56 protein-coding genes (2 of these 56 only partly in view) are annotated in these 57671 nt (G+C 33.2%); 23 read left to right on the top strand and 33 right to left on the bottom strand.

Annotated elements, in window-relative coordinates; all coding sequences use genetic code 11:
- The 10 genes from QLS97_RS10155 to QLS97_RS10110 form a co-directional block, all read right to left on the bottom strand.
- Positions 1–146 carry the start of a heavy metal translocating P-type ATPase gene (locus tag QLS97_RS10155; protein ID WP_282716420.1) on the bottom strand. Its footprint begins 1867 nt before the window's first position, so the window shows 146 of its 2013 coding nt (coding positions 1–146); it begins with the start codon at positions 144–146; its stop codon lies off the left edge, out of view.
- A 208-nt stretch (positions 147–354) separates the two neighbouring features.
- A complete protein-coding gene (locus QLS97_RS10150) occupies positions 355–975 on the bottom strand; it encodes a phosphatase PAP2 family protein (protein WP_282716418.1) in 621 nt (206 codons plus the stop codon).
- A 145-nt stretch (positions 976–1120) separates the two neighbouring features.
- The gene (locus QLS97_RS10145; protein WP_282716416.1) at positions 1121–4117 is read right to left on the bottom strand and encodes a serine hydrolase domain-containing protein; all 2997 of its coding nucleotides are present in this window, start codon (positions 4115–4117) and stop codon (positions 1121–1123) included.
- A gap of 13 nt (positions 4118–4130) precedes the next feature.
- A complete protein-coding gene (locus QLS97_RS10140) occupies positions 4131–4613 on the bottom strand; it encodes an ABC transporter ATPase (RefSeq protein WP_131915911.1) in 483 nt (160 codons plus the stop codon).
- A 39-nt stretch (positions 4614–4652) separates the two neighbouring features.
- Complete coding sequence (locus QLS97_RS10135) at positions 4653–5261, bottom strand: hypothetical protein (RefSeq protein WP_282716413.1); 609 nt, start codon at positions 5259–5261, stop codon at positions 4653–4655.
- 2 nt (positions 5262–5263) lie between these two features.
- The gene (locus QLS97_RS10130; protein ID WP_196853250.1) at positions 5264–6055 is read right to left on the bottom strand and encodes a (Fe-S)-binding protein; all 792 of its coding nucleotides are present in this window, start codon (positions 6053–6055) and stop codon (positions 5264–5266) included.
- A 95-nt stretch (positions 6056–6150) separates the two neighbouring features.
- Entirely contained in the window at positions 6151–7482 is a 1332-nt protein-coding gene (locus QLS97_RS10125) for a 4Fe-4S dicluster domain-containing protein (RefSeq protein ID WP_282716412.1), read from the bottom strand.
- Positions 7483–7487: 5 nt separating this feature from the next.
- Positions 7488–8453, bottom strand: coding sequence for an MlaD family protein (locus tag QLS97_RS10120; RefSeq protein WP_282716411.1), 966 nt, complete (start codon positions 8451–8453; stop codon positions 7488–7490).
- Positions 8454–8503: 50 nt separating this feature from the next.
- A complete protein-coding gene (locus QLS97_RS10115) occupies positions 8504–9673 on the bottom strand; it encodes an N-acetylmuramoyl-L-alanine amidase family protein (RefSeq protein ID WP_345956946.1) in 1170 nt (389 codons plus the stop codon).
- Between the two features lie 45 nt (positions 9674–9718).
- On the bottom strand, positions 9719–10888 hold the full coding sequence (locus QLS97_RS10110) for an N-acetylmuramoyl-L-alanine amidase family protein (RefSeq protein ID WP_282716409.1): 1170 nt from the start codon (positions 10886–10888) through the stop codon (positions 9719–9721).
- An 83-nt stretch (positions 10889–10971) separates the two neighbouring features.
- On the opposite strand from QLS97_RS10110, the gene QLS97_RS10105 reads away from it, so the two are divergent.
- Positions 10972–13719: a putative LPS assembly protein LptD gene (locus QLS97_RS10105; protein ID WP_282716407.1), complete on the top strand. Its 2748-nt coding sequence runs from the start codon at positions 10972–10974 to the stop codon at positions 13717–13719.
- A 43-nt stretch (positions 13720–13762) separates the two neighbouring features.
- Complete coding sequence (locus QLS97_RS10100) at positions 13763–14143, top strand: RidA family protein (protein ID WP_282716406.1); 381 nt, start codon at positions 13763–13765, stop codon at positions 14141–14143.
- Positions 14144–14169: 26 nt separating this feature from the next.
- Here QLS97_RS10100 and QLS97_RS10095 read toward each other — a convergent pair whose 3' ends face one another.
- The 4 genes from QLS97_RS10095 to QLS97_RS10080 all read right to left on the bottom strand — a co-directional run bounded on the left by QLS97_RS10095 (position 14170) and on the right by QLS97_RS10080 (position 22021).
- Positions 14170–15021, bottom strand: coding sequence for an N-acetylglucosamine kinase (locus QLS97_RS10095; protein WP_282716405.1), 852 nt, complete (start codon positions 15019–15021; stop codon positions 14170–14172).
- Between the two features lie 139 nt (positions 15022–15160).
- The gene (gene gap, locus QLS97_RS10090; protein WP_282716404.1) at positions 15161–16165 is read right to left on the bottom strand and encodes a type I glyceraldehyde-3-phosphate dehydrogenase; all 1005 of its coding nucleotides are present in this window, start codon (positions 16163–16165) and stop codon (positions 15161–15163) included.
- A gap of 74 nt (positions 16166–16239) precedes the next feature.
- Complete coding sequence (gene pfkA, locus QLS97_RS10085) at positions 16240–17226, bottom strand: 6-phosphofructokinase (protein WP_282716403.1); 987 nt, start codon at positions 17224–17226, stop codon at positions 16240–16242.
- A 388-nt stretch (positions 17227–17614) separates the two neighbouring features.
- Positions 17615–22021 (bottom strand): translocation/assembly module TamB domain-containing protein, encoded by a 4407-nt coding sequence (locus tag QLS97_RS10080; protein ID WP_282716479.1) that lies wholly within the window; start codon positions 22019–22021, stop codon positions 17615–17617.
- A 225-nt stretch (positions 22022–22246) separates the two neighbouring features.
- Here QLS97_RS10080 and tsaD point away from each other — a divergent pair, with 225 nt between their 5' ends.
- The 8 genes from tsaD to QLS97_RS10040 all read left to right on the top strand — a co-directional run bounded on the left by tsaD (position 22247) and on the right by QLS97_RS10040 (position 30175).
- The gene (tsaD, locus tag QLS97_RS10075; protein WP_282716402.1) at positions 22247–23269 is read left to right on the top strand and encodes a tRNA (adenosine(37)-N6)-threonylcarbamoyltransferase complex transferase subunit TsaD; all 1023 of its coding nucleotides are present in this window, start codon (positions 22247–22249) and stop codon (positions 23267–23269) included.
- A gap of 3 nt (positions 23270–23272) precedes the next feature.
- A complete protein-coding gene (locus QLS97_RS10070) occupies positions 23273–23980 on the top strand; it encodes a 16S rRNA (uracil(1498)-N(3))-methyltransferase (RefSeq protein WP_282716401.1) in 708 nt (235 codons plus the stop codon).
- Between the two features lie 18 nt (positions 23981–23998).
- Positions 23999–24637, top strand: coding sequence for a DUF4159 domain-containing protein (locus tag QLS97_RS10065; protein WP_282716400.1), 639 nt, complete (start codon positions 23999–24001; stop codon positions 24635–24637).
- 506 nt (positions 24638–25143) lie between these two features.
- A complete protein-coding gene (locus QLS97_RS10060) occupies positions 25144–26091 on the top strand; it encodes a zinc metalloprotease (RefSeq protein WP_282716399.1) in 948 nt (315 codons plus the stop codon).
- Between the two features lie 216 nt (positions 26092–26307).
- Entirely contained in the window at positions 26308–27255 is a 948-nt protein-coding gene (locus QLS97_RS10055; RefSeq protein WP_282716398.1) for a zinc metalloprotease, read from the top strand.
- 75 nt (positions 27256–27330) lie between these two features.
- Complete coding sequence (locus tag QLS97_RS10050; protein ID WP_282716396.1) at positions 27331–28422, top strand: AI-2E family transporter; 1092 nt, start codon at positions 27331–27333, stop codon at positions 28420–28422.
- Positions 28423–28424: 2 nt separating this feature from the next.
- Positions 28425–29603 carry a class I SAM-dependent methyltransferase gene (locus tag QLS97_RS10045; protein ID WP_282716395.1) on the top strand — a complete coding sequence of 393 codons (1179 nt, stop codon included), beginning with the start codon at positions 28425–28427 and terminating at the stop codon, positions 29601–29603.
- A 5-nt stretch (positions 29604–29608) separates the two neighbouring features.
- On the top strand, positions 29609–30175 hold the full coding sequence (locus QLS97_RS10040; RefSeq protein ID WP_282716393.1) for a hypothetical protein: 567 nt from the start codon (positions 29609–29611) through the stop codon (positions 30173–30175).
- A 4-nt stretch (positions 30176–30179) separates the two neighbouring features.
- Here the strand turns inward: QLS97_RS10040 and QLS97_RS10035 are convergent, their stop codons facing one another.
- Both QLS97_RS10035 and QLS97_RS10030 read right to left on the bottom strand, forming a co-directional pair.
- Positions 30180–30839 carry a M15 family metallopeptidase gene (locus QLS97_RS10035; RefSeq protein WP_282716392.1) on the bottom strand — a complete coding sequence of 220 codons (660 nt, stop codon included), beginning with the start codon at positions 30837–30839 and terminating at the stop codon, positions 30180–30182.
- Between the two features lie 340 nt (positions 30840–31179).
- Positions 31180–31479 carry a cupin domain-containing protein gene (locus QLS97_RS10030; protein WP_282716391.1) on the bottom strand — a complete coding sequence of 100 codons (300 nt, stop codon included), beginning with the start codon at positions 31477–31479 and terminating at the stop codon, positions 31180–31182.
- 87 nt (positions 31480–31566) lie between these two features.
- Here QLS97_RS10030 and QLS97_RS10025 point away from each other — a divergent pair, with 87 nt between their 5' ends.
- Positions 31567–32478 carry a helix-turn-helix domain-containing protein gene (locus QLS97_RS10025; protein WP_282716390.1) on the top strand — a complete coding sequence of 304 codons (912 nt, stop codon included), beginning with the start codon at positions 31567–31569 and terminating at the stop codon, positions 32476–32478.
- A 94-nt stretch (positions 32479–32572) separates the two neighbouring features.
- Here QLS97_RS10025 and QLS97_RS10020 read toward each other — a convergent pair whose 3' ends face one another.
- From QLS97_RS10020 to QLS97_RS09960, 13 genes are all read right to left on the bottom strand, one after another.
- A complete protein-coding gene (locus QLS97_RS10020) occupies positions 32573–33835 on the bottom strand; it encodes an alginate export family protein (protein ID WP_282716388.1) in 1263 nt (420 codons plus the stop codon).
- A 2-nt stretch (positions 33836–33837) separates the two neighbouring features.
- Positions 33838–34506 (bottom strand): SCO family protein, encoded by a 669-nt coding sequence (locus tag QLS97_RS10015; protein WP_282716386.1) that lies wholly within the window; start codon positions 34504–34506, stop codon positions 33838–33840.
- Positions 34507–34535: 29 nt separating this feature from the next.
- Positions 34536–35300 carry a formylglycine-generating enzyme family protein gene (locus QLS97_RS10010; RefSeq protein WP_282716384.1) on the bottom strand — a complete coding sequence of 255 codons (765 nt, stop codon included), beginning with the start codon at positions 35298–35300 and terminating at the stop codon, positions 34536–34538.
- A 35-nt stretch (positions 35301–35335) separates the two neighbouring features.
- On the bottom strand, positions 35336–35713 hold the full coding sequence (locus QLS97_RS10005; RefSeq protein ID WP_428831783.1) for a c-type cytochrome: 378 nt from the start codon (positions 35711–35713) through the stop codon (positions 35336–35338).
- Between the two features lie 52 nt (positions 35714–35765).
- On the bottom strand, positions 35766–37256 hold the full coding sequence (gene nirK, locus QLS97_RS10000) for a copper-containing nitrite reductase (RefSeq protein ID WP_282716382.1): 1491 nt from the start codon (positions 37254–37256) through the stop codon (positions 35766–35768).
- Between the two features lie 109 nt (positions 37257–37365).
- On the bottom strand, positions 37366–37602 hold the full coding sequence (locus tag QLS97_RS09995; protein ID WP_282716380.1) for a cytochrome C oxidase subunit IV family protein: 237 nt from the start codon (positions 37600–37602) through the stop codon (positions 37366–37368).
- Between the two features lie 3 nt (positions 37603–37605).
- Entirely contained in the window at positions 37606–38187 is a 582-nt protein-coding gene (locus tag QLS97_RS09990) for a cytochrome c oxidase subunit 3 (RefSeq protein ID WP_282716378.1), read from the bottom strand.
- Between the two features lie 23 nt (positions 38188–38210).
- Positions 38211–38936, bottom strand: coding sequence for a carbonic anhydrase (locus QLS97_RS09985; RefSeq protein ID WP_282716376.1), 726 nt, complete (start codon positions 38934–38936; stop codon positions 38211–38213).
- A gap of 122 nt (positions 38937–39058) precedes the next feature.
- Positions 39059–40024, bottom strand: coding sequence for a DUF438 domain-containing protein (locus QLS97_RS09980; RefSeq protein WP_282716374.1), 966 nt, complete (start codon positions 40022–40024; stop codon positions 39059–39061).
- Positions 40025–40032: 8 nt separating this feature from the next.
- Entirely contained in the window at positions 40033–41808 is a 1776-nt protein-coding gene (locus QLS97_RS09975; RefSeq protein ID WP_282716372.1) for a nitric oxide reductase activation protein NorD, read from the bottom strand.
- 206 nt (positions 41809–42014) lie between these two features.
- The gene (locus QLS97_RS09970) at positions 42015–42794 is read right to left on the bottom strand and encodes a CbbQ/NirQ/NorQ/GpvN family protein (protein ID WP_282716370.1); all 780 of its coding nucleotides are present in this window, start codon (positions 42792–42794) and stop codon (positions 42015–42017) included.
- A gap of 131 nt (positions 42795–42925) precedes the next feature.
- Positions 42926–44353 (bottom strand): cbb3-type cytochrome c oxidase subunit I, encoded by a 1428-nt coding sequence (locus tag QLS97_RS09965; protein ID WP_282716369.1) that lies wholly within the window; start codon positions 44351–44353, stop codon positions 42926–42928.
- Positions 44354–44364: 11 nt separating this feature from the next.
- Positions 44365–44799, bottom strand: coding sequence for a c-type cytochrome (locus tag QLS97_RS09960; protein ID WP_282716368.1), 435 nt, complete (start codon positions 44797–44799; stop codon positions 44365–44367).
- Between the two features lie 306 nt (positions 44800–45105).
- On the opposite strand from QLS97_RS09960, the gene ric reads away from it, so the two are divergent.
- The 7 genes from ric to QLS97_RS09925 all read left to right on the top strand — a co-directional run bounded on the left by ric (position 45106) and on the right by QLS97_RS09925 (position 50397).
- The gene (gene ric, locus QLS97_RS09955) at positions 45106–45837 is read left to right on the top strand and encodes an iron-sulfur cluster repair di-iron protein (RefSeq protein WP_282716367.1); all 732 of its coding nucleotides are present in this window, start codon (positions 45106–45108) and stop codon (positions 45835–45837) included.
- A 38-nt stretch (positions 45838–45875) separates the two neighbouring features.
- Positions 45876–47981, top strand: a complete 2106-nt coding sequence (locus tag QLS97_RS09950; RefSeq protein WP_282716366.1) for a ribonucleoside triphosphate reductase — start codon at positions 45876–45878, stop codon at positions 47979–47981.
- Positions 47982–48084: 103 nt separating this feature from the next.
- A complete protein-coding gene (nrdD, locus tag QLS97_RS09945; protein ID WP_282716364.1) occupies positions 48085–48246 on the top strand; it encodes an anaerobic ribonucleoside-triphosphate reductase in 162 nt (53 codons plus the stop codon).
- On the top strand, positions 48230–48919 hold the full coding sequence (locus QLS97_RS09940) for an anaerobic ribonucleoside-triphosphate reductase activating protein (protein WP_282716363.1): 690 nt from the start codon (positions 48230–48232) through the stop codon (positions 48917–48919). Before nrdD ends, QLS97_RS09940 begins: the two co-directional genes overlap by 17 nt.
- 53 nt (positions 48920–48972) lie before the next feature.
- Positions 48973–49422 (top strand): CopD family protein, encoded by a 450-nt coding sequence (locus tag QLS97_RS09935; protein ID WP_282716362.1) that lies wholly within the window; start codon positions 48973–48975, stop codon positions 49420–49422.
- A gap of 11 nt (positions 49423–49433) precedes the next feature.
- Positions 49434–49898, top strand: coding sequence for a hemerythrin domain-containing protein (locus tag QLS97_RS09930; protein ID WP_282716361.1), 465 nt, complete (start codon positions 49434–49436; stop codon positions 49896–49898).
- Between the two features lie 64 nt (positions 49899–49962).
- A complete protein-coding gene (locus tag QLS97_RS09925) occupies positions 49963–50397 on the top strand; it encodes an RrF2 family transcriptional regulator (protein ID WP_282716360.1) in 435 nt (144 codons plus the stop codon).
- Positions 50398–50497: 100 nt separating this feature from the next.
- Here the strand turns inward: QLS97_RS09925 and QLS97_RS09920 are convergent, their stop codons facing one another.
- Entirely contained in the window at positions 50498–51271 is a 774-nt protein-coding gene (locus QLS97_RS09920; RefSeq protein WP_282716358.1) for a hypothetical protein, read from the bottom strand.
- A 300-nt stretch (positions 51272–51571) separates the two neighbouring features.
- On the opposite strand from QLS97_RS09920, the gene QLS97_RS09915 reads away from it, so the two are divergent.
- From QLS97_RS09915 to nadB, 3 genes are all read left to right on the top strand, one after another.
- The gene (locus tag QLS97_RS09915) at positions 51572–52831 is read left to right on the top strand and encodes a pyridoxal phosphate-dependent decarboxylase family protein (RefSeq protein WP_282716356.1); all 1260 of its coding nucleotides are present in this window, start codon (positions 51572–51574) and stop codon (positions 52829–52831) included.
- 73 nt (positions 52832–52904) lie between these two features.
- A complete protein-coding gene (gene nadA / locus QLS97_RS09910; protein ID WP_282716355.1) occupies positions 52905–53834 on the top strand; it encodes a quinolinate synthase NadA in 930 nt (309 codons plus the stop codon).
- Complete coding sequence (nadB, locus tag QLS97_RS09905) at positions 53834–55369, top strand: L-aspartate oxidase (RefSeq protein ID WP_282716354.1); 1536 nt, start codon at positions 53834–53836, stop codon at positions 55367–55369. Before nadA ends, nadB begins: the two co-directional genes overlap by 1 nt.
- Here the strand turns inward: nadB and QLS97_RS16915 are convergent.
- The 3 genes from QLS97_RS16915 to QLS97_RS16905 all read right to left on the bottom strand — a co-directional run bounded on the left by QLS97_RS16915 (position 55358) and on the right by QLS97_RS16905 (position 56437).
- A complete protein-coding gene (locus QLS97_RS16915; RefSeq protein WP_345956945.1) occupies positions 55358–55777 on the bottom strand; it encodes a hypothetical protein in 420 nt (139 codons plus the stop codon). The two genes, nadB and QLS97_RS16915, sit on opposite strands and share 12 nt — an antisense overlap.
- Before the next feature lie 150 nt (positions 55778–55927).
- A complete protein-coding gene (locus tag QLS97_RS16910; protein WP_345956944.1) occupies positions 55928–56086 on the bottom strand; it encodes a hypothetical protein in 159 nt (52 codons plus the stop codon).
- 147 nt (positions 56087–56233) lie between these two features.
- Positions 56234–56437 carry a hypothetical protein gene (locus QLS97_RS16905; protein WP_345956943.1) on the bottom strand — a complete coding sequence of 68 codons (204 nt, stop codon included), beginning with the start codon at positions 56435–56437 and terminating at the stop codon, positions 56234–56236.
- Between the two features lie 266 nt (positions 56438–56703).
- Here QLS97_RS16905 and QLS97_RS09895 point away from each other — a divergent pair, with 266 nt between their 5' ends.
- Together QLS97_RS09895 and QLS97_RS09890 are read left to right on the top strand one after the other, a co-directional pair.
- The gene (locus QLS97_RS09895; protein WP_282716352.1) at positions 56704–57297 is read left to right on the top strand and encodes a Crp/Fnr family transcriptional regulator; all 594 of its coding nucleotides are present in this window, start codon (positions 56704–56706) and stop codon (positions 57295–57297) included.
- A 4-nt stretch (positions 57298–57301) separates the two neighbouring features.
- Positions 57302–57671: the 5' end (the start) of a hypothetical protein gene (locus QLS97_RS09890; protein WP_282716350.1), read on the top strand. 863 nt of this gene lie beyond the right edge of the window; only the first 370 of its 1233 coding nucleotides appear in the window; it begins with the start codon at positions 57302–57304; the stop codon falls past the right edge of the window.

Below are 57671 nucleotides of genomic sequence, written 5' to 3'. Positions count from 1 at the left end.
TTAGAATGATTGTGATCTTCCTCATCATGATTTTCTGATTCACTGTGAGAAGTACAACATCCAGCATCTTGGTTTGCTTTATTGGCTTTTTTTTCTTCTAAAGCACAGCAAGATTGTTCATCATCCATATCATGTTTGTGTGTCATTTTAACTAATTTATTTTTAAGAAAAAGAAGATACTAATAATCAAAAGTGCTTCTATTACTGTAAATTTAGTTGAATTTAGTGTTTTATCTTTTGATATAGCACATAAAATTACCGCTAATAATAGCCCGACAATTATTTGTTTCCAATTAAATGATTTAGACTTGAATTCTTTATCCTTTTCAAACGTTAATTACAGTGCTTCAAGCGTTACTTGTCCTTTTTAGAACTTTTTTTATTAATCCATTTATTCACTTTATAGCTAAGATAAGCCGAACCGCTGCCAATAATTGCCCCTGCAAATACATCAGTTGGATAATGAACTCCTAAATGCATTCGAGAATATCCCACTGCGCCTGCCCACACAAAAGACGGTGTAATAACATACCATTTGGGATAAGCCATACTCAGAGATGTTGCTGTTGCAAAAGCTAAAGAAGTATGTCCTGAAGGAAATGATTTCCCTAAAGACGAAGCTGCTTGATCAATATCCGGGTAGGTTTCAAATGGTCTGTCCCTTTTTATAGTATGTTTCAATGCTGTGGTAATAAATGCATTTACTAAGAATACTTCTCCTATAAAAATTGCCTGTTTCTTGATAGTACTATCTTTCTTTATTAAAGCAACCGAATATATAATAATGGGAGTTGCAACACTGATTGGAACAGCACTATTCGTTACTAATTTAAAAGTAGGATCTAAATTCTTATTTCTATTAATATTGATATCACGTAGAATATTTATGTCACTATTTTGAGCATTTACAAAAGTCATGCAAAAAAGCAATACAATTAAATTGATTCTTGTAAAAACGGTATTCTTATTTCTCATTAAGCTCTTTTTATCTCAAATATACTATAATACAAGGTAAAATTTGTAACTAAATACTTCTTATAAAATCATTTTAACAGAAATAGTCCAAATGAAATTACCTATAATTTCATTTGGACTATTTTATTATTCCGTCAAAGTTAGCTTAGTTTATAATCGCTTCATAAATCACCTTTTGGATATCTTCCCGAATATTTTCTTTGGATAATCTATTTTCGCCAGCTATTGGAAAAGTTCTATTGGATAAAAATACATATACAATTTGCGTTTCAGGATCTGCCCAAGCCATTGTTCCTGTATAACCGGTATGACCAAAACTGGTCATCGAAGCACAACCGCACGTAGGTCCTTCAGCACCCAATTGTGGTTTATCAAAACCAACACCTCTCCTATTTCCTGCCGCACAAAAATAACACGTATTAAAATCTTCAAATGTCTTTTCAGAAAAATACTGCTGATTGCCATAATTTCCTTTTTGCAGATAAAGCTCCATTATTTTAGCCACATCCATGGCATTCGAAAAAACACCTGCGTGACCCGAAACTCCGCCTTCTAAAGCTGCTGATAAATCGTTGACATATCCTTGTAAAAGCTGATGACGGAAATACGTATCTGTTTCTGTTGGTGGAATTCTGTTTTTATCAAACTTAGCCAATGGATTAAAACTGGAATTATTCATTCCAAGTGAACGATAAAAATTCTCTTGAATCAAAACATCTAGTGTTTTACCCGTTGTTTTTTCTAAATAATCCTTCAAAATCATAAAAGTAAGATCGCTGTACTTGTATTCTTTTTTCAATGAGAGCTTACTCTTAACAATCATTTTCATAATGGTGTCACTAAAATCATTTCTTATAAAAAGACTGTCTGTCATTCGTTTAGAAAACTGCTCATCGGATGTTTTTCTAAAATAAACTTCCGAAGGAAATTTAGATTTATCCATTGTTGCTTTATAAAATGGAATTCCTGCGGCAAGTCCTGCGTAATGAGACAATAAATCCTTAAAATTAATATTCGCTTTATTGGAATCATTAAAAATGGGAGACATTGTTCCTAATGTAGTTTCCAGATTTATCTTTTGCTGATCGTATAGCAACATTACATTGGGCAACGTAGCCAGAATTTTTGTCAACGAAGCAACATCATAAATATCTGAATCTTGAACTTTAATCGTTTTATCATAGGTATGATGTCCGAATGATTTTTGATAAATAACTTTTCCTTTTCTGGCTACTAAAACCTGAATTCCGGGTGTCATTTTGCCATTAATCGCTTTATTGGCAATGGCATCAATTTTGGATAAAATTTCAGCATTCATTCCCACATTTTCAGGAGTAGTAAATCCCAAACGATTTAACTTTTCAGTTGCTAAACCATCATTTACTTTAAAGCTTGTATTAATAGAAACCGGTAATTTTCCTTTGGCTTCAATAGCTCCAAAAATTAGTTCTGCAGAAACTATTTGTGCAATAGTACTATTTTGATAAGAAACGACTAATCCTTCGAAATCATCAAAATTTGTAATTGGTAATAACGAGTATGGTTTTGCAAAAACATCCAGAATTACATTGTTGTTTTTGGCTAAAAAATTGATTTTAAACAATTCATTAGATTTTAAATCATCGTTTCTAAAAGCTACATCTGATTTGTGATATCCAATAATAACAGTTGTAAATGGTTGCAATTTTACTTGCAAACTGTCCAGATTAGCATCATCAATTACAGTTATTTCAGCGTATTTTTTCAAAGTCAAAACAAAAGCATCATTACTGTCATCTCCTATTTTTACGTAAGCTATTTTTTGTTTGTCCAAGTTTTTAATTGGTAAAACAGCAGCTGTATTTTTTAAAACAGTAATTGCATTTTCATACAACTCATATTGTAAAGCATCATTTTCAGATGCATTTAAATCGTTATATAAATTTTCCGTTACAATCGGTTTGTAACTATTCAAACCTGCTTTGTACTTGAACTTTAGAATTTTCTTTACAGAAAAAGCCAATCGTTCATCAGTAAATAAATTTAGAGAATACGCAAGCTTAAATTTCTCAATAGCAGCGGGAACATCTTCAGGAAATAACAACACATCATTTCCAGCCATAAAAGCTTCAAAATTAATTTCGCTTGGTAATCTAAAGTTACTTACGCTTTTCATATTCAAAGCATCGGTAAAAATAAGCCCTTTAAATCCTAATTCTTTTTGAAGAATATCAGTTACCACATTGTAAGAAATCGAAGAAGGATAATTAGGTCTTGATTCTAAACTGGGAACATTTAAATGCGCCACCATAACAGAAGAAAGTCCTTCATGAAACATTTTTTTATAGGGATAAAACTCAACGTCCGATAATCTTTCTTTAGAAAAATTAATAGTTGGTAAACCTTTATGAGAATCTGTTTCAGTATCGCCATGACCTGGAAAATGCTTTCCGGTAGAAAAAATTCCTTGACTCTGAACACCTTTCATTAAAGCAATGGCGCGTTCAGTAACTTTGAATTTATCTTCGCCAAAAGAGCGAAAACCTATAATGGGATTTCTGGGATTTGTATTGATATCAAGAACTGGAGCAAAGTTAAATTGCAAGCCCAATCGTTTGCTTTGTTTTCCCATTTGAGCACCAACTTTCTCCAATAATTTCATGTCTTGAATGGCTCCAAGTGTCATATTCCAAGGATAACGATAGGTAGAATCCAATCGCATACCCAATCCCCATTCAGCATCACTCCCAATAAACAAAGGGATTTTTGACCTCGATTGAAAGCGGTTGGTTAATTTAGCTTGACGAACGGGACCTCCTTGAAAGAAAATTAATCCGCCTATTTTATTTTCCTGAATCAGTTTATCAATAGCGTTAAAGTGTACAGTATCTTTATTAGAATAAGCGGCAACCATAAATAATTGCCCAAATTTTTCCTCTAAAGTCATAGCATTGTAAACACTATCAACCCATTTATTTCCTTGAGGAGATAATTCAAAAAGTGTGGGGATATTACTCGATTTAATACTGTCCAAATTTTCTATTTTGGACGGAACGTTGGTTATAATTACTTTATTCTTATTAATTTTTGTCCCAACACAACTTGAAGCTACAAAGAAAATTAAGACATAAAATAAAACAATTTTGATGCCTATTTTTCTCATTGAACTATTTTGTTTAAAAAAAGCGACTATGCCAGCTATCGATGGCAGGAACTTCCCAAGATTCATTATATTCTTCTATATTATTAACTAAATTATTGAAAACTATAGTATTTTCAGTAACAGCTTTATCTTTTACCATTTTCTTGAAATCAATCAAAGGCTTGTGCGCAATATGCTCTCCAAGTTTGAAAGTAACATTCATTTTATCCAATAAATCAACCGTATATTTTTGTTCTAAACTTTGAATAAATTCCACGGAAGAATCGATAGAACAACCTGTTGCTGCTTGTACATCCTGATTTACGGCAATAATTATAAATCGGTTGTATTTTAATTGATACGATGATTCTAAACTGGTACCATGCGCAGCCCAACCTTCTAGAAAGGATTGCAAGGCTGTTTCTATTTCAGAAAACTCGGCATCCGAAAATTTTCTGTTTGATTGATAAATCCAGATTTTAGATTCTTCGGGTAAATTTTCAAATGGAACGTACATAATGTTATTTTTTTTTCTAGATTTTAGAGAATTAAAAAGTTACTTTTTTTCTAAATCAGTTATAATTTTAAAATATCTAAATTCTTTATTTTTTGGATCAAAAAGTTCAATTTCAGTATAACTTACTTTTATATTATCTTTTTTATTAATCTCACTATTTGTTATCAAAGAAGCAGTTTCGAAATAATCTAATAAAAGAAAACTAAAATTTCTTCCATTTTTATCTTTTACCTGAAGTGTGATAAACTGCTCTGTTTTAATTTCGGTTACTTCACCTTCAATAAAAGCACTTTCTTTTACTACCTCTGCAGAATCATCTTCATCAATAGATCTTTTGCCCATTTCCAAAATAATTTCGGGGCAACTAACCATCATTTTCATTGCTACTTTTTCTCCTAAGTTTCGCATTCCTTCTTCATCATCAAAACTTATTTTATCTTCAGGTTTAAACTCTGAAAGATGAGAAGAATAACTTTGTATCATGCAGACTCCAACTTGAGTTTGCATTTCCTTTTTATTCATCTTAGAATAATCTATCTTTTTTGCATTTAAACATTCACATGTTTCTTTTCCGATAACATCATAAACATCCTGAGAATATGATAGTGAATTACAAAGTACAATTAGAATAAAAAATAGTTTTTTCATAGTTATAAATCTTGTGCATTAGCAATTAATTCAGCAATATCCATAACTTTTACCTCCCCTTCCTTTTCTTTGTTTTTAATTCCATCAGTCATCATGGTATTGCAAAAAGGACAACCCGCAGCAATAATTTCTGGTTTAGTTTCTAATGCATCTTCGGTTCTTTCAACGTTGACTTCCTTATTTCCAGGTTCAGCATCTTTAAACATCTGGGCACCACCGGCACCACAACATAAACCGTTGGCTTTAGAACGCTTCATTTCTACTAATTCAGCATCCAATTTAAGAATTAAATCTCTTGGCGCTTCATACACATTATTAGCTCTTCCTAAATAGCAAGGATCATGAAAAGTAATTCGTTTTCCTTTGAATTGACCTCCTTCAATAGTTAATCTTCCGTCATCTAACAATGATTTTAGAAACTCCGTATGGTGAACAACTTCATATTTTCCGCCTAATTCAGGATATTCATTTTTTAGTGTATTGAAACAATGTGGACAAGCAGTAACAATTTTTTTTGCTTCGTATGCATTCAAAACCTCGATATTCATCATGGCTTGCATCTGAAACAAAAACTCATTTCCGGCTCTTTTTGCAGGGTCACCGGTACAACTTTCTTCAGTACCCAAAACGGCAAAAGGAACATTGGCACGATTTAAAATTCGAACAAATGCCTTCGTTATTTTCTTTGCTCTATCATCAAAACTTCCAGCACAACCTACCCAAAATAAAACTTCTGGTTGTTTCCCTTGAGCTAACATTTCGGCCATAGTTGGCACTATTAAATTCTCTGACATACTATTTTGTTGATTCGGTTATTTGCTTAATCACAAATTCTTAATTTATAAATCGGTTATTCGTTAAACAAATAACCAATTAAACGATTTAACGTCTACTCGTTTTTCCAATTCAATCGATCTTGCTGATTGTATTGCCATGGCGCACCGTTATTCTCTATATTAGTCATCATGGCATTAATTGGCATTGGCGCAGCACTCTGCTCCATTACTAAATAGCGTCTCATATCCATGATAATTGAAAGCGGACTAATATTTACAGGACATTCCTCTACGCAAGCATTACATGATGTGCAAGCCCAAAGTTCTTCGGGAGTGATATAATCGTTCAATAATGTTTTATTATCTGGAATAAAAATACCTTTATTGGCATCAATATTTCTTCCTACTTCTTCCAATCGATCTCTTGTATCCATCATGATTTTACGTGGAGACAATTTTTTCCCTGTTATATTCGCAGGACAAGATGAAGTACAACGACCACATTCTGTACAGGTATAAGCATTCAATAACTGAACCCAATTTAAATCCTGAACGTCACTGGCACCAAATTTACTTGGAACTGCATTTTCATCCACTGGAGCTGCTGCAAAAGGATCTGCATTAGGATCCATCATTAGTTTTACTTCCTTAGTAACAGATTCTAAATTATCAAATTGTCCTTGAGGATTTAGATTCGCAAAATACGTATTTGGAAATGCTAACAGAATATGTAAATGTTTAGAAAAATAAAGATAGTTCATGAAAATCAGAATACCGGTAATATGCAACCACCAGAATATTTCGGAAAGAAGCATCACTAATTCATTTGACATTCCATTGAATAATGGCTCAATAAATTGGCTTATTGGAAATGAACCTGCTTTAATAAAATGGGAAAAACCTCCAGGCACATGCTGTAAATGCAAATCAGAAGCATTCATCAATAAAAACAATGTCATTAAAACTACCTCAAAATACAAGATATAATTAGCATCGTTTTTAGGTGCTCCGTTCAAATCAGGATTAGCAAATCGCTTTAGTTTGATGATATTTCTTCTTATCCAAAAAGAAGCAACCGCAACTAAAACTAAAAGAGCCAAAATTTCGAAAGAAGCAATCAGTACATCGTAAGTAGTTCCTAAAAAAGCAAAAACACGATGCGTCCCAAAAAGTCCGTCAATAATAATTTCTAATAATTCTATGTTTATAATTACAAAACCTATATAGACAACAATATGCAATACTCCAGCAATAGGTCTTTTCACCATTTTAGATTGACCAAGAGCAATCATGGCCATATTAGTCCATCGTGCTTTGGGATTATCTGAACGATTTACATCGGTTCCAAGATTAATATTTCTTCTAATTTTTTTAACACTGTTGAAAAAATATCCAAAACCAATTACCAATAGAATGGCAAATAAAATATTGTCTAAATAGCTCATAATTGCTAATTTTTTACATTAGGTATAGAATCGTTTACTGGAGCAACATAAGGCTTGTTTTTCTTTCCAAACAAAGAAATATTTACATATCTAGTTGGGTAAAGTCTAACATCTTGCAATAATAACTCTAATTCTTTTGTGGAACTTTTAATGTTTTGGTAGAAAGCTTCATCGTTCAATAGTTTACCCATAGAACCTTTCCCAGATTCCAAACCGCTCATAATACCGTCGACTCTAGATAAAGTTGCATTTAGATTTTTTACCGTTTTGCCTAAATCAGCTTTATTCAAGGAATCAGATATTTTAGAAAAATTTCCGGATATTTTATTAAAATTAGTAACAACTCCATTTATTTGAGTTTTATTAGCATCTAATAAAGTATTAACGCTTAAAGAAACTTTATGAAATTGTTCGATAGTCTTGCTCAATTCCGCCAATGTAAGTTTTAAATCCTGCTGACCTTTTGGGTCCAAAACATTATTCAATCCTGAAATTAATTTTTCAGTACTTCCCAATAATTTTTCTAATTTTTCCTGAAGTGGTGCTAATTGATCTCCAACTTTATCGGTAAGACCTAATTTTACTCCGCCTTGTAATTTTTGACCATCAACAGCTAAGGTTTTATCATCAAAATTAGGAATAATTGCAATTTGTTTTCCTCCGATAAATCCTGGCTCATAAATAGAAGCTGTACTCGATTTAGAAATTGGAAAATCAGTTTTTAATTGTAATTCAACTAATAATACACCTGTGTTTTCATCAATTGTGATGCTGCTGACTTTACCAATAACTAATCCGTTTAGTGTAACAGGCGCAGATGTAGCTAAACCTTCTACACTTTTATATTCTACATAAAATGTTTTGTAATTGGTAAAAAGGTCTCTTCCTTTCAAAAAACTGTAGCCCCAGATAAATAATAAAATAGATGCAATTACTAAAATAGCAGTTTTAATTTCTCGTGTTATTTTCAAAATTTAAGTATTTTTTACAAATTTAATATAAAATATTTGACTTGTTGTAATTATTTAAGCGCTTCTTGAATACTAATATTCTTTCCTTCTTTAATTGCAATTATATACGCTGAAGTATATCCTTTGGATTTCACAACTTTCAAATCCTTTTTTGCAGTATTATAGTCTGATGTTGAGCCATATGCATATTTATATAAAGATCCATTGCTTGTTGTCATCGAAACATTTTTTAATCCTTTAAAATTCGACGGATTCAATTTAATATTTCTATTTCCGGCAGCAAATTGAACTTTAAAAACCACCTCAGAATTTTGTGTTTTTAGATCTTGCTTTTTAGAAACTAGTTTTTCTGTAACTCGTTTAGATGTAGTGCTCTTTGAAGTGTCTTTTCTTTCATTTTCGACTACTTTTTTGGACGGAGGCTCTTCATAATCATCATTAGATTGCGTTCCAAAATATTCTTTCTTATAAGCAATAATAGCTGATGCAATAGCTTCTGCCATATTATTTTGCCCTTCTTCTGAATTTAAATAATGTCCTTCTTCACTATTGGATAAAAAACCCAATTCAATTAATACACTTGGCATATAAGCCGCATCCAAAACCCATAAAGGAGTCTGTTTTATCCCTCTTGATTTTCGATGTAATTTATTTTTAAAATTACTCTCAATTTTTGAAGCTAGATTTATGCTTCGATCTAAATAATCTTCTTGCAGAATTTTTAATCCAATCAACGTTTCAGGATTCTTAGGGTCAAAACCTTTGTAAGTTTGTTTGTAATCTTTCTCCAATAATATTACCGAATTTTCCTGTTTAGCAATTTCTAAATTACCTTTACTTCTTGCTAAACCCATTACAAAAGTTTCTGTACCAAAGGGAACTGGATTATTAACAGAATTGCAATGTATAGAAACAAATAAATTAGCATCGATACTATTTGCTTTTTTAGGTCTATCCTTTAATTCTATAAAAACATCTGATTTTCTGGTATAAACAACTTGAATATTATTGTCTTTTTTTAGGTATTTTTCTAACTTTAAAGTGGTTTTAAGCGCAATCTCTTTTTCAACAAAACCATGATAGGAATTTCCGGGATCTTTACCTCCATGACCTGCATCTAAAATAACTGTGAACTTCTGATTGGATTGAGAAAACGTGTTCCAGCAGAAAAATAGAAATAGAGCTAAAATTGTGGTTTTGAATCCTACAGTTATTTTCAAAATATGTATATTTTTTTACAAATTTAATATAAAAAAGATAAGCTATTATTTAATTACGTCTTGGATATTAACTTTCTCTCCATTTTTAAATGCAATCAAAAATGCGGTATCATATCCTTTTTCTTTTGCCTCGCTTAATTGCTTTTTTGCTTCATCATAATCAGCCGTTTCTCCGTACATATATTTGTAAACCCTGTTTTCATAGGCAACAGAAATGTTTTTAAGTCCATTAAAATTTTTCGGCACTAATTCTAATCTCTTACTAGTGGCTGAAAGTTGCACTTTGAATAAAGGTTTAGCATTATCAATCGTTTTTTTTACTTGAGTTGACTCTTGTGCAGGTTGAGACATCATTTTTGGTTTCGCAGGAGTTACAGTATCTCTTATAGGTTTTTCATTGATTTTTTGCGAAGGCAGCTCTTCAAAAATTTCAGTTTCACCATTACCAAAATATTCTTTTTTATAACTGATAATTGCATCTGCGATAGCTTTAGCTATTTCATTTTGACCATCTTCTGAATTTAATATATTCCCTTCAATAGAATTAGAAATAAATCCCATTTCTATTAATACTCTTGGCATATATGCTTTATGAAGAACCATAAAAGGTGCTTGCTTAACTCCTCCTCCTCTTATTTTTTTTCCTAAATCAGCGAAAGAATCCTCTACTTTACTTGCCAATGAAATACTATTATCTAAATATTCCTCCTGCATCAAGGTCATTCCTATCATAGTCTCCGGAGAATTAGGATCAAATCCTTCATACTTTTGCTTATAATCTTTCTCTAATGTTATTACAGAGTTCTCTTTTTTAGCAGCCTCAAGATTTGATGCAACTTTACTTAAACCCATCACATAAGTCTCAGTACCATCGGCAGCAGTATTTCTATTGGCATTACAATGAATCGAAACAAAAATAGTAGCGTTAAATCTATTGGCAATATTGGCTCTTTCAATTAAATCAATGAACACATCCGTTTTTCGGGTATAGTTGACATCCATTTGTTTCGTAGATTCTAATAACTTTCCAACTTTCAAAACAACTGCCAAAGCAATATTTTTTTCCACACGTCCTTCATAAACAGCACCAAAATCATGTGCTCCATGGCCTGCATCTAATGTCACCTTGAAAACATTGGATTGACTAAAGCTCGATAAAGAAACTATCGTCAAAATAAAAGTTAATATTATTTTTATTTTATATGTAATACGCATAAATCCAAAAGTTAATTTAATTAAAACACTACCGTCATAAAATTTTTTATTTGACTATTTTTGACAAAAAATTATATGTAAGTTTGACATGTCAAAAAACAGGCCATAATTTTACAAAAATAGCATTTAAACCTTTGCATACAAACTTATTTAATATCGTTTTATTATCAATTTTCCTGTCATTAGGGTCTGGTAAATTATATTCTCAAGATATAACAAAAAAAAAGACAGCTATATCCGCAAACAAACAAGCTGACACGACCAATTTAGATACTAGCAAAAAGAATACTCCTACTATAATCCTTAAAAAAGAAACTGACTCCATAAAAAAAGATAGTGTAAAGCCTCAAAAAGCATTTCTTGACGGAAAAGTGAGATACAAGGCGGATCAATATGCTAAAATTGACCAAAAGAAAAAGCTGATTACCTTATATGATAAAGCGGAGTTGTACTATCAAGATGTAGAATTGAAGTCAGGAATAATCGTTATGGATTATGAAAAAAATGAAGTCTATGCCGGACGTATCAAAGATTCAACAGGTGCTTATACTCAATACCCAAATTTCAAACAAGGCGCAAATGTAGTAGAACCAGATTCTATCCGTTTTAATTTTAAAACAAAAAAAGCCTTAATCTGGAATTCTAGATCAGATCAAGGAGAATTTAAGATTAAAGCAACTATCACAAAAAAAGAAAATGACTCCGTTTACTTTTTAAAAGGAGCTCGTTTTACGACTTCAAAAGATGTAGATAATCCTGAATATTATTTTCAAACCAATAAAGTGAAATTTATTCCGGGCAAAAAAGTAGTAACTGGTTTGACTAATATGGTCATTGCAAATGTTCCTACTCCTATAGCTTTACCTTTTGCTTTTTTTCCAATGAGCAAAGAAACCAGTATTTCAGGATTGATTTTACCCAGCTATAACGATTCTAATACCAGAGGATTTTCTCTTCAAAATTTAGGATACTACTTTGCTCTTAGCGACAATTATGATTTAACAGTTTTGGGAGATTATTATACCAATGGAAGTTATGGATTGCGTTTTGAATCCAGTTATGCCAAAAGATACAATTACAGAGGAAACTTAAACGTTCGATTTGAAAATTTAATCACCAGCGAAAGAGGATATCCGGATTATTTAAAGCAAAATATTTATAACATACAATGGTCACATTCCAAAGACTCTAAATCAAATCCGAATTCTAGTTTTTCAGCATCTGTGAATCTTGGAAGCAGTAAATATTTCAAGCAATCCATCAATCAAGTTAATATTGGATCGAATCTTAATAATACATTAAGCTCTTCCATTTCATATTCAAAAACCTTCACTTCGGTTCCGCAAGTTAGAATGTCATTGACCGCAACACATTCCCAAAACACTCAAACGGAGGAAATCAATATGACTCTACCAACACTACAATTGAGTGTAGATAGGATTTATCCTTTTGTAGGTAAAGATGGTGTCAAAAAAGGTTTTTTCAAAAACATCAATTTACAATATAATTTAAACGGTAGAAATAACATTGTAACAACTGATTCCTTATTCTTTAAACCGCAAATGTTTAGAGATGCAAAAGTTGGTTTTCAACACAGTATTCCATTAAGTACCAATTTTAAATTATTCAAATATTTCAGTGCTTCTACCTCCATGAACTATGAGGAAATTTGGTATACCAAAACAATTGAAAGAAGTTATGATGTTGACCAAAGCAAAGTTGTTGATAAAACCATAAATGGATTTGATGCTTTCAGAACATACTCCTTTTCATCCAGCGTAGGAACAACTATATATGGAACTTTTAATTTTGGCAATGACAAAAAAATCAAATCTATAAGACACGTCATGAGACCATCTGTTTCGTATGGCTATACACCTAGTTTTGAAAAATACTACGACACCTATGCTTCAGACGCTAGCGGGACAATGAAACAATATTCCAGATTTGAAAGCGGAATTTTTGGTGCTCCTGGATTAAATAATTCCAATACTTTAGGTTTTGATTTGAGCAATACTTTTGAAGCAAAAGTTACAGACAAAGACAGTACTAAGGTCGAGCCTAAAAAAATAATGCTGCTTAATAACTTAAACCTTTCCACTAGTTATAATCTTGATGCCGATGGAGTGACGACACTTGCCTTTTCTCCAATAAGAGTTAGCGGTGGGACAACATTATTAGATAACAAAATGAATGTCAATTTTGGAGCAACATTAGATCCATATGCCATTGACAATTCAGGAAATCGAATTAATGTCTTTAACATTGATAATGGCGGCAGTCTTTTTAGAATGACCAGTTCTAATATGACCTTAAATTATTCTATTTCGAGTCAAGGAAAAGACAAAACAGACAAAGAGAAGAACACCCAGAGTCAGAGAAATGGTGGTCGTGAAGATGATTTATTCGGAACAAATACAGATTTAGGTGACAACCGAAGAAGTCAATTTGAAGAAGAGGAAGGAGACGAAGGCGAAGATAAAATCTCGGAATTTTTCAATTCAAAGTTACCTTGGGACATGACATTTGCTTATTCCTTGACTTACGGAAATAACAATAGAGAAAATAAAATCATTGGAAATTCTATAATGATTTCAGCAAATGCTGACATAACTCCAAAATGGAAAGCAGGTGTATCTACCGGGTATGATTTTGTACAAAAAGGAGTTACTTTTACCCAGCTTCGTTTTGAGAGGGATTTAATGAGTTGGAGAATGGATTTTAACTGGTCTCCATTTGGTACCAATGCAAATTGGGGCTTCTTTATTGGAATAAAATCTGGTGTTCTTAGTGATATTAAATGGGACAAGCGAAGCACTATAAACCGATAATTGATTCTTAAACTTTTCACTATATAAAAAAAACAACCGTTTTATGAAAAAGATAATTTTTACAGAGAATGCTCCGGCACCAATCGGGCCTTATAACCAGGCAGTTCTTAAAGGAAATACGCTATATACTTCCGGTCAAATTGCAATTAATCCTGCAACTGGAGAATTGGTTACTGACACCATTGAAGTAGAAACAGAGCAAGTAATGCAAAACATGAAAGCCGTACTTGAAGCAGCAGGAATGACATTTGAAAACGTTGTGAAGACAACCATATTCATCATGGATATGAATGATTTTGGAAAAATAAATACCGTTTATGGTTCTTATTTCAACGAAAAAACCGCTCCAGCTCGTGAAACGGTTCAAGTGGCATGTTTGCCAAAAAATGTAAATGTTGAAATTTCAATGATTGCAATACTTTAGTTAAGTATTGCAATTCATTGAAATTTTTATTTGTTGGCAATATGATACGCTATAAGACCATCAATAGGTCTTCTAAGTACGTTACCTAATTTTAATTCATACTTATCGAAAGTCTCTTGCAATTCATCTTTCAAATAAAATGCAATAGATCCTACAAAGTGAACAGGTACTTCTTTGCAATTATCATATTGTTTAATATAATTTTTCACGAAAGATTTCATTCCTTTGAAAATTATTTTTTTACAAAATTCAGTATCTTTATGTTGAATTAAGAACTTTGCAAATGTTGCTAAGTAAGCATTTGGATTCGCTTCTTTGTATAATTTACTTTTAATAGCATCTGGATCTAAATCGTATTCTTTCTCAAATTCTACTGCCAATTCTTTTGGCATTTTATTAAAATAATACTTTCTGATTAATTCTTTTCCAAAAACATTACCGCTACAATCATCCATAACGATATATCCTAATGATTGTACTTTTTGATGCAATTCTTTTCCATCAAAATAACTACAGTTAGATCCTGTTCCTAAAATACTAACAATAGCTTTTTCACCTTTAGGCGTTGTAGCGTAAACTGCAGCATAAGTATCCTCTTCAACTACAATAATTGCATTAGGGAAATAGTTTTGAAAAATTTGTGAAAGTGAAATTTTCATTCTATCAGTTCCACAACCTGCGCCATAGAAAAATAAATGAGTAGCCTCTTTTTTATTTTGTAAAATATCAAAACGATCGTTCAAACGTTCAATAATTTCATCTCCATCTAGAATTTCTGGATTCAACCCTAATGTTTGTGTGGTAAACAATACTTTTCCGGCATCATCAATCGCTATCCAATCAGCTTTGGTAGAACCACTATCAACTAATAATCTCATTTTTTTTGGTTTTTTTGGTTTTTTTGTATTTTATTTTTCTAATTTAAAATGCGTGCAGTATAAGATTTGCATTTAAAAAATGGAACAAAAAATAAAATCCCGTTAAATATAATATAACGGGATTTGTAAATATAAAGAATTATTTTAAACCTGCAATGTGTACTGACAAGTCAATTAATTTACTTGAATATCCGTATTCATTATCATACCAAGATATGATTTTGAAAAAAGTAGAGTTCAATCCAATTCCTGCATTAGCATCAATGATAGATGTTCTTGAATCAGAAACAAAATCTTGAGATACAACTAAATCTTCAGTATATCCAAGGATACCTTTCATGGTAGTTTCTGAAGCTTTTTTCAATACTGCCATTATTTCTTCATAAGAAGTTTCTTTAGCAACTTTCACAGTTAAATCTACTGCTGAAACATCGGTAGTAGGAACACGGAAAGCCATACCAGTTAATTTTCCATTCAATTCAGGAATAACTTTACCTACTGCTTTTGCTGCACCTGTAGAAGAAGGAATGATGTTTACGCTTGCAGCACGTCCACCTCTCCAGTCTTTTCTAGAAGGACCATCAGTAGTCATTTGAGTAGAAGTTGTTGCGTGAACAGTAGTCATCAAAGCTTCAACAATTCCAAAGTTATCATTAATAACTTTAGCTAATGGAGCTAAACAGTTCGTAGTACATGATGCATTAGAAACGATTAAATCAGAAGCTTTAGCTTCAGTATGATTAACTCCCATTACAAACATAGGTGCATCAGCAGAAGGAGCTGAAATAATTACTTTTTTTGCTCCACCTTTGATATGCTCGCTTGCAGTTTCGATAGTTGTGAAGAAACCAGTACATTCAGCAACTACATCAACATCAACTTCATTCCATTTTAAATCTGCAGGATTTCTTTCAGCAGTAATACGAATGTTTTTTCCGTTTACAAAAAGTTTTCCATCTATAACTTCAACAGTTCCATTGAAACGACCGTGAACAGAATCATATTTTAATAAGTAAGCTAAGTGATCTACATCTAATAAATCGTTGATAGCTACAACTTCTACATTATCTCTATTGTAAGACTCTCTGAAAACAATTCTTCCAATTCTTCCAAATCCGTTTATTCCTAATTTTACTTTTGACATTTTACTTTAATTTTTTTGTTTATTTTTATTAACTCAACCTAAAGTCTAATTTCCTCACTATAAACTTTAACCACTTATGTAGACATAATGTCTGAAACTCTTAATAATTCTCTATCAATCATTGTTTTTCCTTTGATTGCTTGTTCTAAAGGCGTCAACGCTACTTTGTCATTTTGCAATCCAACCATGTAATTTGACTTACCTTCCAATAAAGATTCAACGGCTTTTACACCTAATCTACTGGCTAAGACTCTGTCAAAACAAGATGGGGAACCACCTCGCTGCATGTGACCTAAAACCGAAACTCTAACATCGTATTCAGGCAAATTAGCTTCAACGTAATCTTTTAATTCGAATACATTTTTACCAATTTTATCTCCTTCAGCAATAACAACTATACTGGATGATTTACCTGAAGCTTTACTTTTTTGCAGTGACTCTAATAATCTGTCTAGACCCAAGTCCTCCTCAGGAATTAAAATTTCTTCTGCTCCTGCACCAATACCTGCATTCAAAGCAATATGACCAGCATCTCTACCCATTACTTCTACAAAGAATAATCGGTTATGAGAACTTGCTGTATCTCTAATTTTATCAATTACGTCAACTACAGTATTTAATGCCGTATCGTACCCTAAAGTATGACTCGTCCCAAAAATATCATTATCAATAGTTCCCGGGATTCCCATTACTGGAAAATTAAATTCAGTATTGAATAATAAACCTCCAGTAAAAGTTCCGTCACCTCCTATTACCACTAAAGCATCAATTCCTGCTTTAGTAAGATTTTCGTGTGCTTTTTTTCTTCCTTCTGAAGTTTTAAATTCTAAAGATCGAGCTGATTTAAGAATCGTCCCTCCTTTATTTACAATGTTGTTTACACTTCGAGGTCCCATTTCTTTGAAGTCACCTTCAATCATTCCCTGATATCCTCTATAAATTCCTATGCATTCTATATTATGATAAGCACATGTTCGAACAACCGATCGAATAGCTGCATTCATTCCTGGAGAGTCTCCTCCCGAAGTTAGAACGCCAACTTTTTTTATTGTTTTTGGCATTATTTAAGTATTAAAGTGTAAAATTAGCAAACATTCAGCACTTTTAAAGCTGTGTTTTTAATAAATTAGTAAAGCGTTCCAAATTCAAACGTTTTCGTTGATAAGTTTTTGGAAAAACAAAATAAAAAGGATTTTATTTAACAAAATTGAAAAATAATTGATTTTTATTTGATAATTAACAATTAGCTTGTTTTTTTGATTATAAACTAAGACAATACACTAACTATTTGTCACTAAGATACAAAAAGAGAGTTTTCTTCTGTATACTTTAAAAAATATTTATGATTTTATGTAGCGCTTGGTAATTTGAATTAATTAAACGCAAGCAACATTAAACTGCATTCTTATTCAGTATTGGCAGTATTTAAATTAAAAAAAGACCAACTAATTAGTTTTCCTCTGGAAGTAAACCTTCTTGATTTTTCTTGATTTTTTTTGTACTAGATTTCTTTGGTTTAGAAAAATTAATATAATCAGGAGACATATCAGAATCTTGGTCTTCGGCAACAGGCACTGTAGCTCTGTCTATTTTTAGATTTTTAAAAATTTTATTGACTAACTCTTTAAAAGTATCAAAATCGACCTCATAAGAAACCCCTAAACCTTGTGTATATCCAATTCCCTGCCCAATATAATTAATATCATTTTCTTTATTAAAAAGGCGTAAATTAAGCGTTCCATCTTCATTAACTCTATACAAAACTTCAACATCACCTACGATTGCTGATTCATTAATTCCTCCAAAAGGAACACCGAGTTTACCATTAATCGTAATTCTTTCATTTATTTTTGACGAAATAGTCGCTACAAAGCGCCCGTCAGTTTCTTTACCTATTCTTCTGTCGGCACCAATGAAATTAAGACCCACTTTAAATTTTTCATCATCCGATTGTATGATTCCGCCTAATATGCTTGAAGCGGTCTCAAATAAGCTTCCTGAAAAATCAGATTGACTTACTCCTTCCGGACTTAAAAATCCACCAGATGATAATAAATACAAAGCTTGAGTTTGTCTCACATCCTTATCGTTCAATTTATATTGAATTTCTGATTTCAAAACATTACTTACTGTTGGGAATTCAATATTAAAATCTGGCTCCGGACTAGTCAAATCGCCTCGGATACCAATAACTACTTCAACAGGAACTTTTGTATTAAAAGAGGAGTTATCTAATAATACCGCAGGATTTGCTGTTGTTTTATACACTGCTTCAAGGTTTAATTGCGCTCTCATCGGATTTCCTTCCCAAGAAATAGAACCTCCTTTTTTAACTGCAAATTTCTTATCAATAAGTCCTCCATATTTAAAATTATAGGTTCCCTCATACGCCTGGAAATCTCCCCACATATTAAATTTCCCTAAAGTATTTATTTTAAACAATAAAGATCCAAAACCTTTTCCTTTCATTCCATGACCTGTATTTCGGTCTAAAATCACTTCTACTTCGGCATCTGGAGTAATATCAAAATCAAACTCTAATTCCAGTCCATTGTAGTTTCTGGTGTTCTCCGTAATTCCATTTTTTAAATTATATTTTTCTTGATCGGTCACAAAATGTAGAAAAACATTATCACTTACACTTTCGGCATTATTAATCGGGATTTTAATGGCTGTACCTTTCTCGGATTTTGCATCCACTTTTATAAACAAAGAATTCGTTGGTCCTTTTATGGTGGCAATACCATCGATAAAAGCAGTTCCGTAATAAGCGGTATCTTCACTGTCTTGAGTATCTAACGCTAAAAGTCTTTTAGAATTAATAGCTAAATCCAGCTTCCAATCTGCAAAATTATTATGCTCAATACTTCCATTCAATTTACCTACAGTTCCATATTTTGTATCTGTAAGCGTATTGTTCCTAAATAGGAATTTCTCATCGGTAAGATCAATAATTGTATTGTTGCTCAATGCATAATCAACACTCAAATACGGAATAGTTATACCGGCATTATCTAAAAATAAACGTCCATTAATATTCGGTTTTTTAAGATTTCCCTCAATAGTGGAATTACCGGATATAGAACCTCTAATATTTGATAATACTTCCCCGCCAAGCGAATTAAGGGTTGCAATATTAAACTTTTCGAATTTTAGTCTTAAATCAAGGATGGTTTCTTTGTTTACAATTTCAAAACTTCCATTAGCATTAAAGGATTCAAAATTTTTATTTTCTAAATTAGAATTGATAGTAAATTTTCTAAGACTTTCATCTCCTTCAATTTCAAAATTCAAAGTACCTAAATCCGTTTTATTTACATTCAAATTATCGATTACGATAGAAGATGTAGGCTGATAAACATTATTATTTTGCTTGAAATTTACCTCGCCATTTATATTTCCATGCGCAACAAACTTATTATTGGCAGGTGTAATTTGATTTAAATCTACATCTTTAAAGCTCAATTTCAAATCCTTAATATTAGAGCCTTTAAAAGCCCCCATTAACGAAATCGACTGATTTTCATGTGACAATATTATATTGTCAATATCGAAGTTCTTAAATGATTTATCAAAAACAATTTGATTATTTGGTGTTTCATTTTCATTCAAAAACCATAGATAATCCTTGAATTTCACTTCCGATTTACTGATTCCAACTACGTTATTATTGGCTGCATTTATAGTATGATATAAATTCAGATTATAATAATCCTCCCCTTTTGATCCGCCTTTAAATTCAGAACGAAAGAACAAAGTATCTTTCATAGTCACATTTATCACACTAAAATCACGTATTTTATAATATTTCGTTTTGATGCTATCCAATTCAATGTAAGCATTATAAAGTGGATTTTTATTGTCTACCGAAACTCTAATATTATCAAATGTGTTGTTTGAAGCTATGATTTGAGGCGAATTAAAATTAAGCTTAAACTCTTGATTATCAGAATTTATATTTCCTTTAATTATAGTATTTGAACCGATTGAAATATCCGGATAAAATATTTCGATAATTTTATTATAGATGGAAAAATTAAATTTAAGAAACTGCCCTTTTTTAACCTTACTTGGTTTAAAATTCGTATAAAGACTTCCTAAAGAATTCTTTACTAAATTCTCTAATTGATTGAATTCATATTTACCTACAATTTCACCTTCAACAATATCAGGAGAATTTACTGTTATGGTTCGGATTCTGTTTTGGTCAAAACTGGAAATTATTGTAAAATCATCAAAGTTGTAAATTCCTTTTGTATTTTGATAAGACGTTTTATTAATGTAAACATTTCCTTGAAAATTCTCTATATTATTTCCCGAAGCTTCCACCACAACATCCCCTTTGAAAATAGAAACAGAATCTTTTATTAATTTTAATTTATTTAAATCTGCATTTTCAACATTGATGTGAAAATCGTATCGGCTGTCTTTTTTACTTAAATCCAATAAACCATCAAAAGTCATAGTCAAATTAGGGTCATTTACCGTTATTTGACCTTTGTAATTAGGACTTTTAAGCGTTCCATTTACCACAATATTAGTGTAATTGTAGTTTTTATAATCCATTTGACTAATGTCACCTTTGATTCCGGTATTAAGAAATTCTCGTTTAAAACCTTTTCCATCTACATCAATATTCAAACTTATGCTGCCTAATTCCTTCTGATCAAATAATGTCCCAACATCAAAGTTTTCTAAAATTACATTCCCTAAATAGGAAGCCTTATCAATTACATCAATATTTTGTATTGCTAGGTTAGACGTTACTTTACCTAATGCAGTAATCATAGAAAAATCAGCTTCAACAGCAGTTGTTGAAACATTAGATGTTCCTGAAGCGGTAAATCTTCCTAATTTCTTTAAAGAAGTGGGCAATTTATTTCCTAAAATATTGGGAAGTATTACGATTAAATCATCGTAGCTGGAAGTTAGCTTATCAAACTTAGCATACATCGAAAATTTTTGCCCTTTTTTGGCAAACAAATTCTTAAAATTGATATCACCGTTAATTTGTGTCTTGCGGTCATCAACTAATTCTAAGTTTTTAAATTTCAAATCATTAAGAGTACCTTTTATACTTGCTTTGGTATAAAAATGTTGATTCCTGCCTAATTCTTTATAAAAATAACGAATGTCATTTGAAGCAATTGATGCTGCATCTAATTTTATATCAAACTGAACTTTATCAGTAAAATTAGAAAAATCTTCAATTTTATATTTTAATAAAACGGTTCCTTTCAGCGTTGACTCTTTGGTCAACAAATCAAGATTTTCCAATTTTATATTCTTTTTTGAATAACTGAATTTGGAGCTTAAATTTTTAACATACAAACCACGGAAATCCAAAAATGACATTTTATTAATCATTGTGGTAACATCCGGACCGTATATTTTAAAATCAGTTACTGAAGCATTCAGTTTAGTGAAATCTAAATCTTTAGGATTGTCACGATTGTCATCTGTCAAAATAAAATGACCATCATAAATTTTCAACTTATTAGCTTTCAATAAAAATTTCTTACTTGATGGCTTTCCTGTTTCAAAAGCTGCAATAAACTTATCGAGATTCGATTGTTTTTCGTTTTTGTACGTTCTCAAATTAAAAAGCAACCCGTGCAAATCTAAATCATCAAAGATTAAATCTCCATCGAGCAATTTTTTACCTTCTAAAATAGTGGTTGAAATTCTATTGGAATAAATCAAAGTATCTTTACGATGATCCAGAATCAATACTTTTTTAAATTTTACCCCTCCAAAAACCGAAATGGCAACTTCATCAATATTAATATTAGTCCCAAAATCTTTATTAATACTATTCGTGAAATATTGAGCAATTTTTGTTTGAACAAATGGCATGGTAAGAGCAATACCGAGTACCAACAAAAGTAGGATTAGTCCAAGTAGAGAACGAAATACTATTTTTTTAATTTTTTTGATACCTATATACTATTTAAATTTTCTAATATTTGATTTTGCTTTTGGAAACCGAAGCACCTTAAATAAAAATTCTTTAATTTTGGCTGCTACAAAGTGATTTTTATAATCGACTTGTCAAATGTAATTCAAAATTTGTGCCTTTTTATGCAAAATCCCGAGGTTTTTATTCTTGCCATCGAAAGTTCCTGTGATGATACCGCAGCTGCCATTTTACTAAACGATAAAGTGCTGTCAAATGTTGTTGCAAATCAGCTTATACATAATCAATATGGCGGCGTGGTTCCTGAACTGGCCTCTCGCGCACATCAACAAAACATAGTTCCGGTAATCGATGCCGCGCTACGGAATGCAAATATACAAAAAGAACAGCTATCAGCAATTGCCTTTACACAAGGTCCGGGACTTATGGGATCCCTTTTAGTAGGAAGTTCATTTGCAAAATCAATTGCTTTAGCCTTGCAAGTTCCTTTGATTGCTGTAAACCATATGCAAGCGCACGTTTTGGCCCATTTTATAGACGAAGAAGGATATGAAAAACCTACTTTCCCTTTTTTGGCTTTGACCATAAGTGGCGGACATACTCAAATTATTAAAGTGGATGACTATTTTGACATGACTGTTATCGGAGAAACCACTGATGATGCGGTAGGTGAAGCTTTTGATAAAAGTGCAAAAATACTGGGTCTTCCCTATCCTGGCGGTCCTTTAATTGACAAATATGCACAATTAGGAAATCCGAAAGCCTTTGCATTTACAAAACCAAAAGTTCCAGGATTGGATTTCAGCTTTTCTGGACTAAAAACGGCTATTTTATATTTTATTCAAAAGAAAAAATTAGAAAATCCAAATTTCGTTGACGAAAACCTCAATGACATTTGCGCTTCCATTCAACATACGATTATTGAAATTTTAATGGACAAATTAAAATTGGCAGTAAAGGAAACCGGAATAAAACAAATAGCAATTGGCGGAGGAGTTTCTGCAAATTCTGGAATCCGAAATACATTAAAAGAAACAGAGAATAAATACGGCTGGAAAACCTTTATTCCTAAATTTGAATACACTACCGATAACGCTGCAATGATTGGAATTGTAGGTTATCAAAAGTTTTTATCACAAAAATTTGAAACTTCTTCTGTCGTTTCTAAAGCAAGAATACAATTATAAATTATGCAATTATTTTACAATCCAAATATTACTGAATCTACTGAAACTTTTTCTTTTGACAAAGAAGAAAGCAAACATATTATTAAAGTACTACGCAAGAAAGATACCGATATATTATTTGTAACCAATGGTTTAGGTTTTTTATTTAAAACTGAAATCACATTAGCTTCGGATAGCAAATGTACCGTTAAAATTCTTTCATTCGAAAAAGCACCAGCTTCAAAATTTCATTTGCATTTGGCGGTAGCGCCAACTAAAATGAATGATCGTTACGAATGGTTTCTTGAAAAAGCAACCGAAATAGGCATACACGAAATCACACCAATTATCTGTGATCATTCTGAGCGAAAAGTCATTAATAACGAACGATTTGATAAAATTTTGTTGGCTGCCATGAAGCAATCTAATGAATTGTATTTGCCGAAATTAAATAATGCCATAACCCTCAAAGAATTTATTAAAGTTGAAAGAGACGGTTTAAAACTGATTGCACATTGCGAAGAAACGGATAAAAAAACACTAAAATCAGTTTTGAAACCCAATGAAAATGTAACATTACTCATAGGTCCGGAAGGTGATTTTTCAGAAAAAGAAATTGCTTTAGCTCTTGAAAACAACTTTATCCCAGTTTCATTAGGCAATACTAGATTAAGAACTGAAACTGCAGCAATTGTTGCCTGCCATAGCGTCGTTTTTATCAATGAAGAATAAGAACTAATTTATATCATTATGAGGCAACTATTTTATCTACTGTTATTGTTTTCAATACCAACATTTTCACAAGAAATTGCTTTGGTAAAATATAGCGGTGGCGGTGATTGGTATGCAAATCCTACTTCTTTACCAAATTTGATAAAATATTGTAATGCCAATATCAATACCAGAATAAAAACAAAACCATCCACTGTTGAACCCAGCAGTCCTGATTTATTTTCCTATCCCTATGTTCATATGACTGGACATGGAAATGTAGTTTTTAATGATGCTGACAGCAATAATCTTAAAAATTATTTACTCGCAGGAGGATTTCTCCATATTGATGATAATTATGGTATGGATCAATATATTCGAAAAGAAATAGAAAAAATATTTCCAAATAATAACTTGATCGAAATTCCTGCTAATCATGCCATTTTTCAAAAACCATATTCGTTCCCAAACGGATTACCAAAAATACATGAGCATGACGGAAAACGACCACAAGCCTTCGGAATATTTATCGAAAACAAATTAGTCTTGCTCTATACCTACGAATGCGATTTAGGTGACGGTTGGGAAGATCCAGAAGTCAATAACGACCCAATTGATGTTCGAGAGAAAGCATTAAAAATGGGTGCCAATATTCTTAATTATATTTTTAATAATTAAGAGCTACATTTTCAAAGTTGCATTTTAAAACGGCCTATTCAATTTTAGATTTGAATAGGCCGTTTTCTCTTAAAATAACTTTTCATTTGTTTGATTTAAATGCCTTCAAAAGTTCCGAATTCAGACGAATAAAAAAACACTCAAAAGAAATAGATATTACACCTACAATTATTAAAAAATATGGATAAACAACTTGAAAAAATTTATTTCCAACAAAAAATCAAAAACATTAATTTCATATATATTTATGACATTATTTTATTTAATGATAAAATATCTCTTAAATAACCTCATTATAGCTACAATTTTGAGTGTTGAAATTTTGCAAAAAAAATTTGTATGAAAGTACTTGTAAATTATAAATCGCTGAAATTGACTAAAAGCAATAAAATCAATAGAATACTATTTTTTTTAATTTTTTTTTTCAATAAAATTTTTTTTGTGAAAAAATTGTTATAGAATTGTGAAATAATTAACCAAATCTATTAATTTATAACAAATTTTTTATGAAAAAAATTCTTTTATCTGCCGTAGCATTATTGATGCTTTTCTCTTGTCAAAACGACACAACAGAAGCAGCTCCAGAAACTAGTGCTTTAGCACGTCGCGGTTGTGCATCACAAGAAGTTCTTGAAGCACAAATGAAAGCTGACCCAACTTTAGCTTTAAGAATGAACGAAATTGAAGCATTTACTCAAAAAGCAATGCTATCTGGTCGTTTAGTAAACGGTAAAGTTGAAATTCCTGTTGTAGTAAACGTATTGTACAAAACTGCTGCAGAAAACATTTCTGATGCTCAAATTCAATCTCAAATTGATGTATTAAATGACGATTTTAATGCAACAAATTCAGATTTCAGCAGTACTCCTGCTTTATTCTCTGGAGTTGCAGCAAATGTTGGTATCACTTTCGTTTTAGAAACAGTAAATAGAAAATCTACTACTAAAACATCTTGGGGAACAAGAGATGCAATGAAAAAAACAAAACAAGGAGGTTTAGATCCTACTTCACCAACAACAAAACTTAACATGTGGGCTTGTACTATTGGTGGTGGAATCCTAGGTTATGCTCAATTTCCTGGAGGATCAACAACTACTGATGGTGTTGTAATCGATTCAAAATATTTTGGATTATCTGGATCAGGGGCTTATCCTTATAACTTAGGAAGAACTGCTACTCACGAAGTAGGTCACTGGATGAACTTACGTCACATTTGGGGTGATGCAACTTGTGGAAGTGATTTAGTTTCTGATACACCTACACACAACACGGCTAACTATGGTGCTCCAGCTTACCCACATTATAGCACTTGTACTGGAACTCCAGTAGAAATGACTATGAACTACATGGATTATACTGACGATAGAGGAATGTACATGTTCTCTAACGGTCAAAAATCAAGAATGGCTGCAATTTTTGTTTCAGGTGGAGCAAGAGCAGGTTTCGGAATATAATTTTTAGTTTTTTAGATTTTAAAACTCGCTACTTGTTAGCGAGTTTTTTTGTTTTGAATAATGAACAACCAATTTATAATTTATAAAAAACAATTTATAAAGCATTGATTTTCAGTTAACTATTTTACGTTCTCTTAGTAGCATAATGAGAAAATAATCGTAAATTGCTTATCAATAAACTGATAAATAGCAATTTACAACATAAAAACTGCAATTATGAAAAAAATTATTTTATCCGCAACGGCATTTATAATGCTTTTTTCATGTCAAAATGAAGAAACCGAATCAACCGCTCCATCAACAAACTCGATCGTTCAACGTGGTTGTGCATCACACGAAGTACTGGAAGCGCAATTGAAAGCCGATCCAACATTAGCTTTAAGAATGAACGAAATTGAAGCTTTTACACAAAAAGCAATGTTAACCAATCGTTTAGTAAACGGTAAAGTTGAGATTCCGGTTGTAGTGAATGTATTGTACAGAACAGCAGCTCAAAACATTTCATTGGCACAAATTCAGTCTCAAATTGATGTGTTGAATCAAGATTTCAATGCGACTAACTCAGATTATAATTCAGTTCCTGCTTTGTTTTCAGGTGTAAAAGCCAATGTTGGAATTACTTTTGTATTACAAAGTGTCGTTAGAAAATCTACAAATACAACTTCATGGTCGACAAATAACGCCATGAAGAAGTCAGCAAAAGGAATCGCTCCTACAACACCTACAACCGTATTGAACATGTGGTCTTGTAATATGGGTGGAGGTATTTTAGGTTATGCACAGTTCCCAGGCGGAGCTCCTTCTACAGACGGAATTGTTATCGATGATAATGCATTCGGAAATATTGGAACAGCTTCTGCACCATTTGATTTAGGACGAACTGCAACCCACGAAGTGGGTCACTGGATGAACTTACGTCACATTTGGGGTGATGCCAATTGCGGAAGTGATTTGGTTTCTGATACTCCCACACACAACACGGCTAACTATGGTGCTCCAGCTTACCCACATTATAGCACTTGTACTGGTACTCCAGTAGAAATGACCATGAACTACATGGATTATACTGATGATGCAGGAATGTACATGTTCTCTAACGGTCAAAAATCAAGAATGGCTGTAATTTTTGTTTCAGGTGGAGCAAGAGCAGGTTTCGGAATATAATTTTTAGTTTTTTAGATTTTAAAACTCGCTACTTGTTAGCGAGTTTTTTTTATCTTTATAACCTAAAATAGCGATATGATTACATCTAAAACCATTTCAAATGGGATTATTAGGGCATTATTAACAACGGTTTTCGTTGGTTTAATCTTATTATTCTTCTATAAAATTCAATCTGTATTAATTTATCTAGTTGTATCTTTTATACTTACACTGATTGGAAATCCGATTTTAGACTTTTTCAAAAAAAGATTAAAATTTAATCATCTCTTTGCAACTATTACCACTTTATTTATTTTTATATTGATCATATTTGGGTTTATAATGATGTTCGTTCCTTTGATTTTATCTCAAGGACAAAACCTATCACTTCTTAACACTACTGAAATTGAAAAAAACATAGTCCAGTTAATCAATCAAATCACTGTGTTTTTAGACAACCACCAAATTGATTCTGCACAAGTTTTAAAGGAAGCAAACATTACCTCTAAAGTAAATTTCAATATTATTCCTAATTTCTTAAATGCAATTTTAGGTACAATCAGCAGTTTTGGAATGGGATTAGGTTCAGTTCTATTCATCACTTTTTTCTTTTTGAAAGACCGATTAATGTTTATTGTTGGCGCAAAGAAATTAATTCCAGACAGTCATGAAGATCAAATCTTGAATTCATTGGAAAAAATAAATCATTTATTGTCACGCTATTTTATTGGTTTACTGCTTCAATTATTTATTGTATTTCTTTTATACCTTATAGTTCTAGTCGTTTTTGGCGTTCCAAATGCTATTGTTATTGCTTTTTTATGCGCTGTACTAAACATCATTCCATATATAGGTCCGTTGATTGCTTCTTTTTTAGCCGCAATTTTAACTATGATGAGTAATTTGGGAAGTGATTTTCAATCTGAAATTTTACCTACAACAATTTATGTCTTAATAGGTTTTTGGATAGTTCAAGTAATTGATAATAATTTATCTCAACCTATAATTTTTTCCAAAAGTGTAAGCTCACATCCTTTAGAAATATTCCTTATCATCTTAATTGCAGGTTTCCTTTTTGGAATATTAGGAATGATTGTGGCAGTTCCTTTATATACCATAATAAAAGTGATTGGAAAAGAATTCTTTCCTGAAAACAAAATCATTCAACTATTAACTAAAGATATTTAATTTTGGATTTAAGGATTCTAAATGCCGAAATACAGGCGTTTATCAATGATACTATTGGCAAAAGCATTTCGAAGTTAGCACTTCAAAAAAATCCCTTCCAAGAAGTGGATTGGATTTCTATTTTAAATCAAATAGAAGCTAAAACAAAAGCTAAAGATAAATTACCGAATTGGTTTTCGACCAAAAACATTATTTATCCAAGTAAAATTTCAATAGAACAGACTTCATCCGAAAAAACAGCAGCCTATAAAGCTTCTATTGTATCTGGAGAATCTCTAATCGATTTAACGGGAGGTTTTGGAGTTGATGATTATTATTTTGCAAAAAAAATAAAAACGGTTGCACATTGCGAAATTAATCCGGAGCTGTCTAATCTTGTAAAGCACAACTTCAAACAATTAAATGTTTCCAATATCATCTGCTATGCCGGAGACAGTTTAGCGACTTTATCCACTTTAAATTCAAAATGGGATTGGATTTATATTGATCCTTCCAGAAGAAATGATGCTAAAGGAAAAGTATTTATGCTTAAAGATTGTTTACCAAATGTTCCGGAAAATCTTGATTTTTATTTTACCAATTCAAATGCAGTTCTAATAAAAACAGCACCTCTTCTTGATATTTCTGCAGGTTTATCTGAATTAAAACATGTAAAAACAATTCATATCGTAGCCTTAGAGAATGAAGTAAAAGAATTATTATGGGAATTACACAACGGTTATTCTGGAGATATAAATATCAAAACCGTTAACATTGTAAAGGACAAAACGGAAACATTTGATTTTATTTTGAACGAGGATTCTAAATTCCCAAACTTTAGTTTGCCTCAAAAATATTTATATGAACCCAATAGCGCTATCATGAAATCTGGCGGATTTGATGAAGTGAGCTCGTTTTATAATCTAAATAAACTACACAAACATTCCCATTTGTATACATCAACTGCCTTGATATCCTTTCCAGGGCGCGTTTTTGAAATTAAAAATACATTTCCTTACAATAAAACAGAAATGAAAAGTTTTTTAGAAAAGACTCAAGCAAATATCACAACCCGTAATTTTCCTGACAGCGTTGAAAGCATTCGAAAAAAATGGAAAATAAAAGACGGAGGAAATCTGTATTGTTTTTTCACAACTGATGAAAATAATCATAAAATAGTTTTAATTTGCACCAAAATATAATAAAAATGAAATACGTTATTACACTAACTTTATTGTTCTTCAGTCTGAATATATTTGCTCAAAAACCATGTGAATATAACACAAACGTTACCGATTCTTTAGGTACCTACAAATCGACTAAAGAATACATGATTAGCGAGAAAAATTTTGCAGGGAATTCCAGTTATATTTTTTATTCTTTGGCATTAACAGATGGATTACCAACATTGAGTGTGCAGATTATCCAAAAAAGCAAAGACTTTTTGAAAGCAAATTGTTTTGATAAAAATTCTAAATTGTTTTTACAGTTAAACAATGGAAAAATAATCACGTTGATACATATTGATCAAGAAAATTGCGGAACCATGTTACGCGATGATAAAGGATTTGATAATAGAGTGAATTCAGGTATTTTTATGTTTATGAAAGATAGTTTTGAAGAATTAAAAAATTCTCCAGTCTCTATGATGCGTATAAAATATTTGACAGATACCGAAGATTATATCCTCAAAAAAGAGTTTAAATCAGAATTAACGAATGAAATTTACAATCCTGAAAATTACTTCATCAACAACTTAAAATGTATTGAATAGGCGACTATTTACAATCCCATTTAGCATTAGAAACTTTATCATTCAATGCTGACTTCAAATTGTAGTGCCACCATTCTGAATCAAAAAAATTAAAACCACTATTTGTCATAATAGTTTTCAATAGTATTCTGTTTTGTTTTACTTCTTCTGAAACTTTTGGATAATTGTGGCTTGCTTCAACTCCAAAAAAATCAAAAGAAGTCCCCATATCCAACTCTTTCTCATTACTGTCGACAAGAGTAATATCTACAGCTCCTCCTCTATTATGAATAGAACCTTTGGCAGGGTTAGCAACATATTCCGGGTTAGATACAATTTTCCACATTTTTTTCTGAATGTCTAAAGGGCGGTAACAATCAAAAATTTTGATTTTGTATCCTTTTTCCAAGAATTTTTTATTCACTTCAACAAGTGCAGTAACGGTTTTTAAACGTAAAAAACATTCGGCACAATCATATACTTTTGCTTTAAGGAAATTATCTGTTGTAGCATACTTCATATCATAGACAAAATCCTGACTGTATTCTTCTAAATTTACAAATGTAGTATCATTGATAATTGAACTATTTTTTTCTTGATCATCAGAAATAATAGTTTGCGATTTACAAGAAAAAGCACAAAAAACAGAACAGAGAAGTACAAAAGGTTTGAAGTAAGAAATCATAATTACTATTTTTTATAAAAATAGAACAATTAAAAGGATTTCAAAAAATATAAAAACAAAAAAAACGATACTATTTCTAGTATTGTTTTAAGTCACCTTATGGTACACAATTCGAACCTTTTACTCGAAGATTTTAAACTCTTAGCCGACTGTTTTGAAAGAGAAAGTTACTAAAAAATTCAACAGGGATTTTTTATATTATTGAATGCAGTTTTAATCAGGATTTGTTTAACCAAATAAAGAAATATTGTAATTTTAAGTGTTTTTCTGATATTATTATCACTAAATGTTTCAGACATGTACTTTTACAACTAATTTTTTGGCTATATTTTTTCTGTTTCTATTTATTTGTTTGAACTTGTGTATACTCTATATTTGTTACAGCTTCTAACCAAACAGGCGCGCCGTTTTGAGTATTTGTTATTGCTACTTGAACAAAATAGCTATCAATACTAACACCGTGCCAATGTTTAATATTTGGTGGACATTTGATTACATCTCCTTTGCGAAGTATTTTTTTAGGTTGCCCTTTTTCTTGATAATATCCAATTCCGTCGGTGGCCAACAAAATAGAATAACCTATACTACTCAGCAAATTTCCGACATGAAAATGAGGTTGTTGGTATAATAGATTACTCATTGTTATACCAATATTACTTATTGTGCTTACTACATGGTAATTGATATATCTAAACACATAAATTTGTATTGTAAAATAAAAATTATCATGAACAAAGTAGTCAAGTTTAATACTATTAGTGAATACAATGTATTTAACAATAACGAAACTTTACACCCATTAATAAGTGTTATTGATTTTTCAAAAGCAAGCCAAAGATCTTGGGAAGGTGAAAAGAGTGTTATAATTTATTATGGCTTTTATTGTATCTTTTTGAAAGATATAAAATGTGGCGATCTGCGTTATGGTTGTAATTATTATGATTATCAAGAAGGTACATTGGTTTTTATTGCGCCAGGGCAAAGAATGGAAGTAGAGCCTGTTGGTAAAGTATATCAGCCAAAAGGATATGCCTTAGTTTTTCATCCTGATTTAATACACGGGACTTCTCTTTTTAAAAGTCTAAATGATTATAATTTTTTCAGTTACAATGCAAATGAAGCCTTGCATTTGTCAGAACGCGAAAGACAAATTGTTTTAGACTCTTTTTCAAAAATTAACTTAGAATTACAACTTGGAGTTGACAAGCATAGTAAAAAACTTATTGCTTCAAATATTGAATTGTTTTTAGGCTATTGTGAGCGTTTTTATGATAGACAATTTATCACAAGAGAAAGTGTTAATAAAGGGATTTTAGAGAGATTTGAAGAAGTATTAAGTTCCTATTTTACCTCAGACAAGCCCAATACTATTGGTTTACCATCAGTTGCTTATTGTGCTAATGAACTACATTTATCAGCGAACTACTTTGGTGATTTAATAAAAAAAGAAACAGGTAAATCGGCTCAAGAATACATCCAAAATAAAATAATTGATATCGCAAAAAACAAAATTTCAGGAAACAATTTAACTGTAAACGAAATCGCTTATGAATTGGGCTTCAAATATCCTCAGCATTTTTCCAGATTATTTAAGCAAAGAGTAGGATATACACCTAATCAATATCGAAGTTTGAATTAAAAATCTTATTTATAATGAGTTAATAAGATGCATTAAAATCACAAGAAAAAAGTCGCTAGAATATTTTCTTTGAATTAGTTAACCTGGGTAAAATCTATTTTAAACTAAATATTCTAGGGCTAAAAGAAATCATAACCCAAACCCAATTGTTGATATTGGCGGCATCAGTACCATTTTTTAATCTTTCTAAAGTTCCAGAACCAAACATTTGAGAGTATCCCGCTGAAGCAACAATATCCTTCTGAATAGTGTAACTGGCAGTAAAATCAAGTTCTGTTCCTAAATAGCTGTCCATTTTAGTATTGGAAGCATCCAAAACAGTATTCGGTGCATTAAAAACATGTGGCATTAACGTAAATTGCCATTTATTAGACGTATAATTTAACTTTAAATAGGCATCTTGCAATCCCACACTATTTTGATGATTTCCTACATAAAAATAATCTATGAAACCATTAAAACCATGATTGGTTCCAAAAATTGGACTAAACGATTTTATGTCAGAACTAGTGTCATTTTGGTTTTTACCCGAAAGATATTCATATCCTAATCCCGCTTTGAATGTATTGGTGACCGCATAACCAAGGAACGCTCCTGCATACCAAGCGTTCACCTTTTTATCGACGCTTTTTCCTGTTTGTCCATAAGCCCCAAAATTAGTATCCCATTTTTTTTCCTTGAAAGAAAGGTAAGTACCAAAGGTTTGCTTGTAATCTATTTCTAAATTACCAATGGTTTTTTCAAATTCATATCCGGTATTTAACAGTAGCAAACTCAAATTTAATTTGCTAAACTGGGTATGATACCATGCATATTGTAAGGATTTGTAGTTAGTCGTGTACGCCGTTTTCGGCTCCAATACATTTTCTGCATTGGCATTCAATGCAAATCCTAAATCCAGCTGATGATTTGCCGGATGAAACGTAATCACTGCGGCATCATGACTTTGTCCTTGTTGTGCCCAATCGATTTCTCCAAAAATACGCTGATTATCATATGAAATCACTTGGCGACCTAAGCGCGCACTCCATTTGGCATCAAAATCATATTGTGCCCAAGCTTCAAATAAAGCAATTCCGTTCTTATCAACTTGTGTGGTGGTTGCCACATCACCCCAAGTGCGAATGTTTTGCAACGTTAATTTGGCTTTTAATTTTTCTTGCTTGTAATTAAAATTTAATCGGGAACGTTGCGATACAAATGAGGTTGCTTTTTCACCATTTGGCATAAGGCTTTTGAATCCGTTTCGGTATTCATAACGCGGTCTGAGTTGCAGATTAGCATCCAACTCTTGGGCATAAGTTCCCATGCTTACCATTCCTAAAAATGACAAGCCAATTATTTTAAATAGTTTCATGTTTAATTTATTTTTTGAGCTTCCTCAGTAATCTTTTGAATGGTTTGGTCTGAATTGACACCTAAACCTTCTTGTTGATACGCTAATTCCCCGTCAGCATTAAATACACTTATGATATTGGAATGAGAGAATTCCAAAGGCGCTATTTTTTTATAATTTACAGCCAAAACCGCTGCAAATTCTCTTGTATTTTCTTCTGATGAACGTAAGAAAACCCATTGTGCGCCGTCCATTTTATTTTCAATGGCAAATGCTTTTAAACGTTTGGCCGTATCTACAGTAGGATCGATACTCACTAAAACCAAATTCACATTATCCTTTATGTTGTTCGGCAATCTTTGTTCAATATTTCGCATGTCAGCCACTAATCTTGGACAAGCAGATTTACAAGAAGTGTAAATCATAACCATAACCAGCACTTTTCCCTTCAAATCCTTCATTTCGATATCTTCTCCTTCTTCATTGGTCCATTTTGACGGAAGATTGTAAATGGATAAATCAGAAATAGGTTTGTCTATTGTTTCCGCTTTTGATTTATTAACACAGGACTGAAGTGATAAAAGAATTAAAAGGAATCCTAAAAAAAGCGTTTTATACCTGCTTTTTTCAGTTTTTACCTTTAGAAGATTCGCCTGTTCAGATAAGCTGGGGCTGTGACTATTTGATTTCATTTCTGTTGTCATTTGAGTTAATTTGTGCGCTACTTTTTATCTTTTGCACATCGAAAACCGAGGTTTTTAGTAGTAAATCGTGCCTTAAGACTTCCTCGGAAAGCATAACGCATAAAAGCGGCATAATTCATTAAATCTGTTGCATTGACAGAACCGCTTCCGCAAAATAGATTCCGGTCCGTATCCTTGTCTTTTCTGGATTCTCCGGAAAGAAAAACACTATTGAAATCGGCTGTCCATTCCCAAACTAATCCATGCATATCATAAACACCCCAATAATTTTTGAAGGTGCGACCTACCGGATTTGCATAGGTTTTTGGCTTTTCATACCAAGACAAGATGTAATTATTAAAGCTTTCTTTAGTACGTGCGTCAATTCGTTTCTCATCGGCCATCGCAACATATTCCCATTCATCCATAGTGGGTAATCGTTTTCCTTGGCATTCACAATATTTTTTGGCAGTAAACCAAGAAATATTCGTTACCGGAGCAGTACTTAAATTGGCAGCCCCATAATTAAAATCACTTTCCCATTGTGATAAGTAACTTTTATCGGCAAAAATACCTTTCATTCTAGAGCGACTATTTTCTGGATATTTCTTCAAAAACTCCAAAAACTGGGCATTCGTTACCGGATAGATATCCATGCTAAAAGCGTCAATTTGTACTGGTTTTTTACTTGTAGCTCCATAAAGGGGAACAAAAGTCCCCCTTTCAATAGAAGCCATTTTAACAACTTGAGACCATAGCGATGCTGTAATAAGAAACAAAAATAGTGGCAAAAATTTTTTCATATTTAACATGGCTAATTTCTTTTAAGCTGTACGAATTATTTTCTTTGGGCTTTTACCATTGCTGGTGTAACCGTGGTTTTGTTATTTCCCCAACTGGCGTAAACATAGGTCATCGCATCCGCTATTTGTTGATCGCTTAATGCTTGTGCAGGCATGGCACCACTGAATTTTTTACCATTTACAGTAATTGGCCCAGTTAATCCTTTTACGACTCCTTTTATGGCGCGATTCACATCTTTATTTAAGTAATCTGATTTCGCTAAAGGAGGGAAAGCACCCGGAATTCCTTGCCCGGCAGCTTGGTGACAAGCGATACACGTTTTTGCATAAATTCCTTTTCCTTTATCAGCACTTTGACTGTATCCTTGTAAAGCCAATCCCATCATTCCGATGCATAAAATATACTTTTTCATTTTATTATAATTAATGTTAAATACTTGTTTAAATTTAGATTCAATCCTATTTTTATTCATGAATATCTTTTGCTTTTGGAGCCACTTTTCCTCTCAATGTTTTAACCATTGCTGGCGTTACAACCGTTTTATTATTTCCCCAACTATCATAGACATAAGTCAACACGCTGGCTACTTCATCGTCGGTCAAATTTTGACTGGTCATAACATTATTGAATTTTTTACCATTTACAGTAACTTCTCCGCTCAATCCGTGTAAAACCGCATTTATTGCTCTGCCAGAATTTGCGTTTAAGAAATCTGATTTGGCTAATGGAGGGAATGCGTTAGGAATTCCTTGCCCTTCTGATTGGTGACAGGCAAGACAGGTTCTGCCGTAGAGTTCTTTTCCTGCTTTTACATGTTCAGCTACCGTTTTCACTGCAACGCTTTTAGTTGCACCTTTCACTTTAGGCATATTTTGTATAGTACCACCTTCTGGCAAATAAATTCCCTCTTGTGTTGTTCCAGAATAGACTAACTTATTATCATCTCCTTCTACTTTTAACATTCCCAATGCCCCTTTGTTGAAAGCTCTAAAAATAGAGTGATCTACCAAGATAAACGTACCGGGAACATCTACTTTAAATTCAACTATTGCAGCACCACCGGCTGGTATTAAAGTTGTTTGGACATTTTTGTTAATCAAATCCCCACCTTCTACATGAACTTTATCGAATATTTCACCAATTGCATGGAAAGAAGACACTAAGTTTGGTCCACCGTTACCCATATAAATACGCACTGTTTCTCCTTTTTTGGCTGTTAATGCTTTATCTCCTGTTAACGCCCCTACTTTTCCATTAAACACTACGTAATCAGGTTGCTCTTTAATCGCTTTATTCATATCAAATGGCTGAGACCCTTGTTCTCCATAATTTCCTTTGGTATAAAAATCACCTTGCATGATGTAGTATTCTTTATCAACTGGAGGCAAACCACCTTCAGGTTCCACTAAAATCAAACCATACATACCGTTTGCAATGTGCATCCCAACAGGAGCTGTGGCACAATGGTATACATACAAGCCTGGATTCAACGTTTTGAAATTGAATACTTTTTCATGTCCCGGTGCCACTAATGAAGAAGTTGCTCCTCCACCTGGTCCAGTTACTGCATGTAAATCTATATTGTGCGGCATTTTATTATCCGGATGATTTTTCAAATGAAATTCTACCTCATCACCAACTCTAGTTCTTATAAAACTTCCGGGAACTGATCCTCCGAAGGTCCAATAGGTATATTTAACACCATCTACCATTTCGCCCTCTTGTTCTTTTATTTCCATGTTCACCACCAATTTTGTGGCTGCACGATCGCCCACTGGTTTAGGAACAAAAGGAGGTGCAGTCAGTTCTGCTGTTTTTTGACCTTCTATCTTAATACTCTCATAATATTTTGCGTCTTTTTCCTCATTTTTAGAACAAGAAAACAGACCAAGGGCTACAAAAAAAGCAATGGCTACTACCCTACTCTGTTTGTTAAAATTAAATGTAATTTCCATAATAATCAGGTGTTAAATTAATCGTGATTTATAGTGTAAAAATAAAAGATAACTTTATCCTTTATCATGACATTTGTCATGTTTTTAACTTTTATTTAAGAGCGTTTTTTTACAAAATTAATCCTAAAACAATCAACCCTAAAACCGAAATCAAACTCACTTTCCAAAAAGGATTTGCCTTTTTAAGTTCCATAAATTCGAAAGAAACCAAGAGAAATTTCAATACGGATAATCCCATAATTAAAAAAATTGCAAGTCCGGAAACAGACATTGTATTTGAAATCAAAGCCGTTGAAGCCGTCAATACAATCAATAAACCATACGTAATAAAAAGTGTTTTTTTCATTTTCTAAAAAATTAAGTACAAAACAGGAAATAGCAACAACCAAATCAAATCACACATGTGCCAGAAAGCAGCGCAGGCTTCAACATCGTCAATACCTGTATCTGAATTTTTTTTCATCATTCCATAGTTGGTCCAAATTAAAATCACCAAACCCATGATAACATGAATCAAATGAAAAGCAGTTAACAACCAATAAAAAGTAAAAAAAACATTGGTTTCTGGAGTGATACCCGATTCCATTTTATGATAGTATTCAACTCCTTTTAAGATTAAAAATAATGTTCCGCCAAGCATGGTCAATTTAAAATACAAAGACGATTTTAAACGGTTATTGTTTTTAAATTCCAAGACTGCATTGGCCATAAAAAAACCACTGGTCAATAAAAAAATAGTGTTTATTGCTCCAAAAGTACTGTTGAGTTGCAACCGTGACTGATGAAACAATTCAGGTTGCTCTTTTCCATAATAAACAAATGCCACAAGTGCCATCCCGAAGGTAAGAAGTTCCAGAAAAATAATAATCCACATCAAAATACCTCCTGGAGGGTAGTAGATGTTTTTGTAATCGATTTTGTGTGTGTTCATTTTATAGGATTGTATTTATAATGTTATTTGAGTACCCCATTGTTTTCTAAAAAAGCTACTTTTCCATTAGTAATATCGTAATAAGCACCAATGATTTTTATTTCTTTATTTTTTAATTGATGTTCTAGTGTGGCACTTTTTTGTATGATTTTTTCAATGGTCAACACAATATTTTTTCTTGAAGTATCATCAATGGTATAGTCCGATAATGGATACGTTTTGTGTGGATTTATGGATGGTTTGATTTGTGAGGTGAGCTGGGTTAAATGTTCTAAACCAACATTATCAATTGCGCCTTGAACTGCACCGCAATGATTGTGTCCTAAAACCACGATAAGCTTGGTGTGTTTAATTGTAGTGGCAAATTCCATACTGCCTAAAATGTTATCGTCTTCTATATTACCGGCAACTCTTGCTACAAAAAGGTTTCCAATACCTTGGTCAAAAATAATTTCAGGAGGAACCCGTGAATCAATACACGTTAAAACCAATGTATGCGGATGTTGTTCCTTTTTTGTAAGATCAATTTCATGCGCATAATTGAGATGAACGGACTTATTTTCTAAAAAACGCAGGTTGCCATTTTTTAAATCCGCAATCGCTTCATCAGGGGTTTTTATTTCAAGATGATGTTCTTCTGCTTTTTCATTTTTAAAAAATATGAAACTGAAAATAGTCAGTGCAAAAAATGGACATAATACAAATAAAAGCAGTGTTCTTCGGTTATTGCGTTTGTATTTTGGACACATATAGTTGAAATTTATTTTATTAATCCAGTGTTTTAAAAACAACCTCCCCTTCACAATTTATGAGTTGGAATCTTGTTGCAAGCAAAGAGGAGGTTAAAATAATGGCTATTTTCACAGTGAAATTAATCCCACTCCAACAATCGTTTTTCGCCTTCTATTTTCTTGATATCGGTAATATCCTGAGACATTTCGATGACGCCTTTGTAATTCTTATCAGCATCCCTGACCGCGAAATAGCGGATGTAAATCAGGCGTTCTTTGTAATTAATCCAAAATGAGGATTCGTTTTTTGTTCCTTTTCTAAATTCATCCAAGATTTTAAGAACGGTTCCTACACTTTTTGGTGGGTGACAAAACTTGACTTCCCGACCAATAATCCCGGCGCTTCTGGGAAAAACACGTTCTTCTCCCCGATTATAGAAAATCACTTTGTCATTTTCATCAACATAAGTCAAATCTAACGGCATAGTTTTAAAAAGTAAATTCACCTGCCCCACCGTCATATATCCTTCATCATAATGAGACGTGTTTTCGAGTGAAAAAGACATTTCTCTTTTGGTAAAATCTTCACTTGGGTGAATGTATTCTTGTTTTGGATAAGGAGCAGGAGCTTCTGGTAGCATCCAACCTATTTCTTCTTCGCCTTTGCGCATTTCAATCCAGTCGGCTTCGGTAAGGAGGTCTAAGGCATTTGGAAACAAAACCGCTTCTTCCATCTGCATCAATCTATAAATTCCATTGACCAAAAAAGGAGTATTAATATTAATTTTCTCCGGATTATTCATTTTAAGATAGTACTGAATTAAACGGAATTGCTCTCTTAAATTATCATGAAAGGACCACATTCCCTGTGAAGGACCGTTCCAACCTTTTTTTTCTAAAAACGGAAAAAGCTGATTTTCTTTACGGGCAAATCGTTTTTCGATAGTATGAAGCTGGTTGAAAATATTCGTATATTTCTGTAAATCATTCTCAGGATTTACAGCTGATAATTCTTCTAAAAGTGCATGAATAATGTCATTTTCCTGAAAGTAAATCTGAACCGGATGTCCTTCGGGAAGTGTTGTGGTATTTGAAATATCGTTCATTATAGTATTTATTTTTGATGTTTAATTTTTTCGTACAATTGCACCAAGGATTGTAATAATTCGACTGGTGTTGTTAAAATTTGATAGTGATTTTGCCCGAACATTTGCGGCAGATAATATTTTGCCTGAGCTTCAATGGCCAAAGCATAGGAATTAATATTCCTGTTATTGAGTTCCCGAAGTGCTTGTTTCACATCATTGATGCCGTACTTTCCTTCGTATTTATCGTAATCATTGGGTTTTCCGTCAGAAATCAGGATAACCCATTTATTTTTAGTGTTTCTTTTATCGAGTCGTGCGCCGGCATGTCGCAAGGCTGCTCCAATTCTGGTATAGCCATTGGGTTCTATCGCTCCTATTTTATGTTTGGCAATATTCCAGTTTTCATCAAAATCCTTTACCGTTAAATAGGTCGAAAAATTTCGCGTTTTGGAGTAAAAACTATCAATGGAAAAATCAATATTGAACTCGTTTAAGATTTCTCCAAAAAGAATAGAAACTTCTTTCTCCACATCAATCACACGGTTTCCTGCGGCATATCCATCACTGGAAAGACTGATATCCAAGAGGATTAAAATCGATAAATCCTTCTCTTTTTTCCGATTTGAAATGTATATATTTTCCGAAGGTGTCCGTTTCGAATGCACATCAATATACAAATCCGTAATAGCATCAATATCAAATTCGTCTCCTTGTGTCTGGCGTTTTTGCTGTTGCATTCTGTTATTGACATTGGTCAGCATTTTTCGCAAACCCAATAAGGTCGAAGCATTTTTTGAAATGGTCTTTTTACAGTAATTAGGGTCCGTTTTCTGTTGTGATTTCGGATATACTTTACAAAAATTCTCCTTGTAAATACGCTTGCTAAAATCCCATTCGTTATACGTAAGATGGAATCCTTTGGCATCAATTTCGGCACTTTCGGAGATGGAAGTATTCTCAATAAAATCCGATTGATAAACGGAATGTGCCGTATCATCTACCCGAACCGTGTATTTCATATTCAACTCTTCCAATGCTTCCTGATGCTCTTCTAATTCGTCCGAACCATCAAAATCGCGCCAGGTTCCATTGAATTCTTCGGCAGTTTCCACTTTTTCAAAATTGTGAAGCAAAACATAATCTTCCTGTTGTTTTTTATCGACCTCAACAGTAATCACTTCTTCGACCGCTTTTGTTTTTAAAGTGGTTAAAGCCTTATTTTCATTTGCTTTTTTGGTTTTATCAGAGAAATTTTCGAGAATGGTATTGCTATTTTTTTCTATTTCATTTTGCATCCATTTGCCATACAGCCAAGAAAAATCAGGAGCATTTTTTCCGTTTTCTTTTTGAATGAAATGCAGTTTTGTTTCGGTATGAAATTTTTTATCGATAGAAAATTCTTCAAACAAAATGGACAGAATTTTTTCAGAGGTTTCAAATGCTTTTTGTTGTGAAAGTGCCAAAGGCTGGTCTTTTTCTTCCAAAGTCCAATTCAAATTCAATCGCTGTTGTACGCTCAGATACAAAATTCTAAAAAGATAAAAAGTAAGGTTATCTTTTTTCGTAGGTAATTTGGAAAAAGAAATGGGGAGAAAAAAATTATTGTTTTTATATCCTCCTTCTCTTTCGGCAGGGAAAATTTCGATTGGTTTACCCGTCAAAGCACGAGCCAAAATAGTCAATCGAGGTTTTATGTCATTAAGCGTTACAGTTCTTGCAATAATTTCGGGATGTATCTTTTTACTTTTTTTTAAGTGTCTGAATAACTTCCCAACTATATATTCGTCTATTTCGAAACCCATCTTTTCCAAGTGTTCAGTGATCAGTTTTTAGTGATCAGTTATATTAGTGAACCATAATTTAATCGTCAGTGCTCAGTAATAGTATTCATTTTTAGTATTTATTTTTATTTTGATAAAAGTAAAAGTAGCTTTCTTATCAATGGAACACTTATTTAATCATTCATGCAACTGAACACTAAAAAAAACTGACCACTGACCACTCTTTTCTATATCATCAAATCACACAAATCCTTCAATGCTTCCACCGTTTGTAAATCATCGGTTAACGGTTCTACAATAGCCACATGAACCGACAATCGTTTTGGAAGACCTGAATGAATAATTTTGGCGGCATCCACTAAAAGTCGGGTCGAAACGGTTTCTGTCAACCCTAATTCGGTTAGGTTTCTGATTTTGTTTCCAATGGCTACCAGTTTTTTGGCGACATCTTGATCAACATTCGTTTCTTTTACCAAAATTTCAGTTTCAATTTTCGTTTCCGGATATTCAAAAGAAACGGCAATAAATCGCTGACGAGTCGATGGTTTTAGTTCTTTAAAACCTCTTTGATAACCGGGATTAAAGGAAGCAACCAACATAAAATCGTCATGGGCTTTCACGGTTTCGCCTAATTTGTCAATGAATAATTCTCTTCTGTGATCCGTCAAGGAGTGAATGGCTACAATAACGTCTGGTCGCGCTTCGGCGATTTCATCCAAATAAATAATCGCTCCTTCTTTTACGGCAGTGGTTAATGGTCCATCCAGCCAAACCGTTTCGGCACCTTTTATGATAAATCGTCCAATTAGATCCGTTGAAGACGTTTCTTCGTGACAACTAATTGTGATAATTTTTTTATCCAATTGATGTGCCATGTATTCCACAAAACGGGATTTTCCGGTTCCGGTTGGCCCTTTCAAGAGGAAAGGTATTTTGTTTTTATAGGCGTGTTCAAAGACTTCTTTTTCTTTGCCTACGGCGTGATAATATGGGATATTTACTAACATTTTTTTATTTTAGAAAAAAACCAGAACACGATAACTATTGTTTTTTCGGAAATGCAATTCTAAAAAACGGTGGTTAAAGCATTCTGGAAATTTTATTTTAAGTATTCCGTTACACGAAAAAGGTTTCAGTTTTAAATCACTGTTTTTCCTTTTTTCTCACTTGTTCCTGTTAGATTTTCAATTATATGGCCATCGATTTTATATCCATCTGCTCTATGTCCTTGATTGTCTGTTTCAAGAGCTTCATCTGTAGGTCTTCCGTATTTGATAAAATCAAAAATAAATAGACCAATTCCTATGGTAAACATGGTGGCACAAATAAGAAGCACTACAAAATGGATGCTGATTTCGCTTTGAACAACCATGAAATCCATTTTCATTTTTCGTTCCATATAGACTTGAGCAACTCCGGCAACACCAAAGGCTACAGTCATTCCCAAGATTCCAATATTAGACAGCCAGAAAGCCATCATACCTTGTGCACTTTCGTAGCGTTTACGTCCCGTTAGATTGGGTAAAGCATAACTAATCATCGCTAGAACAATCATCGCATAAGCGCCCCAGAATGCATAATGAGCGTGCATTGCTGTTACTAAAGTTCCATGCGTATACAAGTTTGTTTGTGGTAAAGTATGAGCAAAACCAAGCAATCCTGCACCGACAAAAGAAACAATTGCGGAACCAATAGTCCAGAATAAAGCAATTTTGTTCGGATGACTTTTTTCCCCTTTTCTGTACATGTTTACAGCAAATAATGCCATCGCTAAGAAAGCCAAAGGTTCCAAGGCAGAGAAAATTCCACCAACGATTAACCAAATTTTATTTACTCCAATGTAGTAGTAGTGATGCCCTGTTCCCAAAACTCCCGAAAGAAAGGTAAGACCAACAATTACGTACAACCATTTTTCGATAACTTCTCTGTCCACTCCAGTTAACTTGATCAATAAGAACGAAAGGATACCTCCCATAATTAATTCCCAAACACCTTCAACCCACAAGTGAACCACCCACCAACGGAAAAATGAATCCATTACCTGACTGTCAAACCAAATCATTCCGGGTATATAAAGCAAGGCTGCAAAAAACAATCCCATTGATAGTACTAAAGCTGTAGTGGTTTGTCGTTTTCCTTTATAAAGCGTACCTAAAATTATGAATAAGAACAACAGTACATTTACAACTACTAAATAGTCTAATTCTCTCGGAATTTCAAGAAATTTCCTTCCTTCCCAATGGTTGAAGTGGAATCCAATTATGGTAACAACACCAACAATAGCTAAGGAAATCAGTTGAACATAAGCCCATTTCACGCTTATTAATTCGCGTTGCGCTTCTTCGGGAATAATGTAATATGCCGCACCCATAAAACCGGTTAACAACCATACCACCAATAAATTAGTATGCACCGCTCGTGCCACGTTAAAAGGGATAATTTCATGTAATCCTTGAATTCCTATTCGGTCAAAGCCCATGATAAAGCCATAGACAATTTGCAGCGAGAACAAAAGCATGCACAATGCAAAAAACCAGTAGGCTACTTTCTGTGATTTATATTTCATTTTTAAAAATTTTAATTATTTTCTTTAGCTAAAGGGGAAACGATTCGGTCGAAACCATTTAAGTCGAGTTTTCCAATCCATTCGAAATAAGCAACCATGGCATTGGCATCCGCTTCATTCATTTTATAAGCTACCATTTTTCGCCCGTTTGGTGCCCAAGGAATAGGCGACATCAAAACCGCTTTGATATATCCTTCGCCGCGACGATCCATCACTTTTGTCAACTCGGGAGCATAATACCCTCCTTCGCCCATAATGGTATGACAGCCCATACAATTGTTGGTCTCCCAAATTTCTTTTCCTCTCACTACCTCTTTAGTAATCTTACTGTAGTTTGTTTGATCATTTCTTGGCATGAACGAATAAATGGTCAATCCTATAAAGATTAAAAAGGTGACCAATGTTCCTCCTAAAAAAAATGCTCTTGCCTGTGATTTTGAAAGCATAAGTATCCGTTTTTGTTAGTTAATAAATGTACGCTAAATCCAAATAAAGGATAAAAATATCTTTTATTTGTTTGTTGCAAATTAATAGCTTTAAAAAAAGCTAAAACATGATAAAAATCATCTTTTGATTATTTTTTAAATTATAAATTAATATTCATTAAAAATGATTTTAAAAAAACACATACTACTTGTAATAAGCACTTTATAAATAAAATTAATTAAAAAAATTAATTAAAGATAAATTTGTCTTTTATTAAAAATAATGATTATTTTTGTCTAAATAAATTTTAATAGAAAACAGATCTTATGGAAACTTTAGAGAAAATAACAATCGGAGAATACGTTGCAAAAGATTTTAGAACCGCCGCAATATTTTCAAAATACGGAATAGATTTTTGCTGCAAAGGCAATCGAACAATCGATGAAGCTTGCGAAAAAAAGGATGTTGATACGGATCAATTAATGGAGCAGTTAAACACTGTTTTGGCAACCAAAAATGACAGTACTATAGATTTCAAAATTTGGCCTTTGGATTTATTGGCAGATTATATTGAGAAAACCCATCATCGTTATGTAGAAGAAAAAACGCAAATTTTGCTTCCATTTTTAGACAAACTGTGCAAAGTACATGGAGCAAATCATCCTGAATTATTAGAAATCAATGAACTGTTTATTGGTTGTGCAGGCGAATTAGCGCAACACATGAAAAAAGAAGAACTGATTTTATTTCCCTTTATCAAAAAAATGGCAAAAGCAGCGCTTACCGACGAACCAATTGCCAAACCACAATTTGGAACTGTAAAAAATCCAATTGCCATGATGATGGAAGAGCATGAAGCCGAAGGAGATCGTTTTGTTAAAATAGCTGCATTAACCAATAATTATACGCCACCGGCCGATGGTTGCAGTACGTTTCGTGTGACTTATGCCATGCTAGCTGATTTTGAGCAGGATTTACACAAACACATTCATTTGGAAAACAACATTTTGTTTCCAAGTGCGATGCTTTTAGAAAAAAAATTCTCTGAACAAGAATAAATAAACCCCAATAATCTAACCTTAAACCATCACATGCTATGGAAAAATATGTTATCAAAAGAAACGGCGAATACAAACCTTTTGAGAGTTTTAAAATAAAAGACGCGATTGAAAAAAGCTTTCAGAGTGTTTCCATAGCATTTGATGAAATCCTTTTTGAAAAAATTATTCAGGATTTACAATCCAAAGAAACCTGGGCCGTGGAGGAAATTCAGGATTTAATCGAGAAAAACCTTTTTGAAAAACAGTATTTCGAAGTCATGCGTTCCTTTATGTTATTCAGACATACGCGCAAATTGCAACGTGAACATGTGAATGGTTTAAACGAAGACACCACTTACGTTGACAGCACACAAACCATCGAGGAATACATCGAACAAACGGATTGGCGCATCAATGCCAATGCCAATACCTCCTACTCTAATGCCGGATTGGTCAATAATGTTGCCGGAAAAATTATTGCTAATTATTGGCTCGACAAAGTATATACAAAAGAGGAAGGGTATGCGCATCGCAATGGCGATATCCACATTCACGATTTAGATTGTTTGACCGGATATTGCGCCGGTTGGAGCCTGAGGGTGTTGCTCAACGATGGTTTTAATGGCGTTCGCGGACGCGTGGAAAGCAAAGCGCCTTCCCATTTCAGAGAAGCTTTGGGACAAATGGCGAATTTTCTTGGGATTTTGCAAAGCGAATGGGCCGGAGCGCAAGCCTTCAGTTCGTTTGACACCTATTTGGCTCCCTATGTTTTCAAAGATGATTTGTCTTTTGAGGATGTCTTGAAAGCGGTTCGCAGTTTTGTTTACAATTTGAATGTTCCTGCGCGTTGGGGACAATCGCCTTTCACGAATATCACTTTGGACTGGGTTGTTCCCGATGATTTGAAAACCCAAATTCCGACGAAAAACGACTATCATTTTTTCGAAAACAATTTTGATTATGATCTCTTGTTGCGAGCCCGAGAAAGAGGCGTTACAAAAGTAACCGAATTGCGTTACGAGCATTTTCAAAAGGAAATGAACCTCATTAACAAAGCGTATTACACGGTAATGACCGAAGGCGATGCCAACGGACAGCCGTTCACTTTCCCTATTCCAACAGTAAACATTACCGAAGAATTTGATTGGGATGGAGAAAATACCGATTTGCTTTTTGAAAATACAGCCAAAATCGGTTCTTCCTATTTCCAGAATTTCATTGGAAGCCAATATGTTTTGGATGAAAATGGTAATAAAACAGAAAATGAAAACGCGTATAAACCCAATGCCGTTCGCAGTATGTGTTGTCGTTTGCAACTTGATTTAAGAGAACTGTTAAAACGAGGAAACGGACTTTTTGGAAGTGCCGAAATGACGGGAAGCATTGGCGTAGTGACCATTAATATGGCACGTTTGGGTTATTTATTCAAAGGAAATAAAGAAGAATTATTCAAACAATTAGATCGATTATTATATATTTCTAAATCTACTTTAGAGAAAAAAAGAGTATTTATCCAAGAAATGTACGACCGCGGTTTGTATCCCTACACCAAACGATATCTGCAACATTTCAGGAATCACTTTTCAACCATTGGTGTAAACGGAATGAACGAAATGATTGCGAATTTTACCGGAAATCAAGATGCCATAACTTCATCGTCAGGAATCGAATTTGCATCAGAAATCTTGGAACATATTCGGAACCGAATGAAAGAATTCCAGGAAGAAACCGGGAATTTATACAATCTGGAAGCCACACCGGCCGAAGGTACCACCTACCGTTTTGCCAAAGAAGACAAAAAACGTTTCCCGAACATTTTGCAAGCCGGACAGGGCGAAAATATTTATTACACAAACAGTTCCCAGATTCCGGTAGATCACACGGAAGACCCTTTTGAAGCGTTGTTTTTACAAGACGAATTGCAATGTAAATATACCGGCGGAACGGTTTTACACTTGTATATGAGTGAAAAAATCAGTTCTCCAGAAGCCTGCAAACAGTTTGTAAAGAAAGTAATATCCAATTTTAAATTGCCATACATCACCGTTACGCCAGTGTTTAGCGTGTGCCCGGTTCATGGGTATTTGAATGGTGAACATGAATATTGCCCAAAATGCGATGAAATTCTAATTGAAGATAAAAAGTTTAAAGTTGAGTTATAAAACTTTAAAACCATTAAGAAATTAAATTCCATTAAGCCAAAACACACTTAATTTTCTTAATGGTTCAAAAAAATAATTTTAATTTTTTAAACCATAAAAAAATATGAAAACAACAAACCCAATTTTAGAACAAAACCAACATTTGAGAACCAAATGTTTAGTATACACAAGAGTAATGGGCTATCACAGACCCGTAGAAAGTTTCAATATTGGAAAAAAAGGAGAACACAAACAGCGAACTCATTTCAGTGAAGGAAAATGTTAGTACTCCCATTTACAGCATAACGCCTTTTACTTTATTAGATTATGCGCATAAATCAGCTTGCATTCTTTGGTTTGCAGGCTGTAATATGCGTTGTTTGTATTGTTACAATCCTGAAATCGTGCTTGGAAAAGGAACTATTTCATTCGAAAAAGCGCTTACTTTTCTTCATTCCAGAAAAAATTTATTTGACGCAGTGGTTTTTAGCGGAGGTGAATGCCTGTTGCATAAAAACAGTATCCAACTCATAACCGAAGTCAAAAAAATGGGCTTTTTGGTGAAAATTGACACCAATGGTTCGCGACCTGAGGTTTTGCAACAATTACTTGAAAATCAATTGATCGATTATGTGGCGCTGGATTTTAAAGCCATGCCCGTTCATTTTGAAAAGATAACGCAGTCCAATCTTTTTCTGCCCTTTGAAAAATCGTTGCGTTTATTAGTCGAAAGTGGGCTCCCGTTTGAAGTTCGCACCACGGTGCATTCGGATTTGATTGATAAGAATCACATGCAAGCCATGATACAGTATTTAGAACAGCAAAACTATCAGGGAAATTATTACATCCAGCATTTTGTAAATGGAGTGACAACGTTAGAAAAATTGGGCTATTCTGTTAAGGAATTGGAAAAGGAAAATCTTTCTACCGCAAGTATTAAAGTACATTTTAGAGGTTGATTCTAAAGTAGAGTTGCTGAGAAAGCGTATCTTTAAAAACAAATAAAATTTACATGAACCATCATTTTTTGTTAATTGTCCATCTTTTAAGTGCCACAGTTTGGGTGGGCGGACACTTGTTGTTGGTCTTTGGTCATTTACCACAAGCCCTTAAAGAGAAAGACCCAAGCATCATTCTAAATTACGAAAAAAAGTATGAGCCTGTAGGAATGACAGCTTTGGTTTTACTGGTCATTACGGGAATTTTAATGGCTTATAAATATGGCGTTAGCATTGAATATTGGCTCCAGTTTGCCACTCCTATTGAGAAAGTGGTTTCTGCAAAATTACTTTTATTGTTCTTGACGGTAGCCTTCGCCTTGAGCGCACAGTTTAGGGTAATTCCCAAACTTAAAAATAATCCAGACAAGTTGCCTGAAATGGCGTTTCATATACTATCCGTTACGATAATTGGTGTATTGATGCTCATTTTTGGTTCCTTCATCCGTTTTGGCGGGTTTTAAATTTATGCCTTATGATATCAAATAAACCATTAAAAAGAGCTCCGGAATTACAACCTTTAAGCCACGATCATCATCATGGTTTGCAATTGTGTTGGAAAATACGAACCGGTTTTTCGAAGCAAATTGAACCCGATCGCATCAAAAAATATTCGGACTGGTTTTTTAAAACGCATTTAAAACCTCATTTTGAATTGGAAGAAAAACACGTTTTTCCCATTTTAGGAGCAGAAAATGACCTTGTAAAAAGAGCGTTGACAGAACATCGTCGTTTGAAACGCTTATTCAAGCAAACTACCAATATAGAAAAGTCTTTAGGACTCATTGAAGAAGAATTGGATGCACACATTCGTTTTGAGGAACGCATTTTATTTGTTGAAATCCAAAAAATAGCCACCCAAGACCAATTGGCTAAAATCAAAGAAATTCATACCGAAGAATCTTTTGAAGAAAAGGACGATGATCCTTTTTGGATTTAAAAAAATAGCCAACCCAAAGAATAAAGAATAGCACTTATTTCTATAAATTTGTAAAAAAACAATTATGTTTTCTAAAACCTGTGAATACGGAATCCGAGCCACCATTTTTATAGCATCAGAATCCTATCAAAATAATAGAGTTGGGCTTAGAGATATTGCTAAAAAAATAGATTCGCCAGAGGCTTTTACGGCCAAAATTTTACAAATACTATCCAAGGATAACATCATCCATTCCATTAAAGGCGTTGGTGGCGGATTTGAAATCCCGAAAGAATCCATGAGCCAAATAAAACTATCCCAAATAGTAACTGCATTAGATGGAGATCGCGTTTTTACCGGTTGTGGTCTGGGATTAAGTCACTGCTCCGAGGATCATCCTTGTCCGGTTCACGATAAATTTAAGTCCATCAGAAATGAATTGGCTTTCATGCTCGAAAACACCAATCTAGAAGAATTAGCAATGGGAATAAAATCTGGCGATACTTTCTTGCGGTATTAATTAAAAGTAATCTTATATTTACAAAACTGTTTTTTATCACAAGGTCTACCTGTTTTTGGTGCATTGGAGCTATTTTATGTGTGCTTATACCAAGTTAGAGCTATTTTGGAAAAGCCTCGTGTAAAGCTAAAACCTTATAAACAGAAGGTAAATTTTTTATTTCTAAAACTTCCACATCTACAATATAAGCTAAATGAAATGGATTTTCTTCAATATCTAACATTCTGCTTTTTGTAGTTGGATCGTCAAAAATTACTTTTAAAGCGGAGCCATAAATTGAGTCTATAAATCCTCTATCAATCGCTTTTGACTTATCATCATATTTAGCTGAATCCCAATAAAATAGAACTTTACTTTCTTTTCTTTTTTCTGGCTCTTTTAGTTTTTCTTTTTCACGTAAAATTCCATTTTGAATAGCATTAGCTTCAATACTATTGAAATTCATATTTATTGTAACAGCCCCAAAATTAAAGTCTCCATTAAAAATCATGTTTGAACCGTTATCTTTTGCAACCGGTTTAATAATGTTATTAAAATTATTGCAATCTTTTAAATCAAAATCTTTAGGTTTTACCTCTGTTTTTCCTAAAAAATAATCAAACCCCATTTTTAAGAATGCAGTAAAATCAATTACTGAATTTGAATTCTCAACAAACGGAAGAACTAAAGGAACTAAATCAGACAATTCAGTAATTATACTTCCAGATTTTATCTCTTTTATATAAAGTTTAGTTTCTGGCTTTAAACTGAAAGAATCATTTTCAGATAAAAATTTATAATATTGACTTCCCAATGAACTAAAAGAATCCGTAAAATCAGTTAATTCAACAGGTCTTTTATTTTCTATTTTTATCGTTAATTTAGCTTCTGACATTTTTTTATAATAAAGTTCATGTTAAATGTAATAAAATAAAAACAGGATACAAGTGCAGTTTGCATAAAGTATGACTTTGGCTTTCTCATATGACTCGGATTTGATTACCACCACTCCACAAAGTTTCCCTCTAAATAATTTTCTCGTTAAGGCTGCGCAAATTTCTCTGACTTTGCGCAATTTGCTGAATCCACGCTATCAAAATTACGCTTATAAAATTTCTATTTTTTAAAACCAAAACCTAACATTTATCATATTTTCTGATTTTTTTAGCATGTAGCTTTGGTAAAAATAGTAATCATGCAATTCTGGAAAAAAATCACCCCAACAGAAAGGCAAATTCGCATTCAAAAAGCATTAGGCGAGAATGTGAATTTCTCTCATGATGCCTCTTTGGGGTATCCTGCATCCAAGTTAGATGGAAAAGTATTCAATGAAGATGCTCAATTTCTAAAAGATGCGCCCATTTTACAAACCTATGTTGCCAATCCCAATCATATTGGCTGCCATACTTTTGGCACTTCTGAAAAAGCTTTCAGAGGAACACAGGAAATAGAACGAGAAGTTTTGAATGTGCTCGCCGTTGATGTTTTTAAAGCTGAACCCAATTCCTTTGACGGTTATATTGCTCCTGGTGGCACCGAAGCGAATATTCAGGCCATTTGGATGTATCGCAACTATTTCATGAACAAACTGAATACGAGTCTGTCCGAAATTGCTATAATAGCGTCAGAAGATACCCATTATTCCATTCCGAAAGCGGCCAATGTATTGATGCTGGATTGGTTAAAAATCCCTGTTGATTTCGAAACCCGCTCTATTGATATATTCGCGCTAGAAAATAGTATTATCAATGCTAAAAAACGCGGAAAAAAATATTTTATCGTAGTTTCTAATATGGGAACGACGATGTTTGGCGCGATTGATAACCCGAATGATTATATTGAAATTCTCGAAAAACACGACTTAAAATACAAATTACATATTGATGCCGCTTATGGTGGTTTTGTATATCCGTTTAGCAATAAAGCCTCCGAAATCAATTTTGAAAACCCAAAAATCAGTTCCATCACCATCGATGCGCACAAAATGCTTCAGGCTCCTTATGGAACGGGAGTTTTTATTTGTCGAAAGGGATTAATCGAAAATGTTTTGACAAAAGAAGCCGAATATGTCGAAGGAATGGATTTGACGCTCTGCGGAAGCCGTTCTGGTGCAAATGCCGTAGCGGTTTGGATGATATTATTTACGTACGGCCCATTTGGATGGTGTGAAAAAATTCGGATTTTACAAATGAGAACAGAATGGTTGTGTGAACAATTAGATGCGTTACACGTGAAGTATTTCAGAGAACCTTTCATGAATATTGCAACCATTCAAGCCGAATATATTACGCCAGAATTAGTGAAAAAATTCGATTTGGTTCCCCAAAAACACGACGGAAATAATCAATGGTACAAAATTGTAATTATGGATCATGTCGAAATAGACCATTTGATGGCTTTTATAACAGACTTAAAAACTACACTTCAACAGAAAAACGAAATTATTCCAGTGTAATACACTATAAAATCCGCTTCTAAAATTTGAAGTGGGAATGCATAACAAATGATGTTTTTTTTAAACTTAACTAATGAAAAATCTTAAAGAGCGCATACTGGAATTGAAAAAAGAGAAAAATGCGGTTATTTTAGCCCATTATTATCAAGAAGCCGATATTCAGGATATTGCAGATTATGTGGGTGACAGCTTGGGATTATCACAAGAAGCCATGAAAGTGGATGCCGATATCATCCTTTTTGCCGGCGTACATTTTATGGCCGAAACTGCCAAAATATTAAACCCGACAAAGAAAGTAATTCTGCCCGATTTGAAAGCAGGTTGCTCACTGGCGGAATCGTGTCCACCGGATTTATTCAAAAAATTAATTGATGAACATCCCGATCATATTGTCATCACTTACGTGAATTGTTCTGCCGAAATTAAAGCGTTGAGTGATATTGTCTGTACCTCATCGAATGCTTTGAAAATAGTGGAATCCATTCCCAAAGAAACGCCCATTATTTTTGCACCGGATAAGAATTTAGGAAAATACATCATCAGCAAAACAGGAAGAGACATGCTGCTTTGGGATGGTTCCTGTGTGGTTCATGAAGCTTTTTCGCTGGATAAATTAATCGAAGTCCATAAACAATTTCCTGATGCAAGCATCATTGCACATCCCGAATCGGAAACACATATTCTGCAAACAGCAAGCTATATTGGTTCAACAGCAGGGATGATTGACTATGTAAAAACAAATCCGAACAATCAATTTATTGTGGCTACCGAAGCGGGAATTTTACATAAAATGCAACAGGAAGTCCCGCATAAAATATTGATTCCGGCTCCTGCAAAAGAGGATAACACCTGTGCTTGCAGCGAATGTGGCTACATGAAAATGAATACATTACAAAAAGTGTATGATTGCTTGCTTACTGAAAGCCCGGAAATTGATGTCCCTGAAAATATTAGAAAAAAAGCCTTAGTTCCCATTGAACGAATGCTTGAATTATCAAAATAATGATTGCTACAAATTACTTAATCATTGGTTCTGGCGTGGCAGGATTGACTTTTGCCATAAAAATTGCAGAACGATTTCCTGATAGAAAAATCACGATAATTACCAAGTCGAACGAAGATGAATCCAATACAAAATATGCGCAAGGCGGGATTGCCATTGTCACTGACGAAACCGAAGATTCGTATCAAAAACACATTGACGACACCCTCATTTGCGGAGATGGTTTGTGTGATGTTGATGTCGTCAAAATGGTCGTCACCAAAGGCCCGAAACGATTGAAAGAACTCATAGCGTGGGGTGCCAAATTTGATAAAACGGTCAAAGGAAATTTTGATTTAGGCAAAGAAGGCGGCCATTCACGCAACAGGGTGGTACATCATAAAGACCAAACGGGTTATGAAATTGAGCGTGCCATTTTAGAGCAAGTGCATCAAAAAGAAAACATAACCGTTCTGAATCATTATTTTGCTCTTGATTTGATAACCCAAAACAATCACTGTTTTGGCGCTTATGCCTTGCATGAAAAAACAAACGAAATTATCACATTCAAATCTGATTTTACGGTGCTGGCCACTGGTGGAATAGGCCATCTTTACGGTCATACCACCAATCCAGTTATAGCAACCGGAGATGGTATTGCCATGGCTTTTCGTGCAAATGCCGCTATCAAAGACATGGAATTCATTCAATTTCATCCTACCGCTTTATATGATGCTTCAGCAGGATCTAAATTTTTAATTTCGGAGGCCGTTCGAGGTTTTGGAGCGTATTTGCGTACCCAAAAAGGACTTCGGTTTATGATGAATTATGATGAAAGAGGCGAATTAGCATCCAGAGATATCGTTTCGCAAAGCATTGATTTGGAACTAAAAAAATCAGGAGACGATTGCGTTTATTTAGATTGTACCCATCTGGATTTATACGCTTTTATCAAGCACTTTCCCATGATTTATGAGCGTTGCAAAAGCATTGGGATTGATATAGCAAAAGACTGGATTCCCGTGGTTCCCGCACAGCATTATTTGTGTGGCGGAATTACAGTTGATAAAAACGGAAAAACATCTATAGAAAATTTATTTGCCTGTGGCGAATGTTCCCGTACAGGATTACATGGTGCCAATAGATTAGCCTCTAATTCCTTGTTGGAAGCGCTCGTATATTCAGAGAAAATTTATGATTATTTGGCTCATGTTTCTATTGAAAAAAGCCAATTCAATGGGATTATCTCGAATTGGGAATCTGCTGAAAAACCTAAAATCAGTTCGGATTATTTGGCTAAAATGGAAGCCAAATTACAGCTTTTGATGCGTCAGAATGCAGGAATTGTGCGAAATGAATTGGATTTACCGAAAGCCAAAGAACAGCTTTTACATTGGAAAAATGAAATGGAAGAAATTAGTAAAACCCATCAAATTAGTGTTGCGCTGTACGAATTACTAAACATGATTACTATTGGGAATTTAATTGTACAGCACTCCATTGAACGGAAAGATAACCGTGGTGGTTTTATGAAAGTCTACGATTTATGCGAATAAAGAAATCAGTTCGCTTTTATAAATATCGAATTGACTGAAAATCTCATTTTTAGTGCTTTCGAAAAAGGGAGTTGCTGAAAATAAATCCTCATAATATCCAATTCCTAAAAGCAAATTATTTTTAAACGAATTCCATTTTTTAATTTGTCCCAAAGTTATTTCTTCAGTAACCGCTGAAATTTCATTTTTCAGATAATCCAAATACATTTTTAACTCTTTGACAAATAGATTTGGTCGATTGATAACCGTCAACACAGAAGCGTTTTCATAAATATGCTGTACCATTTTAGACAGTGAAACTTCTTGGTCAAAATACGCCATGTTGGGCCCTGGACAAATGATTACGCCTTGCACCTGCCCTTTTATCTTAATGTCATTTTCAAGATACGAAGCATTGGCTAAACCCACACAAAGACAAGTTTTTTTTCAGTAATACTGTTTTTCTTTTTTCGAAAACTGCTGCAGTTAAAATATCTTTTTCAAGTAGTAATTCTTCCAGTTTCAAGTCTTGGTATTTCTTGGAAGACGTACAAATTCCTTTCGCGTCGTATTCTTTGCTTAACGCCAAAAATCGTTTTGGACACGAACCCCCGCTTTGCTTTCCTCAATTCGTTTCAATTTCAATTTTTCATTCGTCGTTTCTCGCAACGTATTGAAAGGAATTCCCAACGGCGAAATATGACTTAAATACAAATCATCTTCTTTGGCTCCAGTCAATAATGCTCTGGTGTGTTGGGCAGCATGGCGATGTAATTTTCCAAAGCTGATTTGCTTTCGGATAATTCCGTTTTGAAATTTTTGGGTTTTTCCTTGACGATTTTGTCTACCAAATTCAAATAAGAAGTAATTCGTTCTGCGCTATAATCATGTATTTTTTCGGGTAATTTCCTGATACCGTAAATCGAATTTCTTGCAGTAAAAAGCATTCATTTTTTCGATAAGTTCATCATCCATAATTGAAACCACGGATGAAGTTCCATACTTCACCACTCGTATCGGACTATCAATCGTATAAGGGAGTCCCATAACCGGGATATGAAAAGTATGAAGTGGTTTAAATGTTGTCATGCCTGAATGATTTAATAAATAAACCACAAAAGTTGAGAAACAAAAAACTATAAAAACTGATAAATATCATATGCTATACTACTTTAATAAAATACTTTAGCCATTATTTTTTTATGTGAAATTTTAGTAAACCAATACTTTTTTCTGATCATATTTTATGATTTCAATCATATTCCTATTGATTTTATAAAAATTATATTTGTATTCGTTGCAAATTTTCGCCTTTTTTTTATTGCTAATAAACTATAATTAATTCCAATTTAATTATGCAAATAGACATAGATTTATTGTTCTCATGGGGTGCTGTTGCCAAAAAATACAAAAAAAATGAAGTTATTTTTCAGGAAGATGAAATAGCCCATTTTTATTATCAAATCATTGATGGAAGCGTGAGAATGTTTAACTCAAATGACGAAGGAAAAGAGTTTACTCAGGGGCTTTTTTGTATAGGAGAGAGTTTTGGCGAACCCCCTTTATTTATTGACCAACCGTATCCATCTAAAGCGATTTGCATTCAGGACAGCACTATCATAAAATTATCAAAAGATAAATTTTTAAAAATTCTTGACGAATATCCCGTAATCCAAAAAACATTTTTGGTTTTACTTGCCAATAAAATTCACTCAAAATCCAATACTTCAAAAGAGATCATCAACCAGAAACCGGAGTTTAGAATTCTTGCCTTTTTGAACACACACAAAAGAAAATCCGAATGTACCGGCAACAAAGTATTAGTTCCTTACACGCGTCAGGAAATTGCAAATTTTACCGGTTTGAGAGTCGAAACGGTGATTCGTGTTTTTTCAAAAATGAATGATTGCAATAAAGTTGACATCATTAATCACAAAATATTTTATTAAAAAAATGAAATTAAACATACAGTTTTGGCTTAAATTTTCCTTGTTAAATCTTTGCATCGTTGCCGCTCTTGGCGTTTTAATGCGTTATAAAATTGGTTTTGAATTTCCTTATTTCAATCAAAAAAACATCTTACATTCCCATTCCCATTTTGCATTTTCAGGATGGATCAGTCATACATTGATGACATTAATGGTGTATTATCTTCAGAATAAAACCACCGACTTTCAAGTCCATAAATACCAAAAAATAATTATAGCCAATCTCATTTGTTCTTACGGGATGCTGATTTTCTTTATTATTCAGGGATACGGGATGATTTCTATATTTTTCTCAACGGTATCGATTCTGGTTTCCTATGTTTTTGGCTATTATT

The sequence above is a fragment of the Flavobacterium yafengii genome (assembly GCF_030010375.1).
Classification (GTDB): domain Bacteria; phylum Bacteroidota; class Bacteroidia; order Flavobacteriales; family Flavobacteriaceae; genus Flavobacterium; species Flavobacterium yafengii.
This window is presented reverse-complemented; position numbering and strand designations above follow the sequence as displayed.

Bases quoted from the DNA above. Each gene is read 5' to 3' on its own strand.
- QLS97_RS10150 (WP_282716418.1), bottom strand. From the start codon at position 975: ATGAGAAATAAGAATACCGTTTTTACAAGAATCAATTTAATTGTATTG.
- QLS97_RS10145 (WP_282716416.1), bottom strand. From the start codon at position 4,117: ATGAGAAAAATAGGCATCAAAATTGTTTTATTTTATGTCTTAATTTTC.
- QLS97_RS10140 (WP_131915911.1), bottom strand. From the start codon at position 4,613: ATGTACGTTCCATTTGAAAATTTACCCGAAGAATCTAAAATCTGGATT.
- QLS97_RS10135 (WP_282716413.1), bottom strand. From the start codon at position 5,261: ATGAAAAAACTATTTTTTATTCTAATTGTACTTTGTAATTCACTATCA.
- QLS97_RS10130 (WP_196853250.1), bottom strand. From the start codon at position 6,055: ATGTCAGAGAATTTAATAGTGCCAACTATGGCCGAAATGTTAGCTCAA.
- QLS97_RS10125 (WP_282716412.1), bottom strand. From the start codon at position 7,482: ATGAGCTATTTAGACAATATTTTATTTGCCATTCTATTGGTAATTGGT.
- QLS97_RS10110 (WP_282716409.1), bottom strand. From the start codon at position 10,888: ATGCGTATTACATATAAAATAAAAATAATATTAACTTTTATTTTGACG.
- QLS97_RS10100 (WP_282716406.1), top strand. From the start codon at position 13,763: ATGAAAAAGATAATTTTTACAGAGAATGCTCCGGCACCAATCGGGCCT.
- QLS97_RS10095 (WP_282716405.1), bottom strand. From the start codon at position 15,021: ATGAGATTATTAGTTGATAGTGGTTCTACCAAAGCTGATTGGATAGCG.
- gap (WP_282716404.1), bottom strand. From the start codon at position 16,165: ATGTCAAAAGTAAAATTAGGAATAAACGGATTTGGAAGAATTGGAAGA.
- pfkA (WP_282716403.1), bottom strand. From the start codon at position 17,226: ATGCCAAAAACAATAAAAAAAGTTGGCGTTCTAACTTCGGGAGGAGAC.
- QLS97_RS10080 (WP_282716479.1), bottom strand. From the start codon at position 22,021: ATGCCATTTGTTCAAACAAAAATTGCTCAATATTTCACGAATAGTATT.
- tsaD (WP_282716402.1), top strand. From the start codon at position 22,247: ATGCAAAATCCCGAGGTTTTTATTCTTGCCATCGAAAGTTCCTGTGAT.
- QLS97_RS10070 (WP_282716401.1), top strand. From the start codon at position 23,273: ATGCAATTATTTTACAATCCAAATATTACTGAATCTACTGAAACTTTT.
- QLS97_RS10065 (WP_282716400.1), top strand. From the start codon at position 23,999: ATGAGGCAACTATTTTATCTACTGTTATTGTTTTCAATACCAACATTT.
- QLS97_RS10060 (WP_282716399.1), top strand. From the start codon at position 25,144: ATGAAAAAAATTCTTTTATCTGCCGTAGCATTATTGATGCTTTTCTCT.
- QLS97_RS10055 (WP_282716398.1), top strand. From the start codon at position 26,308: ATGAAAAAAATTATTTTATCCGCAACGGCATTTATAATGCTTTTTTCA.
- QLS97_RS10050 (WP_282716396.1), top strand. From the start codon at position 27,331: ATGATTACATCTAAAACCATTTCAAATGGGATTATTAGGGCATTATTA.
- QLS97_RS10040 (WP_282716393.1), top strand. From the start codon at position 29,609: ATGAAATACGTTATTACACTAACTTTATTGTTCTTCAGTCTGAATATA.
- QLS97_RS10035 (WP_282716392.1), bottom strand. From the start codon at position 30,839: ATGATTTCTTACTTCAAACCTTTTGTACTTCTCTGTTCTGTTTTTTGT.
- QLS97_RS10030 (WP_282716391.1), bottom strand. From the start codon at position 31,479: ATGAGTAATCTATTATACCAACAACCTCATTTTCATGTCGGAAATTTG.
- QLS97_RS10025 (WP_282716390.1), top strand. From the start codon at position 31,567: ATGAACAAAGTAGTCAAGTTTAATACTATTAGTGAATACAATGTATTT.
- QLS97_RS10020 (WP_282716388.1), bottom strand. From the start codon at position 33,835: ATGAAACTATTTAAAATAATTGGCTTGTCATTTTTAGGAATGGTAAGC.
- QLS97_RS10015 (WP_282716386.1), bottom strand. From the start codon at position 34,506: ATGAAATCAAATAGTCACAGCCCCAGCTTATCTGAACAGGCGAATCTT.
- QLS97_RS10010 (WP_282716384.1), bottom strand. From the start codon at position 35,300: ATGAAAAAATTTTTGCCACTATTTTTGTTTCTTATTACAGCATCGCTA.
- QLS97_RS10005 (WP_428831783.1), bottom strand. From the start codon at position 35,713: ATGAAAAAGTATATTTTATGCATCGGAATGATGGGATTGGCTTTACAA.
- nirK (WP_282716382.1), bottom strand. From the start codon at position 37,256: ATGGAAATTACATTTAATTTTAACAAACAGAGTAGGGTAGTAGCCATT.
- QLS97_RS09995 (WP_282716380.1), bottom strand. From the start codon at position 37,602: ATGAAAAAAACACTTTTTATTACGTATGGTTTATTGATTGTATTGACG.
- QLS97_RS09990 (WP_282716378.1), bottom strand. From the start codon at position 38,187: ATGAACACACACAAAATCGATTACAAAAACATCTACTACCCTCCAGGA.
- QLS97_RS09985 (WP_282716376.1), bottom strand. From the start codon at position 38,936: ATGTGTCCAAAATACAAACGCAATAACCGAAGAACACTGCTTTTATTT.
- QLS97_RS09980 (WP_282716374.1), bottom strand. From the start codon at position 40,024: ATGAACGATATTTCAAATACCACAACACTTCCCGAAGGACATCCGGTT.
- QLS97_RS09975 (WP_282716372.1), bottom strand. From the start codon at position 41,808: ATGGGTTTCGAAATAGACGAATATATAGTTGGGAAGTTATTCAGACAC.
- QLS97_RS09970 (WP_282716370.1), bottom strand. From the start codon at position 42,794: ATGTTAGTAAATATCCCATATTATCACGCCGTAGGCAAAGAAAAAGAA.
- QLS97_RS09965 (WP_282716369.1), bottom strand. From the start codon at position 44,353: ATGAAATATAAATCACAGAAAGTAGCCTACTGGTTTTTTGCATTGTGC.
- QLS97_RS09960 (WP_282716368.1), bottom strand. From the start codon at position 44,799: ATGCTTTCAAAATCACAGGCAAGAGCATTTTTTTTAGGAGGAACATTG.
- ric (WP_282716367.1), top strand. From the start codon at position 45,106: ATGGAAACTTTAGAGAAAATAACAATCGGAGAATACGTTGCAAAAGAT.
- QLS97_RS09950 (WP_282716366.1), top strand. From the start codon at position 45,876: ATGGAAAAATATGTTATCAAAAGAAACGGCGAATACAAACCTTTTGAG.
- nrdD (WP_282716364.1), top strand. From the start codon at position 48,085: ATGAAAACAACAAACCCAATTTTAGAACAAAACCAACATTTGAGAACC.
- QLS97_RS09935 (WP_282716362.1), top strand. From the start codon at position 48,973: ATGAACCATCATTTTTTGTTAATTGTCCATCTTTTAAGTGCCACAGTT.
- QLS97_RS09930 (WP_282716361.1), top strand. From the start codon at position 49,434: ATGATATCAAATAAACCATTAAAAAGAGCTCCGGAATTACAACCTTTA.
- QLS97_RS09925 (WP_282716360.1), top strand. From the start codon at position 49,963: ATGTTTTCTAAAACCTGTGAATACGGAATCCGAGCCACCATTTTTATA.
- QLS97_RS09920 (WP_282716358.1), bottom strand. From the start codon at position 51,271: ATGTCAGAAGCTAAATTAACGATAAAAATAGAAAATAAAAGACCTGTT.
- QLS97_RS09915 (WP_282716356.1), top strand. From the start codon at position 51,572: ATGCAATTCTGGAAAAAAATCACCCCAACAGAAAGGCAAATTCGCATT.
- nadA (WP_282716355.1), top strand. From the start codon at position 52,905: ATGAAAAATCTTAAAGAGCGCATACTGGAATTGAAAAAAGAGAAAAAT.
- nadB (WP_282716354.1), top strand. From the start codon at position 53,834: ATGATTGCTACAAATTACTTAATCATTGGTTCTGGCGTGGCAGGATTG.
- QLS97_RS16905 (WP_345956943.1), bottom strand. From the start codon at position 56,437: ATGACAACATTTAAACCACTTCATACTTTTCATATCCCGGTTATGGGA.
- QLS97_RS09895 (WP_282716352.1), top strand. From the start codon at position 56,704: ATGCAAATAGACATAGATTTATTGTTCTCATGGGGTGCTGTTGCCAAA.